The organism is Candidatus Lernaella stagnicola, from assembly GCA_030765525.1.
GTDB classification, from domain to species: Bacteria; Lernaellota; Lernaellaia; order Lernaellales; family Lernaellaceae; genus Lernaella; species Lernaella stagnicola.
The window spans coordinates 173,015-228,796 of sequence record JAVCCK010000042.1; the positions used below are offsets into that span (position 1 = coordinate 173,015).

Consider the following 55,782-nt stretch of genomic DNA (forward strand, 5'->3'; position numbering starts at 1 on the left):
CGTCTTGACCGGCTCCCGCGCCGTTCCCGCGGCGGTGTCCTCGCCCCGCAAAGGATCAACGTGGACTACTTGGTCCGGCCCATCGACCGGGGCGGCCGCGACGCTGCGCCCGTGCCAGTCTACCTCCGGCGCTTGCCCCCGCTGCTCCAACACCCGCCACGCCGCCAGAGCCACTTGCTCGTCGTCGTTGGCAATCAACTCCGCCAGCGTGTCGGCGGCCTTGGGGTCGCGGCTTTCGGCCAACGCCTCGACCACGGCGAGTCGCACTTCACGCCAGGGGAATCCGCTCGCGTTGATCAGCGCGTTTAAGGATTCATCGCCACCCAACCGACCCAGCGACCAGGCGCACGCGGCCCGCACTTGCGGATCGGGATCGCCGTGCAGATGCTTGGCCAAATCACCCACGGCCGCCGCCTGCTCGTTCATACCCAGGCGCAAAGCCGCGAGGCGGCGATCGACATCGCGATCGTCGTCCGGGTAGTTCAGCGTCGTGAGCCATCTAACGCCGTCAGGCGACAAGACCGCAGGGGTGCCTTCGGCCTTGTTGTTCGTGGACGAACAAGCCGCGATAAATAGACAAAGAGTCGCGATTACCGGCAAGTAGAAGTGTCGCATGGCGTTAGGATACCACCGCCGGGGCAAAAGCCAAATCCTACCGGGCGCTTCGTTTGAAAATCGACTCCCTGCTTGACGACCCCGAACCGGCCCATTACGCTCAGTTGCTGGGTAAGGGAAGCAAAGGAGAAAAACAATGAGAACGAAATGGTTTCTTATTTTAACGATTTTGCTGGCCGCGTTCGCGATGATCATCGCGTGCGGCGGTGGCGATGACGATGATGACGACGACGACACCCCCGGCGTCGTGTCCGTGTCGGCCGTGAATCAATCCGCCTGCCTTGATGACGCCGAAAGCAAGGCGATTTGGGACCCGTATGCGGACCCGATCGATGTCGTGCAGGTTGCGTGGGACGACGGCGTATTGAAGGTGGAAGATCTCTTCGCCTACGTGAATTGCTGCGCCGAAATGGCCGTGACTGCGGATGCCGCCGGCTCTCAGGTAACGATCACCGAAGTCGAGGGTGGCGAGCCGTGCGACTGCATGTGCCCGATCGATTTGACGTACGAAATCGACGGCCTCACCGGTGGTTCGATCACGTTGACCGTACAGCGAAGCTCTTTCGACACGAAGGTCACGTACTCGGTGTTCCAATTGGATCTCGAATTGGGCGCGACGAACAAGAAGTGGGTCGTGCCGTTGGTGGATTTGTTCACCAACGTGGAAGGCAACGCCCCCTTCCAGGTGCGCTACGCCGCGTGCGAAATGTACAACCTGCCCGATCAGCAATTCATGGTCCGCTCGTACGGCGATTCCTACCATGTCTTCTCCTATGATTGGTACGACATCGACAACCCGGGCACGCCCGACCCGAATTGCCAGATTCCCGTGACGATCGATATCGACACGCTGGATGCGGGCGACTATCACTTCGGCGCGCCGTTGTACGATCGCAACACGGAAGAATGGGATCAGCTCAATTTCGACGTGACGATCTGAACATGGCCGCACCCGGCAAGCTGCTGCTGGTTGCCACCCCTATCGGCAACTGGGACGACACCAGCGCCCGGGCGCTTGCCGCCTTGCGCGAATGCGATCTCGTTGTGGCCGAAGACACCCGTAAAGCCGGCGTGTTCCTCAGCCATTTTCAAATCGACAAACCCAAGCTCTCTTTTTTCGAGGGCAATATCCCCCAACGACTACCGCACATTCTCGAACGGCTGCGCGATGGCCAAACCATCGCCCTGGTCACCGACGCCGGCACGCCGCTGATTTCGGACCCCGGCTACGAATTGGTGTATCGCTGCCTCGAAGAAGAAATCCACGTCGTCGCCCTGCCCGGCCCCTGCGCGGCGATCATCGCGTTGCAGCTCTCCGGCCTGCCGCCCGACCGTTTCATCTTCGACGGCTTCCTGCCGCGCAAAGGTTCGGCGCGGCGTCGCCGGCTGGAATCCTACCTGCGCATGGACGGCACACTCATTTTGTACGAAGCGGCCAAGCGCACCGTCGGCACCCTGCAAGACCTCCACGACGTGCTCGGCGACGTCCAAGCCGCCGTGCTGCGCGAGATGACGAAAATACACGAGGAAGCCTTGCGCGGCCCTTTAAGTTACCTCATCGACGAACTTGCCGAGCGTAAACTACTGGGTGAAGTGACCATCGTCGCGCGCTTACCCAAGGCGCAAGTCGGTGAAATGGCCGACGCGGTGGAACACGGCCGAAAGCTGATGCGCGAAATGGGCATCAAAACCAAGGACGCCGCCACCGCCGTCGCGTTGATCACCGGCGTCGATAAAAAAACTCTCTATAAACTGCTGGCGGAGCCATCATGAAAAACGAACAGGAAATCATCGCCAAATTGAAAGAGAAATCCGTGGACGGAAATATTGTTTGCGCCGTGGCATTGGCCTTGGCCGACGAACTGGGTGTCTCACCGCGGGTGATCGGCGATCTGGCCACGCGGGGGAAAATCCGCATTCGAGCCTGTCAACTCGGATGCTTTAAATGAAAAAGCCGTCCCGCCGCAAGGCGGAGCGGACTTTTCACAAACGCCGCAGCGCTACTTGCTTTCGGCGGTCTTCTTTTCTTCGGCTTTGTGAATCGGAAACACCGGCGTGGTTCCACGGCGAATGATGCGCTTGCGCGCCGTGCCGCTGGCCCGCACCTTGCGAATCCGTTTCATCTTGGTCTTTTTGCTGTTCGAAGCCATGATCGTCTCCTTACCTTTACCCACCCGTTTGCCGGTAGGCCGCGTTTTATACTTCATCCCCGGGCACCTGTCAAACGGCAAAGGCCCCGTTTTACTTCCCAAATCGCCTGCCGCCGCGCCCGTGCGGGAAGATTGACCATCTCCCGGCACGGTGTCAATATACCCTTTTGCGGGCCAAGGAGATTATCATGCCCAAAAAGGGAACCAAAGAAGAGTCCACCTTCGAGACGCAATTGCGGCGCCTCGAGGACTTGGTGGGCAAGCTCGAAAGTGGCGACCTGCCCCTGGAGGCCGCAGTGGAGGTTTTCGAAGAAGGCATGAAACTCTCATCCTCTTTGACGAAAACCCTCGACAGCGCCGAAAAACGCGTTGAGGTCCTGCTGGAAAAAGCCGACGGCACCGTCGCCGTGCAGGACCTGAGTCACGAGGACGACGACGAAAACGACGAGGAGTAGCCGCGTGAGCCGCCACCTGGACCACATCGAATCGCCGACCGATCTGAAAAAAATGCCCCTGGACGACTTACCCGTCCTGGCCGACGAGATTCGCGAAGAAATCATCAACACCATCAGCCAAACCGGCGGCCACCTGGCGTCGAACCTGGGATCGGTCGAACTCACCATCGCGCTGCACTATGTCTTCGACAGCCCTTCCGACCGCTTCGTGTGGGACGTGGGGCACCAGGTCTACACCCACAAGCTGTTGACCGGCCGGCGCGATCGCTTCGGAACCCTGCGTCAAATTGACGGCCTCTCGGGCTTCCCCAACCCGGCCGAAAGCGAGCACGACATTTTCATTGTCGGGCACAGCGGCACATCAATCAGTTCGGGTATCGGCCTGGTGGAAGGAAACCACCTACAGGGGGAAGACGACCGCCGGGTTATCGTCGTCATCGGCGACGGCTCACTGACCGCCGGGCTGGCCTATGAGGGGCTCAACACCGCCGGGCGTATGGACAAAAACCTCATCATCGTGCTCAACGACAACAAAATGAGCATCAGTGAAAACGTTGGCGCGCTGTCCGGATACCTGTCGCGCAAGTTCGCCGGACAAACCGCCAACGCCGTTCGCCAGCGGCTCAAGCGATTCATGCGCAACGTGCCCACGGTGGGCGAGGACGTGTACCGAACCGCCAAGCGCATGCAGGACGCCGTCAAAGCGTTTTTGGCCCCGGGCTTCTTGTTCGAATCCCTCGGCTTCCGCTACCTCGGCCCCATCGACGGGCACAACATCGACCACCTGATCGAGGCGTTTCGCGGCGTGATGCGCTTTCCGGGACCGACGCTGGTTCACGTTTCGACGATCAAAGGCAAGGGTTTCATCGCCGCGGAAGACCTCCCGGATCGTTTCCACGGTGTCGGCAAGTTCGACGTCGCCACGGGCGAATCGCAAAAAAAAGCCGCCGGGCCGCCCGCTTACACACAGGTGTTTTCCGACGCCATCGTCGAACTCGGTGAACGGGATCGACGGATCGTGGTCATCACCGCCGCCATGCCCAGCGGCACCGGCTTGGAAACCTTTGCCGACCGCTTTCCCGAACGCAGCTACGACGTCGGCATTTCCGAACAACACGGCATCACCTTCGCCGCCGGCCTCGCTAAAACCGGCCTGCGACCGATCGCCGCCATCTACAGCACCTTTTTGCAGCGGAGTTACGACCAGATCATCCACGATGTCGCGCTGCAGAACCTGCCGGTCGTTTTCGCAATCGACCGCGGCGGCCTCGTGGGCGACGACGGCCCGACTCACCACGGCGTGTTCGACCTGACCTACCTGAGGCACATCCCCGGCTTGGTCGTGATGGCGCCCTCCGATGAGCGGGAACTCGTGCACATGCTGCATTCCGCCTTCACCTACGACCGACCGACCGCCGTGCGCTACCCGCGCGGCTCGGGCACCGGCGTCGCCCTACCCGAACAACCCGAGACTTTGCCCCTGGGCAAAGGGCGCCTGCTGCGCGAAGGCAGCGACGCGGTCATCGTCGCCATCGGAAACCGGGTCGCGACGGCCTTGGCTGCCGCCGATACGCTCGCCGGCGAGGGACGGAGCGTGGCGGTAATCGACGCCCGTTTCGTCAAGCCTCTTGACGCGGAGTTGATCGGCCGTTGGGCCGAGAAAACCGGATGCGTCATAACCGCCGAGGAAAATACCGGCCTGGGCGGCTTCGGCAGCGCGGTTCTCGAAATGCTTTCCGAGCGCGGCATCTTCGGCATCAAGACCCGCGTGGTCGCGCTGCCCGACCGCTTCATCGAACACGGTTCCCAAGAGGAACTGCGCCGGCGGGTCGGCATCGACGACATCGGCATCGCCGACGCCGTGCGCGATCTGCTGACATAGATATGGCCGGGAAAAAACCCCGCCTCGATCATCTCGTGTTCGAACGCGGCTTGGCCGAATCCCGAGAAAAAGCCAAAGCGCTGATCATGGCGGGCAAGGTGTTGGTCAACGACCGCCCGGCCGAGAAGCCCGGAACGCCGACCAATCCGACCGCCGATATCCGCCTGCGCGGCACGTTGCCCTATGTCAGCCGCGGCGGCGAAAAGCTCGTCGGCGCTCTGGATGCCCTAGGCGTGGACCCCACGGGCGGTGATTGGCTGGATGTCGGACAATCCACCGGCGGGTTCACCGACGTTTTGCTGCAACGTGGCGCCGCGCATGTCACGGGCATCGACGTCGGCTACGGCCAACTCGCCAACAAACTGCGGCAAGACCCCCGCGTGAGTTGCATGGAACGAACCAACGCCCGCACATTGCCGCCCGATTTTTTCCAGGGGCGACGCTTCGACGGCGCGGTGATCGACGTAAGTTTCATTTCGCTGCGCTCGGTGCTGCCGGCGGTGGCACCGCACCTACGAATCGGCGCATCGACCCTGGCGATGGTCAAGCCGCAATTCGAGGCCGGTCGCGAGCGACTGGGCAAAGGCGGCGTGGTACGCGATCCGGAAGTAATCGCCGAATGCGTTGCCCAGATCGCGGCCTTCGGTGGCGAACTTGGTCTGGCGGCGCGCGGCGAGGCACCCGCACCCATTCAAGGGCCGAAAGGTAATCAAGAAGTCTTCGTCCTGTTTGAGAAAATAAGCGATGCCTGAGTTTCCTTGACACCTCTCGTTCATCCGCTAACTTGATGGCAGCGACACACCAAAGGGAGTCCGCGTGACCGATCGCAAGCCACGAGCGCTGTCCATGTTTTCCGGCGGCCTCGATTCAATCCTGGCCACGAAGCTGATGATGGAACTCGGCGTGGACGTGCTCGCGCTTCACTTCACGGCACCTTTCATCAACCCGCTGCGAACCGATGATCGACCGACAAAATCCGAAACCTGGGCCGCCCGACTGGGCGTGTCCATGCGCATTATCGATGTGTGGCCCGAGTATTTCGAACTTCTAAAGAAACCTAGATACGGCTTCGGCAAGAACCTCAACCCCTGCATCGACTGCAAAATCCTCTTCTTACGCAAAGCCCGCGAAATCATGGAAAAAGAAGGCTACGACTTCGTGTTCACCGGCGAGGTCAAGGGCCAGCGGCCCATGAGTCAAAATAAGCAAAGTTTGGACAATATCGCTGCCGTTTCGGGGTTGAACGACCGCCTGCTGCGGCCTCTATCCGCTCAGGTTCTGCCGCCCAGCTTCCCCGAGCGGACGGGCTTGATCGATCGTGAGCAGTTACTGGCGTTTACCGGCCGCGGACGAAAAAACCAGGTGGCCCTGGCGGCGAAATTGGGAATTGACGACCCGCCCGGCACTGGCGGCGGCTGCTTGCTCACCGACCGCCGCTATTCCCTACGTTTGATGCATCTTATGGAAATCAAAGAGGAAATATCTCACGAAGACCTGCATTTACTACACGTAGGACGGCACTTGCAGCTTTCCCGTAACGGTAAGGTGATCGTAAGCCGCGACGAACAGGAAAACGGATTATTGGAACGTTGGGCGGATTTTGGTGACGTCCTCCTGTGGCCGGAGGATTGGCTGGGGCCCGTTGCCTTGGTGGTTTCACCGCAGGGCGTCGACGACGCCGACTTGGCTTTGGTTGCCGCGATGATGAATCGTTGGGGCAAGCCAACCGGCGACGGCTTGGTAACCGCTCGCCGCCGAGGCGATTCGGAGGCTTTTTCTCTACGTCCCGGGCACTTGGTACCCGACCTGGCCATGGATGAGTTGCACATCCATAAAACAAAATCTCTCAAAAATCACTGATATTGGGCGTAGCAACCTTGAAAAGAGCCTAATATATCGTTTTTTAGCTTTTTTTCTTCGCGCAACAGGGTCCGGTTTTCGATAACGATTCCTTTTCCGACTCAACTTGTGTGTCGAACGTGCCGATGATTAGACGTGACAGGAGAAGAGTCTTCTATGATGGCAGGCAACGCGAAAATCCTAATGTTCGAGCCCGAGCCCTTGGTTCGTGAAGCGATGACCGACATACTCGGTTCGGCTGGATACACGATTCTGGAGGCCTCGACGAGCACGGAAGCACGGCGTTGGCTGCACGACGAAGAAATCGACCTGATCATTTGCGACGTGGGCCAGAACGGCAGCACCGGCATGGACGTGGTTAATTACATTCTCAAAGGCCGTTTCGGTATCGACGTGATCGTCATGACCTCCTACACCGATATTGAGAATGTTCGCCGGATCGTCGATACCGGTGTGTACGACATCATTCCGAAACCGGTACACGTGTACAACCTGCTGCTATCGGTGCAACGCGCCTTGGAGACCCGTCGGCTTTCCCACCGCAACCGCGAGTTACAGTCGAGCATGGAAAAGAAGATTAAAGAGAAGATGCTTTCCATGCGTATTCACAGTCAGGAAAAACAACAACTTCTCATCTCCATCATCCGTTCGCTGGTCAGCGCTTTGGAAGCCAAAGACAAGTACACCGAGGGTCACAGCCGCCGCGTCGCCGACAACGCCGTACAAATGGCTGAAACGATCGGTTTCAGCACCGGTGAAGCCGAGGAAATCCATCTCGCCGGATTGTTCCACGACATCGGCAAAATTGGGATTAGCGAGGTGGTCCTTAATAAAAAGGGGCGATTGACCGACGAGGAATACGACGAAATTAAACGGCACCCGCAAATCAGCCAGAAGATCGTCGAACAGGTCCCGCAATTCAAGCGAATCGCCCGCATCGTGCGCGCCCACCACGAGTTTTACGACGGTCAAGGTTATCCCGACGGCGCCCGTCGCGATGAAATTCCGGTCGGGGCGCGCATTATGGCCATCTGCGACGCCCACGATGCGATGACCTCCACCCGCCCCTATCGTGAGGCGCTGCCCAATGATCGCGCCTTGAGCATCATCCGCCGCAACGCCGGCACCCAGTTCGATCCCGAACTGGTACACGTCTTCCTGAAGATGAAAAATTACGTAAACTAGCCGCCGTTTTTCTCCACCACCCGCGTGACAATTGCTTTTATAGTTTCCCGGCGATGACAAAAACCGCGACGTTGGCCAACCCGTGCAACACAATGGCCGCGGTCACCGAACCGGTGCGCACCCGCAGGTAGGCAAACAACAAGGCAGGAAAGAAAACCGTCAGCCGCAGTGGCTGCCATTGCGGCAGGGCATGGGCGAGGGCGAAAAGCGCCGAACTGAGCAGCACCGCCGGGCCGTAAGCGCCGACCCATGCGCGCTGCTTGCCCGGCCACACGCGGTGCAACAGCGTCAAGAGGTAACCGCGGAAAAACACTTCTTCAGGCAAGGCCACCGCGGCCAGTTGGTGCAGCAACTGCCAGGCGACTTGCGCGTCGATGCGCCATGCCATCTCGTGGCCGACGATCGCGCCCCAGAACAGCCAATACCCGAAGGCGAAAGGCGGTAACACGAGCACGGCCATGCACGTGCCGATTTTCACGTCGCTCCACCACCGGGCGCCGGTCAGGCCGTACGCGTGAAAATCCCGCTTGCGGTAATGAATCACCAGCACAGGCAGCCAAAGCATAACCAGCGCCGCGATGATTCCGGAACCCGTTGACCAAACGCCGGGCAACAGATGGTTACCCGCCGCCAGCGCCATGATCAGCGCGGTGGCGGCCAGTGCCTCGGTGAGGGCAAAACGGCGAACTGAGTCCACGAGTGGTTTCTTTCGCTCAGTGGTGTGACGAAGCTACAGTTTACAGCAACGAGCGCAGCCGGGCATCAAGCCTTCTCTAAGGGTGTCGCGAAAGCGCCGATACAACCCGTTGTTCCACACCTCGGCCAGCGGCTCCTCTAGAACATTGCCCATCCGCACGTACAGAAACTGGCACGGATACACGTCGCCCTGCGCATTGATAAACGTGCTGCGCCAGATGAAAACACACCGGCGGCCCAGGCTCGCGTCGGGGCTGTACCAGCGGCGGATTTCCGCGTCGTCGAGCACCGGCTTGGTCAACACGCGTCGGCCTTCCTCGGTTTCGAAGAACTCAAGCAGTGGCGCAAACGCCGCGCCGTCAGGTTCGAATTGGTGTGAGAGAATATCGATGGGTACGTCGGGGAAACGTTCGTTCCAGTAATTTTTCTGCGCTTCCACTTCCGTGGGGGTCAAGAAATTCAGGTGCGACAAGCGCAAGGTCATCCGCCGGATGTCACTGGTTTCGGCGATGAAGCCCGACAGGTCGGCCACGCTTTCGGCCGTAATCACGTAGTTGACCATCGGCCCGGGTTTCGGGCTGATGCGGCTCCACAAGCGGATCGCCTCCATCGTCTTATCGAACGAGCCGGGTATACCGACAGCCTTATCGTGTACTTCGCGCTGCCCGTGCACGCTGACCATGAACGCATCCAAACCGAGCGCCGCCAACCTTCTCGCTTTGTCTTCGTCGACCAACGTGCCGTTGGTAACCAGCCCCACAGGCAAGCCGTGCGCTTTGAATGCGGCAATCACCTCCACCAGATCCTGGCGCGAAAACGGCTCGCCGCCGGAAATGAAAATCCCCGGCCGATACCGCGCCCAGTCGTCGGCCATCGCTTGGAATTGCGCAAGGCTGATTTCTTTCGACCGCGCCACGACGTTTTCGGCATTGAAACAATACGGGCATCGCAAATTGCAGCGCGTGGTGACGTTGATATTGATCACAAAGGGGAACTCGTTGCTGCGCCCGCCTTTGCGCATCATCTGCGCCGGCAAGACCAGCATGTCGCCCATCGTGCGCGCCACCGGAAAGAAAGGACGAAACGCCCGCACGTTGATCAACTGAGAATGCAATTTCGTCCAAAGGCTCAAACGTCGTCCTCTTCCACCACGAAGCGCCGCAAATGTTCGCGTTCTTCTGCGGTAAGTTGTTTCAACCGCCGATGCATTTCGCGGTTGTGCATCAAATTATCACACGTGCGATGACAGCCGATAGGCGCAAAATACGGATGCGATTTCCGCTCGCGTAGCGCGTAGCGCCGAAACTCCCGCATCGCCGGCCCGTCCCAGATTTCGGCGAAAGACTGCTCGTTCAAATCGCCCATCGGTTTCTGCGTGCCGCGGCAACACGGCGCAACGATCCCGGTCGGCAGAATGCGCAGGAACATCCAACCCACGTAGCAGGGAATTGCCTCCACCGCTTCCTTGTCGTAATCGCCGCGCGCCGCGCCCGCCGCCTCCAAGCGCTGCGTCAAACCGTCCCAGTTGTCCAAGCGGAAACGGCGTCCCTCGGCAACGACCGCGTCGACCCGCTGCTTGACCTGCCGCAAGTGATCGCGAACCACCTTCAGGTGCGGCGGCGTCAGCAGCAACCCGTCGGTTCGTTCGTGCACGGAGTCGACCAGCGTGTAGTAAACACCCTCCGCCCCGACCCGCAGCGCGAAATCGAGCATCTCGCGCGTTTCCTGGAAGTTCATCGAGAAAAGCACGTTGGCCATGATGACTTCCTGATGCGGCGCCTTCCGCTCGTGGTAGAGCTTGAGCAGCGCTTCGATTCGGTCGAACGTGCGCTCGGTTTTGTTCGGATGGCTGCGGCTGTAGGTGGTCGGTGTGCCCGCCCAAAGACTCACCGTCAGTTCGTCCAACCCGCTTTGTGCCAAGCGGCGCACGCCCGCTTCGTCGATCGCGCTGAAGTTGGTCGTCATCGCGGCGACCATACCGCGTTGCTTGACGCGTTCGACCGCTTCGAAAATCGCCGGATGCAAGAGGGGCTCGCCACCGCCGGTAAAACGCACGCGCTGCGTGCCCAAATCCGCCACTTCGTCCAGTAGGCGAAGAAGCTGTTCGGAAGGCATCTCCTGCCGGTGCCAATCGGGCCGCGGGCCCAGTTCGCCCAGCAGCGGCGAGTTGGTCCAGCACGGCAGGCAATTGTTGTTGCAACGATTCGTCGCGTCGATGACGACTTGTTCCGGGCCGACAAAGGCTCGCTCGCCGTCCAGCACGCCCGCCAGGTCGCGGTGGTCGCGCAAGAACTTCCGGAACTCCGGCGCGTGCTTCGCCTGCGACTCGTCATCGCTTTGGGCGGTGTACAGGTAACTCTCGATCGGCGCGCCGACGCTTTCGAATTCGTAGCTGACTTCCGTACCCGGCGGCAGATCGATTTCACCGCGCCAGCGACGCGTCCCGGCGTCGTAACGAAGCGGCGTGCGACCTTCCGCGCCGTCGCTGCGCTTCCACAGCACGTCCACGCTTCGGGTTTCCGGGATCGCTTCGAGATACTCGACCACGAGCTTGCCGTTTTCCAGTTGGTTGAAAAACGATTCGATTTCCTCGTCGCGGTACGTGCGACCCGTGAACGCGGTCGCCATCGTCCACCGCTTTTGCGCGGGCAACTCCGCCAACACGTAGTCGGCAAAAAGCGCGTAACCCAACGCCAACCCGTCGTCGCTGGCCGCCGGTTGAATGAAGATGTTTTCAAAGGGGGTGCGCGCCAGCACGATCTGGTTTGCCACGCTGTTGAGGCCCACGCCGCCCGCGACACACAGATTCGGGCTGCCGGTCGCCTCATGCAGGTGCGACGCCACATGCACCAGCGCTTCTTCCAATCGGTGCTGTGCCGCGTACGCAAAACGGCGGTCGCGCTCGGTCAATTCGTCGTCTGGCTGCCGCGGATCGCCGAACGCCTCGAACCAACGCGGCGCCATCCGCTTGATCGAAACCGGATCCTCCAACACGTGATCGCCCGACCAAAAGCACAGCCAATCCGGGTTGATCGCCACGCGGCCGTCGGGCTCCAAGCGCAAAATTTCCTCGAACACGGCGTCGAAGTCATTGGGACCGGCGTGCCCCGCCAACCCCATCAGGCTGCCCTCTTCCATCGCCAGAAAGTGCGCGCACAAGGCGTAGAAATACCCGAGACTCGCCGCCGCCATGTGGTTGTCGATTTCGACCAGCACCTCACCGCGCACGCAATGCGCCAAGCTCAAGCTTTCGGCCGCGTAGTTGCGCGCGTCGGCCTCGGGCTTGGCGCGCAGCAGTTCGCCCACCGGTGGATGTCGATGCGCCACAAGGAAACCACGGTCGCGAAACGCAATGTCTCGCGGCAGAAACCCCCAGCGGTCCGGCCGTTCCACCAGCGGCGCAATGCCGCCGGATGCGTCCACCGAAAGCACCGCCGCCTCGTCGAAGGGGCTGGGCAGGAACGCCGAAGCCACGTGCCCCAAATGGTGATCGAGCTGAACCGTCTTCTCCGGCGGAAATTCCGGAAACACGGTGATCGGCGGGTGTCCGCCGGGCGGGTAGTAATGGGTCGTGTCGCAAACCAGCAGATCGACATCCGACGGTGCCGCCCCAGCCTCGGCGAGCACGTACTGCAGCGCCCGCCGCACGCTGTTACGCGGATCGCCGCGCCGCACGCGACACAAGCGTTCCTCGTTAATCGCCGCCACCAGACGCCCGTCGCGCAGCAGCGCCACGGAACTGTCGTGATCGCTGATGACCGCGCCGACGATCAGCCGCCCACTAACCACGGCCTTGCTCCTTGGTGATCAACAACGGCCCGATGGCCAGCGCGTCCAGCGCGGTAGTCGTGAAACACTGGTAGGCGTCCAGCGGCGTCTCGACAATCGGCTCGCCGTGATCGTTGAAACTGGTGTTGAGCACCATCGGCATGCCGGTCAGTTCATGGAAGCGCTCGATGACCGCCCGGAAGAGCCCGCCGTCGGCGTCCACGGTTTGCACGCGCGCCGTGCCGTCAATGTGGACGATGGCCGGAACCCGCTCGCGCTTGTCGGCAAGCACGTCGGCAACCAGCAGCATGTGCGGGCTGGGTACGTGCAGGTCGAACCATTCCTCCAAGTGCTCGGCCAGCACCGCCGGCGCGTAAGGTCGAAACCACTGGCGGTGCTTGACGTGCTCGTTGAGGTAAGCATGCACGTTCGCGTCGCGCGGATCGGCCAGGATGCTGCGGTGCCCGAGAGCCCGCGGGCCGAATTCGCTGCCGCCCTGAAACCAACCCACAACGCGGCCCTCGGCAAGCAGCGCGGCCACGGCACCGGGCACGTCGTCCGGACGCGTCACGTCAATAGGAAGATGCGGCACGATCCACCGCCGTCCGGCGCGGTCATCGCGGTAGACGAAATCCGTCATGACCACTCCGCCCGCAAGTACTTCCGCCGCACGCGAAGCCAAAGCGCCGCGCCCTTGAGCACCGCTTGTTGAAGCGGGGTCATCGCCAGATACCGCTCGACCAGGTGCTCGATGCGTCCCAAATCGTCGCACGACTTGTAGCAGCCGACCCGCGCGGACGGGTCGTTGCCGATGTTGGCGAACCAGGGGTCTTGCTTGACCAACACGTTGGTGCGCTGCCGCCAATCGTGTTGCGCGCGGCCGGTCCACAAATCGAGAAAGCGGTCGTGATGCAGGTTGCCCGAAGGAATGCGGTGGGCCTTGAGGCATTGGTTGACGTCGCCGTCGGCCATGATGCGCGCGAACTGCCAGCCGACCGTGCAGGGCATGGAGTCGATAATCGTTTTGTCGTGCTCGCCGGTCGTGGTGTGCTCGCCGCTGATGCGCCGCAGAAATTGGTCGTACTTGAACAAGTGCAGGCGCGGCGGAACCTCGCCCTCGATCCACTCGCGTATCCGGCACGCCTCGGCGTAAAGCCATTCGCGTTGTTCCTCGTCGAGCAGCAGCGCGTCGGTGCGGTCGGGAATCGTGTCCAGCACCGTGAACTCCACCGACTCCGATCGCGTCTTGAGCGCGAAGTCGACCATCGCTTTGATCTCGTGGAAGTTCAGGTTGTTGATCACGTTGTACACCTTAATGAAAGGCACGTGCCGCTTGATCGCGTTGAGCTTGGCCAGCATCTCCTTGATCTGGTGAAAGGTCTCCTCGGTCTTGTTCGGGTGCAGCAGACTGTAGGTTTCCGGCGTGCCCGCCCACACCGATACCGTCATGTAATCGACGCCCTGCTCGGAGAGGAACTCGACCATCTCCTGATCGATCAGCGTGAAATTCGTGTTGATGTTGCACACCAGGCCGCGCTTCTTGATCTCGCTGATGATCTCGCGAATGTTCGGGTGGCAGAAGGGTTCGCCGCCGCCCGCGACGTACACTTCCCGGCTGCCCATGCGCACCATGTCGTCGAGCAATCGCAGGACGATCGGCAGCGGTAACACGGCGTCGCGCTTTGGGCTCGGCAGCGCCTTGTCCAGCAACAGCGGGCTGCGACACCAGCACGCCAGGCAATCGTTGTTGCAAAGGTTCGTCGGATCGATCTGTATCGTGTGCGGCCCGACGTAGCTCTCGCGCCCGTCCAGCACGCCGATGATATCCAGGTTCGCCTGCACGAAACCGGTCAGTTGTCCGGCCCAACCGCTGAGCGATACCAACGCCCCCTCACGCGGCGGCGCGTTGTCCTCCCCCGGCATCTCGTCGTAAGGCGGAATTTCAACGCGGGTTTCCGGCGGTGTTGAAAGCGTCGTTATCGACGCCAGCGACGGGGCAGCGGTCAGGGGGTATCGTTCAAAGTTTTTTTTTTGCGGCGGCATATCCCAGAACAGCCAGCGACGCTTATGCATCGCCATCTCGTAGGCCAACAGCAGATTTTCGGCGGTGACGCCCCAGTTGTATTTCATCTCGGCGCGACGCCGTGCTTTGCGGCCCAGTTCGCGGCCCAGTTCGGGATCAGCCAGGAGCTTGGCAATGCCGTCGGCCAATTGCTCGGCATTGCCCGGCTCGACCAGCACGCCCGCGTCGCCGATCATGTTGGGCACCTCGCCCATGTGGCTGGCGACGACGGCCGCGCCCGCCGCCATGTATTCGCAAATCTTCAGCGGGCTTTTCGTGCGCGTCTGTTCAGTGTCTTCAAAGCACGCCACGGCCACGTCCGCCGCGGCGATGTACTCCGGTATTTCCGCGTGGTCGACCGCGCCGGTGAACACGACGCGATGGCCGATGCGCAGTTGCTCCGTCAACTGGAACAACTCGCCGAAACGCTCGCCGCCGCCCACGACCATGAAGGTGGCGTCGCTGCCGCGCTCGATCAGCGCTTTGGCGCTCTGCAGGAACAGTTCCAGGTATTGCGCGCCGTGCAGTTGCCCGAGATAGAGGACCAGCGGCCCGTCGATGTGGTGCAGTTGCCGCACGCGGGTGGGGTCAATGTCGGGCCGGAAGCGTTCGAGATCGGCTCCGACGTGCGCCTCGAAAATGCGATGGCTCGGCACGCCGCAATCGATGGCCTGCTCGCGCAGCGCGTCGGAGGCCACGCTGACCGTATCGACCAATTTCGGCAGCAAGCGCTCGAAGGCATTGATCGACCAACCGATGATGCGCGGCCCCGGCTGGTAATTGAAGATGCCGTATTCCCAATCGTCCCAATCGTAATGGACGGGTTTGCCGAGCCGATACGCCGACCAAATCGCCGGCACCGAAACGTGCGGGAAGCATTTCTGGAAATGAATGACGTCGGCCCACCGCGCGAATTCGACTGTACTGCGCATCTTGGCCATCAGCGCAAACTGGTAGCGGTACGCGGGGATCGTCGTGAACGGGAACTCCTGCCGCTCGGTGGCCTCTTCCAAACTTATGCGCGGGTCGATCAAGTGGTAGATCATCCGCACGTGGTGGCCGCGTTTGACGAACTCCGTCGCCAAATACGTGATGCGCACGGTCCACGGCTCCGAGTTGGAATAGACGTCATGTGGATGGAGCATCAGGATGTTCATCTAGGTCCCCGGAAAGATCTTCTGCCCCGTGCGGCGTTCGCGGATTTTCATGTACGCGTTGGCGCCCAGGTTGACCGCGAACAAGATCGCTAGACTCGGCAGTTGCACGAGCCACCGCGTCAGGCGCGCGCCGCGCCGCATCTTGCGCCGGTTGGCGGGATCGTCCTCAAAGTCGGCGACGAGTCGTTCGAGCAACGCGTTGCGCTTGTTCATCGCCGCGTTGTCGCCTTCCAAGTTGCGCGCATGCCGTTGCAGCGCTTCGAAGTCGGCCCGCAGGCGGTCGACCTCCGCAACGCGGTCGGCCAGCGCGGCTTGGTGTCTCTCGATATCGGCCAGCGCTTGATCGCGCGCGCCAGCCATGATCTGGATCTCGTGCGCCGCCTTGGCCAGTCTGTCTTCCACATCGGCGAAGCGTTTTTCCGCCTCATCGATGTAATGCTCTTTATCGAAAATCGCGCGCTCCAGGTCGATGAGCTTGGCCGCGATCTCCTCTTGCAGCGCGTCGCGTTCCGCCGTCAGCGCAGCGGCGTCGGCCAGCTTGACCTCGAGTTCCTTTTCCAGCTCGGTGGCCTTCTCGCTCGTCTGTGCCAGCTTGGCCTCGGCGGCCGCAAGTTGCCGGTCGCGCTGTTCCACCATGGGCGATAGAGTTCGAATTTCGGTCTGCAACGCGGCGAGTTCTTCCTGCAGTTTCGTCTCGCGTCGATCGCGCTCTTCGTAAAGGCCTTCTAGCTTGAGGTTCAACCGTTTGATTTCGGCCTGTAACTCTTTTTCGAGGTCCTCGCGCCGCTCGCCTTCGCGGGTTAACCGGCGCTGATACTCGGTGGCTTGTTCGGCGTGCTGAATTTTTAGTCGATCGAGCTCGGCCTCTTGCTTCTTGACGAGCTCCGCGACTTTGTCCTCGTGTTTGGCGCGTTGCGTTTCCTTTTCGCGGCCAAGCTGCTTGATCTCTTCCTGCGCTCGATCCGCCTCGGTTTTCTTCTCGTGGCGCAATTCCTCGGTTTGCTTGTCCCGTTTGGCGACCTCTTCATCCAGCTTGTCCTGCTGGCGGCGCAGATCGTCTTCCTTCCGGCCGACTTCCGCGCGATGCAGGTCCGCCTGACGCCGCAACGCCTCGTCGTGTTGCACGATGAGGTTTTTGATCTCTTCGGAAAGTTCCTGGATCTTCTTGTCGCGTTCGCGTCGATCCTCTTCGGCCTGCGTGGAAGCGCGGCGTAACTCCGAGTTGAGTTCGGCCACGTCGTTTTTCGCGTCGAGAATCTGCTGCACGCTCTCGCGACGGAAGTAGTCGCGGAAACCCGACAACAACGAGCTTTTCTTTTCCCGCCGTCGCGGCGCGTCGACGAAACGCGCCAAAGGCGTGACCGCCCGCTCCCACGTGAAAAGCGCCGCCGCCAGTTTCTGCGCGTTGGCGCTTTTGCGCGCCACCACCTCGGGGTCGCCGAAGATCTCGTCCAACACCGCTTCCAGCGCGGCCGGGTCGCCGGGGTCGACCACCCATCCCGCGTCGTACTCCCGCAACGGCGCAGCCAGTTCGCCGTAGTCGCCGTAGATCACCGGGAGGCCGCACCACAAGTACTCGACCGTGCGCGTCGTGAACGCTAATTGCCGTTCCGCGTTGGGTTGGTACAAGTCAAACGCAACCGACGCCTCGGCATACACCTCGAGCAATTCGTCGCGCGGAATGAAATCGTGAATCGTCACGCGCTCCAGGTCGGCCAGGCGGTCGCGGTAATCGCGAAAGATGTTTTTGTTGATCGCATACAACCGGTGCTGGTAGTCCACCGTGGGCGCACCGACGTACAAATCCAACGTCGCGCTCTCGTGCGCCGCCACGCGTTTCGCCAGGCTTTCCAAGCCGGGGAATGGATCAATCCACGGCCACGTCACGCCGCCGAACACAAAGCGCGGCGATTGCGGAGCGCGGTGGTCGGGCAGTGCGTCGCCGAGTGAGACCGGCACAACCTCGATCGGCGCGTCGTGCGGCGAAGCGCCGGCGAGCAAAAACCATGTCAGAAAATACTGCTTTTGAAATTCGCCGGGGCATATGAGCAGATCGGCCTTGGCCAGCGCGTCGATTTTCGTATGCGCGTCGGAAAGGAAATCGCCGCCTTCTTTGAAAGCGTTTTCCAATGAGAGCGGGCCGTGCAAATCGATCGCCAGCGGGATCTGCAAATCATCAACGTACGATGCCAATCCCCACTGCTCGACGATCACCACGTCGGGCATGACCTGCAAGATGATGTCGTTGAGACTCTCGGGCTCGTGGAGCAGTTCGCGCAGATCCTCCGGCAGTTCGTAACCTTCCGGCACGGCCTCGCGCGGTAGGCTGTAACGCACCTCGTGACCGTGCGCTTTCAGACCTTCACCCAGCCCCCACACGCGCAGCCCGCCGCCGCGCACCGGTACACCGGCCAGCGGAAGCATTTCACATGTGACGATCAATACCCGCTTCTTCATAGTCCGAGGATTGTACGCTAACAGCCGCGGGGCGGCAAATACGGCGGCCGGTTTTTCTTGGCTTCCGTCGCGCCGGCCACCGCAGCAATTACGCAGGCTTATTGTACCGACGGCCGTTCTTCGCGCGGCCCGCGCGGGATGTTTCTTGAGACAAAACGGCGTGTATGGTAGAAGAATAATGGATACGGAATATTAGTTATTGTTTTGTCCGATTCGTTGTTTTTTCGTTTTGAGAAAGAGAGATGTTGATGGATTATCGTCTCGCCACGCTGCTTTTCGCCCTCGTTTGTTTCCTTGTTCCGCACGCCGCGTTCGCCGACACCATTCCAAGCTGGAATTGCGATCCCGTACCGATGCCGGTGGTCCACCTGAATGAAGCGGGCGAAATCGTCTGGACCCTCGCCGATTTGATAACCTGTCAGGAACCAAACCTCGTCGCGTCTGAATCCGGCCCGCTGTTCGAATTCCACAACTACTCGAATTACAACGGCATCATTCGCCAACTGGCCGATAACGGCGAAACGATATGGGAACAGACCATGCCGTTGCGAATTCAAAACGCGGTTGCGTCACAAAATCGCGTGTGGGTCTCGGAGCTTCATCGAGTGACGGCGTTCGATTTCGACGGCGACGAAGCATTCTCCCTCGACCTACCCTCCATTCCCGCTCTTACCGCGGCGGGCGATCGCGCCTATGTTCTGCTTTTGCAGCACGACCCGTGGGCTGTGGAAATCAAATCTATTGATGAAAACGGCGACGAACTATGGTCTGCGGTTCATTCCAAGGAAAAAATCCAATTTCTCGGCGAGGTGGTACCGATCGCCTACAACGGAGTTATCATCCCTCTCGTGTACGAGGCGCAAGGTGAGGACGCGCCATTTCAAAAGTGGCAAATCCTCTATTTTGACGAAAACGGACAGATGGCGAACCAACGGGATTTTCGATACAAACCCGACCCGATTTCGATGCGCCGGCCACGCCGTAGTTACGCAGGCAACGACGCCGGCGAACTCTGTCTGCTGGGCGCCAACACGGTTGACTCCAGCTACTTGACGCGCCTTTCCGCCGGCTCCGCCATTTCTTTCGAGTACGAAATGGAAGCGTTCAGCGAGGGCGTCGTGGCTTTCGCGCCCGACAATACCTGCCTGGTCATGGGCAATCACGACGCCGATAGCGCCTTTGTCGAAAAGGTCTCAACGGACGGCCAACGCGTCTGGCGCCATGAGATCAACCAAACCGATTTTGTGAAGGAACCCGACACGCCGTTTTTGCAGACTACGGCGTTGATGGTCGACGACGGCGGGATTTGGGTCGGCGGGTTTTGGGTCATCGGCGAGTACGCGCACGAATGCTGCGAGTTGACGAATTACTTCGTGCAGCACCTCAACCACGAAGGCGAACTTCTTTGGCAGACGGGCTTTCAATCCCCTCTCGAACCGGAAAAGACTGCGGCGGCAAGTAGGACCGACGGAGTTTTCGTCTCGACAGCTGGCTACATCGTGCGCGCCGATCCGGGGCCCCCTCCGGCTGACGATGACGATGACGACGACGACGACGACGACGATGGAACCGCCGATGACGATAATGACGACGTCGACGACGACACCATCGGCACCGACGATGACGACGACTCCTACCCGACCGAACCGGACCCCAGCACCGATGATGATGACGATGACAAAGGCTGCTGCGGTTAGCCTGCTCGGCGTTTCATGGCGATTGGTGACGTGTTCTAGATTAGCTTCAACGCATGTGGCAAATGAACTTCGCCGTCCAGGCCCTGCGCACGCGGATTGACCACGACGGCGTAACGTCGGTGATGCACATCGTACGCGACAGGGGGAATCGGGTCGGGACGGTCGCGGTCCCACGCGCCGACCGTCACCTCATACTTGCCGCCGGCCAGATTCAGCATGCCGAAAGTCACTTCAAGCGTGCGGGTTTTCTCGACGCGGCCGATTGCGAAATCCGTGCGGCCCGTATGCAAACCGGCCACGACCTCGCCCGCCTTGTTGTGAAACAGAATGCGAAACGCCGGGTTTTCCACCGGCCCCTGCGCCGTGAAAGTGATGGCGACCTTCATGGTTTCGCCCGCGTCAAAGGTGTCGAGCTCCGCGCCCAGCAAGTTGAAAAAGCGCACGGCGTCGATCGTCAGCCGATGCTCGGAATTGCTTTCGTTACGCGTCAAGCGGTCGTTGTGAATCCAGCTTTCCAGCGGATCGTACTCGAAGTAGCTCGCCGGTAGCGGCGCGTCGCGCTTTTCCAACACCACCGCGATCAAGCCCGAAGCCTCCAGCACGTCTTGCGGCAGCAGCGACCGGTGCACCGCGAACTGCTCGCCTTCGACACGGTAGTATTCCCGCCAGTACTTGTCCGGCTTTTTACCCGCTTTCGCGGCGAAGTCGCGTTGCTGTTCGACGGGCATCGCGATCACTCGCTTGCCGGTTTCCGCGTCGATCTCCCCAAACGCCACCGCGCCGACGAAATGCAAACCGCTCGGGTGGATGAGGCGCTCGCGCAACGTGACATCCGTGTAATGCCGCTGCTCGTAACCCGCCCCGCCCCAGTCCTCTTCTTCGATGTGGCGCCCCAGGTTGAACGGCACCGAAAGCACCAAACGCCCGCCGTCGGCCAGCACGCGGCCCAGCTCCCGCATTACCGGCGCGTCGGTGAACGGCGCGAAATGCTCGATCGTCGACACGGCGCTGATACGGTCGAAATACCCGTCGTCAAAAGGCAGGTCCTGGGCGTCGGCGGATACGATGCGCAGCTTGTCGCCGTTTACGCCAACACGTTTTTTCAACGCTTCGATGTGGCGGCGGTTGTCCTCGTCGCAGACTTTCTTGTCGACCGCCGTCACTTCGCAGCCGCGCTCCGCGGCCAGCCACAACGGCGGCAGGCTGACAAAGCCGCTGCCCACTTCCAACACCCGCGCCCCCGGCTCGGCCGCGAGCAAATTTAGCGACAGCGGATATTCCATAATGCGGAAATAGTTCAGCTTGGAGCGGTATTCCGCCTCACCCAAAGCCCGGGCAAAACTCATCAACTCGCGGTGGGTTACGTCGTGTTTTGTCATAGGGCGACTTTAGCCCGCGCGACGCCGCGAAAAAAGAGGGCTGATATAGGACGGCCGCCGCCGATGCACGATCGCGCGAAGTACCATAAAAAAGGCCGGGGCGCGAAGCCCCGGCCCAATAGAATCAAAGAGCTGATTAGCCCTTGTACTGCAAGTTTTCGTACAGACCGGCCGCGCCCATGCCGCCGCCGATGCACATCGTGACGATGCCCCACCGCAGATTGTTGTCCCGCATGTGATACAGGACCTGCGTGGTCAGCTTCGCACCGGTTGCGCCCAAGGGGTGACCCAAGGCCACCGCGCCACCGTTCGGGTTGACCCGCGGGTCGCCTTCGAGGCCCAACTCGCGGCAACAGTAAACGGCCTGCGAAGCAAAGGCTTCGTTGATCTCGAACACGCCGATATCATCGAATGTCAAGTTCAGGTCGAAGCGTTTATTGACGGTTTTCATGAGGAGCGGAACCGCCAGCGCCGGACCAATACCCATGTAATCCGGGTCAAAGGCCACGGTGCGCACGCCCCATAATTTACCGAGCGGCTCGATCCCGAGTTCCTCAGCCTTTTCCTTGGCCATCAAGACCACGGCTCCGGCGCCGTCGCTCATCTGCGAAGCGTTACCGGCGGTAACGGTGCCCAGACCTTCTTTGCCCGGGTATTTCGACTTCGGATTCGCGAATGCCGGACGCAGCTTACCCATGCCTTCGATCGTCGAATCGCCACGGGGGCCTTCGTCGACTTCAAAGATGAATTCGCGGACGCCACCTTTGCCGTCGTACATTTTCGCCGGCAACGGTACGATCTGTTCCTTGAAGGCGCCCGTCTCGTTCGCTTTGGCGGCTTTCTGGTTCGACTCCATGCCGAACTGGTCTTGATCTTCGCGGGATACGCCGTACTTGGACGCGACGTTTTCCGCCGTCTGTCCCATGCCGACGTAGGCCCGGTGATATTTTTCAGCCAGTTTAATGTTCGGTACGATCTTGTTACCGCCCATGGGAATCATGGTCATGGATTCGGTACCACCACCCACGGCGATGTCGATCATGCCGGACATAACGTCCATTTGCGCGATCCAAATTGCTTGCATACCCGAAGAGCAATAGCGATTAATCGTCATAGCCGGAATTTCATCCGGCCAACCGGCGCAGTGTACGGCCTGACGCGCCACATTCATGCCCTGTTCGCCTTCCGGCATTGCACAGCCGAAAACGACGTCTTCAACCATATCCGGTGTAATGCCTGCCCGTTTGACAGCTTCCGCGATCACGACGCCGGCCATATCGTCGGGCCGGGTGTGAACCAAGCTGCCGCGCTTGGCCTTGCCAACCGCCGTACGGCAAGCGGAAACGATGACAACTTCTCTCATCTTTACTTCCTCCGTAAAGCTTAGTTACGCAGCGGTTTGTTGTTCTGCAGCATGTAGGCGATTCGCTCTTTCGTCTTGTCCTCGCCTAACAGGCTCATGAAGGCTTCGCGCTCCATATCCAGCAGTTCCCATTCGCTGATCTTCTGGCCTTCCCAACGATCTCCGCCTCCAATGATGTAGGCGATCTTCGTCGCGATGAAAACATCGTAATCGCTGATCCAACCAGAGTCGCGCATGGATTTGGCCGCGACAGTGAACGCCGCCCTGGTGCTCTCGCCGCCGACCGGAATGTCGGTGCGCGGCAGACCCGGATCGAAACCCGCTTCCGCCAAGCCCAAAGCCACTTCCTTCGCCCGGTGCAACAACAGATCGCGGTTGGGAACCATCACGTCGGTCGGGCGGAGAATCATATTATCCACCGCGTCTTTCATGCCGACCGCCACTTTGGCCATCGCGATGTTCTCGAAGGCTTTCTGCGCGAAAGGCAGAATCGCGGTGCCCGCAGCCCGCCGACCTTCGACAGTGCGCAACACCATTTCCTTCGTGCCACCGCCGGCCGGGATGACGCCCACGCCGACTTCGACCAAGCCGATGTAAGTCTCGGCCGCCGCCACGACCCGCTGGCCGTGCAGGGTTACTTCGCAACCGCCGCCCAACGCCATGCCGGCCGGGGCCGTCACGACTGGACGCTTGCAGTATTTCATACGCATGTTGGCACGTTGCAACTCGTACGCCAGCTTCTCGACCATCTCCGACTGGCCCTGATTCATCGCCATGAGAATCATGAACACGTTGGCACCAACCGAGAAATTGTCCGCGTGGTTGCCCACGACGCCGGCTTCGAACTGACCTTCTTCCAGCAAGTCGACCATCTTGTGCAGACCGTCGATGATCTCCTGGTCGATCGCGTTCATCTTCGTGTGGAATTCGCAGCAAATCACGCCGTCGCCCATATCCCACAACGTCGCACCGTCGTTCTTCCACACTTCGCCGGCCGAATCTTCCGGCAGAATGATGATCTGCGGATCTTTCGGAATTTCGACGTACGTGTGGTTGACCAGGTCGTACTGGAACTTCTTGCCGTCTTCGGTCTTATAGAAGGTCTCGTTGCCGTTCTCGAGCATCGCCAGGATGTTTTCCGGGATCTCGTGACCCTCGGCCTGCATCCGCTCTACGCTCTCGCGCACGCCGATCGCATCCCACGTCTCGAAGGGGCCGAGCCTCCAGTTGAAGCCCCATTTCATGCCGCGGTCGATTTCCAAAATCGCGTCGGCGATTTCCGGCACGCGGCGGGCGGTGTAAAGCAAACCCTCAACGGCCACACGCCACGCAAACTGACCGGCGCGGTCGTCGGAGTAAACAATGTGCTTGACCCGCGCTTCGAGGCCGCCCTTGCCCTTGGCCGCTTTGATGGAATCGAAAGTCGGACGCTCGGCGTCGACGTATTCCATCGTTTTCCAATCCAGCACCAAGCGCTGTTTGCCGACTCTCTTGTAGAAGCCGCCCCGTGTCTTGTTGCCGAGCATTTTCTTCTCGACCATCTGATCGAGAAATCCGGGCGGCCGGAACGCTTCCAGCGACTCATCGTCCGGGCAGTTATTCACCACGGTCATGGCAACGTGGTGCAACGTGTCCAGACCCACCAAGTCGGCGGTCTTGAACGCGGCCGTCTTCGGACGACCCAACGGCGGGCCCACAATGGCGTCGACTTCGTCGATACGATAGTCCATGTCGGCCATGGCTTTCATCGTGGCCATCATGCCGTGCACGCCGATGCGGTTGGCGACGAAGTTCGGAGTGTCCTTCGCCCAGATCACGCCTTTACCCAAGCGCTCTTTGCAGAACGCTTCCATGAAGGCCAACACTTCTTCATTGGTCTTCGGATGCGGAATGATCTCCAGAAGTTTCATGAACCGCACCGGGTTGAAAAAGTGCGTGCCCAAGAAGTGCTGCTGCATCTCCTCGGAACAATCGCTGACCATCGTATCGACCGACAAACCCGAAGTGTTCGACGAAACAATCGAACCCTTCTTACGGTACTGGTCGATTTTACCCATGATCATCTTCTTGATGTCCATCCGCTCTACCACGACCTCGATGATCCAATCGCAATCCGCGATCTTCTCAAAGTCGTCGTCGAAGTTGCCGATCTCGATGAGAGCGGCGTCCTTCTTGCTGTAGAACGCAGGCGGTTTCACTTTCAGTGCCGCCTTCAGACTCTGTGCTGCCAGCTTGTTGCGGATCTTCTTGTCTGTCTCGACTTTTGCCTTTTCACCCTCCGACAGCATGTCGGGGAAAGGCACGATGTCGAGCATCACGACGGGGATGCCGTTGCCGGCAAGGTGGGCGGCGATGGCGCTGCCCATCACGCCGGAGCCCAGCACCGCAGCTTTTCTGATCTCTCTGCTCATGCGAAGCTACCTCCTTCAGATATCGAAAAAGGAAAGGAATTTGGAAGGCTGAATATCGGCCTATCTATATCGTGGTTACCCGCAGACGCGGGCACCGTTATCCCCGATTTCCACACAAAACACATCGGCAAATTGGGACCCCTTAGTCCATACACTGAATGAGCGCTCATTCAAGCAAAATTCGAACCGGCTTGCAAGTGCTATTTTCGCACTGCGTTATTTTTTCTGCCTTTTTTCAAAAAACGCCTTCTACTGCATGCTGTTTCCACGTACGCAAGCAACCTGCTAAACTATACATCGCGCGTGCGACAAACAAAACCGACCGAAAATGGAGAGGAAGGACTTGAACAACAAGGCTCTGTGGCTCACGCTTCTCGGATTGCTGCTGGCCGCCGCCGTACTCAATATCCTTTGGCTTTCCACTCACGTCGCCCCCGTCGCAGCCGGTAAAGACGCCGCCCTCGTGGCCATCGAGCAGGTCCACCGCTTCGAAAAAGACCCCGGGGCCGAAATCTACACCCTATTGCGGATGGGAATGCGCACCACCGAATCGTGGTACAACCTCTCCGCCGCCAAGACCTTGTTCCTCTTCGGCAAAAGCTATCTCTCGATGGTCGCCATCTCGACGCTCTACTACCTCGCGCTTATTGCCTTTACCTTCGGAGCCGCTTTCTTTCTCGGCGGACCCCGCGCCGCCGTGTGGGCCGGAGCGCTGGTCGCTCTCACGCCCGCCGCGTTCTCCTGGTCGCGCCTGTTTTCTCCCAACATCGCCTTGATGGCCTTTTCCGCCACGGGCTTATTCTGTCTGGCTGCTTCGCGCTGGTGGACCCGCTTTGCGCCCGCCGTCGGCTTTGCCGCCGTGGCAGCTTTGTCGATCCGGATGGGCGAAACCGTCGGCGACAATTTTCAATTGTGGGTCGTGTTCGGCATCGCGGTAACTTACGTATTGATCGTCCGTTTCGCCGTGCTGCGCGAATCGTGGCGGCGGGCCCTGCTGGTTACGTTGGCCGCTGCGCTGGTCTTCGTGCTGCTGACGAACTGGAACGACGTCAACCACCGGTTTGGATACCTTTGGGCCGAAGGCGTGGACCTTGCCGACAGCGCGTACGGCGCCGGTAGTCCCTCCTCATTGGGTGCCTGGACCACCTATCCCTTGCTGCTGTGGAAGATGCACCTGCTGCCGCCCCTGACACTGGCGCTGATCGGCGCGGTGGCTTTTCTAGCTTGGCGACGCGACCTCTCGGCCGGCTTGCCGTGGGTCGTATTCATCGGCGGCTTGCTTCTGATCACGCTGGTCCACAAGAAAAACTACAACTACCTCTTTGGCTTTCTTCCTCTGGCGCCACTGATCATCGCCTACGCTTTGGCAAAAATTGAAAACAGCCGCCTGCAATTCGCCCTTGGCGGCGCATTAATCGGCGTTTGCCTTGTAGTGTTTGGCTACTTGTCCTTCGTCGACGTGGAAACGACGGTGCCGTACGGCGATCTCAAATCCGGCACGCGCGCCGCGCGAGCCGACCACATCGGACACCTGATCTTCTACCCGAAGAAGCAGCGCGAACACGCCCCGACCAACATCGTTCGCCAAGCCGTACAACGGGCCCAAACCGACCCCAAACAAACTTTGTGGATAATCGGCGACTTGGCCGACACCGAGGCTCACACCTTCCGACTTCCCCTCGCGCTGGCGAACTGGAACGGCGCGCTGCGCGTCGTGGATGTGGGCCGCGAATTCAGCGACATTGCTTTCTACCACCGGGCCTCCGGCTCCGAGCCGCCGCCGCCGAACACGATCATTTGTCTGCCCTCCATGCAACGCTTTTTTGTTCCGGGCGGCGTCTGCGATTCCACCGCCATCTTCGCCCGGCTCAACGCCGACTACCTCGCGGGGGCCGAACTCACCGAGCAACGCTTGTATGATGAGGCCGCCGAGTCATGGTGCCGCCGTCTGGAACAAATACCGTGGGAAACGTTCCGCCGCCGCGAATTCGAATACCTCTCCACCGTCCCCGGCCGAGACCTCGAGCGTTTTGTGGTGTACGACCAGCCGCGCTCCGACTAACGCTCCCGCGCCAGCAATTCGTCCAACGTCGGCCCGGCCTTCGCCGGGCTTCTGTCCTCCCGCCGGTGTGACTGCGACGGCAGAGCAAATTGCGCACGCAACAACGCGGCGATCATTTCATGTCCGCGCACCGAGGGGTGAACGTCGTCCAAAAACCAATCGCGACGCGGCTCGCCTTTCAGGGGCATTTCCGACAGGTCAAAATACTGCACGTGGTCGTTTTCGGCGGCCACGCGACGCATTTTGGCGGCGTAATCGGGATGGATCGGTTTCCAATCGGAACTGATTTCCGGCATCAGGATCAATGTTGTGCCATTGCGCCGGCAAAATTCGCTCAAGCCCCACAGCACGGACTCGTGCGACGGCTTGACTCGTTGGCGACCCAATCGCTCGTCGCCCGCTGCGACCCGAAACGCATGCTGCCGCGCGGTCAAAAAGCGCCAATGAACCGCCAATTGAAACACATCGCTGTGGCTTTGCAGAAAGCGGTACGCCCTGATCGGCCAAACGGAAGCGAATTGCGTCACCAAAGCGCTCTCCCGCAGTGGATCGCCCGGCGACAGGCTGAGCCGCCGCAACCGCTCGCGCTGCTGCAGGTAGTAATCGGCCGCCCCGGCCCCGAGACCCGCGTTGCCGCCGAAATAGAAAAACAGCACGTCCAGCGGCGGATTCAAGTCGCGCGCGGTCAAAAACAAATACAACTGCAGGTCGCCGTACCCCGGCCGAGCCCACACCTGCGGTAGTGGTTCGGGAACATTCGAATTCCGGTCCGATTGCCTCACGCCCTGTCGTTCAAAAAACAAGAATGGAAAACTTTTCCGCCGGTCCACCAATCCGGAGCCGTACAGGCTCGACGAACCGAGCCAGCCCACGTGCGACCACGGCGTGTCGCGCACCGTCAAGTTTCGATCGGCTGCGAGATCGGTATCGTGAACCAGATCCCACGTATCCAAAATCGGGCTGGGATCGCGGGCTTCTCGCAACGGGCGTACATCACGGGCCTCAAATTCCATCGCGGGCAGCACAATCAACACGACCGCCAACCACGCCGGCACGGCAAACCATCCAGCGGCACTGCGACGAGGCAGGTGCCGCATCAGGTACAGCGCGGGTAGCACCATCATTAATCCGAGGCGCACGATTTGCGGCCAGGCCGGTATCCACAACAACAACCCCCAAAGGACGACCAACCACGCCAAGTGCCGCCACGCGGTTCCGCCTTTGTCAGCAGCGGCGTCGGGATGCGTTCGCCGCGCCAAGAGATACCCGCCGACCCCACCGAAGAAAAGCACGATCGGCCACGGCACGCCGCCGGGCGCGACAACAACCAACGCCGCGGCTGTTGCCCCGATTCCCCACCTCGGTTCGACTCGCCAGAGCCATACGGCCACCCCGGCCAGCAACGCCGCCCCCAATAACTTCACCCACCACGGCGTCGGCGGCGGCCAGTGGCGCACCCCACCAACCGTCTCCAATTGCACGGCGCCCAACGCCACGAACGACGCCGTCCCCGTCCCGGCCGGATCGACGCCCGCCAGATCGTCGAGCACTTCCACTCGCAACACGCCCGCCGCTGTGTCCGGGCGCGGTCGCAAGGGAATCGTCATGGATCCCGGCTCATTCGCCTCGGTCAGCGCCACGACGCTGCGGCCCTCGTCGTCGACTTGAAATTCGAGTGTGAAAACAAACAGCGGTTCATCCAAGGGCCGGGCCGTCGGTTCCGGCGGTACAACGCGGCCGGCTCGTTTCTGGGAATCGGCAAGGTGTGGGTACCAGGACCGCTCACCGTCGCGCTTGGTGCGAAGGGTCAGGATGGGAACGCTGCCGGGCTCGTAAAAAATGCGGGCATCGCCAAAACCCTGCAGCGGAATCCGCACGCGTTGCGCGTTCTTAAGCGGAATAAAAAGCGGTCGCTCCGGCGTAGCCCAAAGGTAATCCGGCCGCCAGGGGCGCGACGGCCCGGCGACCTGAATTTGCTGAATGACGCGCTGGAACGATACGTGTACTTCCGCCGCAAGCAGCCAACCGCAACCGGCGGCGGCCAGCAGGGTCATCGCGAACAACGCATAGCGGCGAATTGTCGACATGGGCGGAGTATACCGAATATCGGTCCGCCTGAGCACGCTTTCGTATCACGACCCTTGCGGCGGGCGACGAGATTCTCTAACTTCGTGTGTCACGAGAGAGGTACACTGCGCGGGTCGGAGGAGGCAGAGGCCATGAGACGTAAATCGTGGATCACCCTATTGCTCGTGAGCGTTCTGGCGCTCGCGACGGGAGCCTTTTTCGCCTGTGAGGATAAAGAGGTAGCCGACATCCCGCCGCCGGGCGTCTATCAACCCGGCAGCGGCGGCGGTGGATTCAACTGCGACATCTCGGCCGACGGTTTGGAGGAAGTAGAGTTTTCCGCCAACTGTTTCGACGGCTCCGGCACCGGCGCGATGCTCACCGTGGATTCCGTTCTCGGCGAGGGGGAAGTTCTCGTCAGCGGCGTTCGTGTGCAGTTGACCGGCGCTTTCGACTTGGCGTCGATTAACAACGGGAAAATCGAGGCGTCCATCGGCTGCGATTCCTACCAGAAGTGCAGCTATCCTTTTAAGAAAAGCGCGGACGACTACGTCTTGCGTCTCGACACCTCCGATTGCGGTGAGATCGTCAAACCGCAGGAAATCACGCTCAGGCTTTTCGACGCCGACACGGAAACCAACCATGTGATGTGCGCCGTGACGCTCGGCGAAGTCACCGGCGAGGACGACGACACCGGCGGCGACGAATGGAACTGCGACATCCCCGGCGACGACCTGGTCGCCCTGCCCTACAGCGCCAACTGTTTCGACCCCTTCGATGCGGGCAATGAAATCGAAGTGACCGAAGTGCTCGGCACCCAGGAAACGCTCGTCGACGGCGCGCGTTTCGAAGTGCGCGGGGCGCACGATCTCGCTTCGATTGCTTCAGGAAAATTCGAGCTGACGATCGGCTGCCCCTCCGGGGCCGTCTATCCAAAATGCAGTTGGCCGTTTGAGACGCCCCAGGGCGATTTTCAAACGCGCGTGCAGGTCGCCAACTGCGACCCGGCCACGCCGGCCGACCGCATCACGCTCAACGTGTGGGACGAAGACGAAAGCCGGAACACCACGGTCTGCGAAATTACGATCGGTGAACCCGCCGACGATGATGATGACAACGACGACAATAACGACGACAACGATTCGACGATCTAAGGAAAGCAAATGGCGAAGGCCGAACTGTTTCACATACACCCGGAGAACCCGCAGATGCGGTTGATCGGCAAGACTGTCGACATATTGAACCGCGGCGGTATTGTCGTCCATCCGACCGACACGACCTACGCCTTCGGCGTCCACCTGGAAAACAAAAAGGGCATCGAATCGTTGTACCGCATCAAGGGCAAATCGCTGGACCGGCCGCTGTCGCTGCTGTGCGCCGACCTGTCGAATATCGCCGAGTATGCCAAGGTTGACGACGTCGCCTACCGCGCGATGAGGCGTCTGCTGCCCGGGCCCTATACCTTCATTCTGCCCGCCACCAAGGCCGCGCCGCGCATCACGCAGACGCCGCGCAAGGAAGTCGGGCTGCGCTGCCCCGCCGACAACATTCTGCAGGCGCTGGCTAGTGAAATCGGCCTGCCGCTGGTTAGTACCAGCGTGCGCGCCCTGGACGGCGAACTGCTGGCCGACCCCGACGACATCATGCGGCTTTTCGGACACGAGGTAGATTTGATCATCGACGCCGGTTACATCTACCCGGAACCCAGTACCATCATTTCTTTTATGGAAGGTTTCCCGGAGATCATCCGGGAGGGCAAGGGCTCGGTCGAAGACTTGTAGGTCGCGCCCGCTTCAACCACGCAACGCCAGACACCCTGCCTCAATCACGCACTTGGTTTCGGCGGCCAGTTCGTCGACGGTTTTTCCTTCGGCCGCAATCGGCGGATGGAAACGCAGTTTCACTTCTCCCTTGCGGAAGCGCACGATTTTCGCCGGTAGGATCTTTCCCGTGTCTTCAACGCTCACCGGCAGGATCGGCAGGTCGAATTCCTTCGCCATGATAAAGGCGCCCATTTTGTAATCGCCGAATTCGCCGGGCTGCTGCCGCGTGCCTTCGGGAAAAACGCAAAGGCTGCGGCCGGCCTCGAGAATGAGCCGGTCGACATCTCGCTCCAACCGGACCATATCGGTTTTGCCCTCGTCCCGGTGCACGGGCACCTGCCCGGCCAGCGTCATGCACCAGCCGAGCACCGGGATTTTGAAGAGCGACGCCTTGGCCAGCATGCGGATAGGCACCGGCGATTGCACGTAGAGCACGGTAGTGTCCAGGTGGCTGCGGTGGTTGACCACCACCACGTAGGTCCGTTGCGGGTCAACGTTCTGCTTGCCGAACGCTTGCAGTTTCATCCCGGCAATCCACGCCACCGTGCGCGACCAGATCGTCGCGTGCCGGTCGATAAGACGGCCTTTGATGCCCACGAGCATGAACGCCACCGCGCTCATCGCGAACACGAGGGTGGAAAGCACGATGCCGGTGATCACCAAGACGTTGCGAATCGCTTGGATCATCAGCGCTCCAGAACAGCTACAGTTTCCAAGTGGAATGTCTGCGGAAACATATCGAAAGCCTGCACGCTTGCCAACCGATACCGGAACCCGTTCAGCCTCGCCACATCGGCCAGCAGACTCTTGGGCTCGCACGATACGTAGACGATGCGCCGCGGCCCCAGCGCGCCCAGGAGGTCCACGCCGCGCGGCCCGAGTCCTTCACGCGGCGGATCGAGCAAAACCGCCTCGAACTGCTGCTTTTTCCGAGCCAGGCTCCCAAGCGTCGTCACCGCGTCGCCGCCGATGACCGTCACGTTACTTAGCCCGTTGCGCCGCGCGTTCTCCGTCAAGAACGAGGCCCCGCGCGCCCACTCCACCGCCGTTACGCGCTTGGCGTGGCGCGCCACGGGCAGCGTGAAATTACCGATGCCCGCATACAACTCCAGCACGCGGGTGCTGCGACTCGGCGCGAGGCGTTCCACCGCATAGCCGACCAACTTCTCGTTCAGCGACGGGTTGACCTGCGTAAAGCAGTCGGGCGCATAGCGCAGGTCTAAACCAAACGCCTCATAGCGGCAAAGCGCATCACCGGCGGCTCGTAACGACCGGCTGTCGAGCAGAAACCAATCGCTCGGCGCGTGCATTTCGCGGGCATCGACGTAAGGGTGACAGAATACGCGTCGCGGTTCCGTAGAATCCAATACGCCGACGATTTTCACCCTGCCGCGCGGATAGCGCTCGGCGAACTTCACGGCGGCCTGGAACAAGCCGCTTTCCAACGCGGCGTGCATTTGATGGCAGGAGCGAATTTCGACCAAGTCGCGACTACGCCGCCGCGCCATGCCCAGCGAGCCGCCGGGCAGTAGATCCAGCGAACTGCGAACTCGGTAGCGCAGCGGATTCGGCGAGGCGACCAGGGGGGGCACGTCCACGTCGCCGAATCCCAGGCGTTTTAGGTGGTAGCGTAGAACGTCGCGCTTGGCCTCTAGTTGCGCCTGGTAGTCGAGATGCTGCAATTGGCAGCCGCCGCAGTCTTCGTAGTGCGGGCACGGCGGGGCGACGCGGTCCGGTCCGACCTCGCGCAATTCGATGAGGTCGGCTTCGAAATACCGTTTCTTGCCCCCCGTCACCTCGGCCAGCACACGATCGCCCGGCACGGTTCCTTCCACAAAAAAGGAAAATTTCGGCGACATGTCTCGCGCCCGGCCCTTGCCTTTGCCGGAAGGTGCGATGCTTTCCACAACGATTTCCAGTCGCCGGCCGATTTCGGGTTTCGTCTCTATCATGGAGTTGGTTCTCCTAAAAAAGGTGCCGGTGGCAAACAAGACCCGGTTTCGCTTCTTGACGCCACCGCCGGCAGCAAGGATAACAAAACCATGAAAACATTTTTTACCATTTTGCTATGTATTGCTGTTTTTCTTATTTTTCCGGCGTGCGGCGACGACGATGACGACGAGATCGCCGAAGCCGATTCCGACGACGATAACGACGATAACGACAACGACGAGATCGCCTTCCCCTTCCCGCCCGGGTTTCTGTTCGGGGCGGCGACCGCCGGTTTTCAATGCGACATGGGCTGCCCGACGCTCGACGAGGCAAGTTGCACCGACACCGCGTCGGATTGGTATCAGTTCGTCACGAATCCGCAAACCGTCGCACACCCCCTTTCCTTTGTCGCCGGTGAGGACCCGGCTGTCGTCGGCCCCGGGCACTGGGAGCTTTACGAAGACGACTTCGATCTGGCCCGTGACGAACTGCACAGCAACGCGTTTCGCATGAGCCTGGAATGGAGCCGCATCTTCCCGCAATCGACCGTCGGCGTGGAGGGAACCGAAGCCCTGCGCGAAATCGCCGACGCCGACGCCCTGGCGCACTACCACGCGGTGTTCGCGGCGCTGCGCGAGCGCGGCATCACGCCACTGGTCACCCTGCACCACTACACGCTGCCCACGTGGCTTCACGACGGGGTCGGCTGCACGCTGGACTTTCGCCGTTGCACGGCCCGCGGCTGGCTGGACCGGGAGCGTGCCGTTACCGAAATCGCCAAGTACGCCGGTTTCGCGGCGCGTGAGTTCGGCGCAGAAGTCGACCTGTGGGCGACGCAGAACGAGCCCTTCGCGGTGTTGCTCTCGGGCTATCTCATGCCCACTCCCACGCGTACCAATCCGCCGCTGCGTCTGGTTGACGACGCCTCGTTCAAGACCGCCTTCCTGGCCATGATCGAGGCGCACGCCCGCATGTACGACGCCGTGCACAGCGCCGATGTCTACGACGCCGACAACAACGGCGAGGCGGCGAGCGTCGGGCTCGTGTACGCCATCGCCCCTTTTCGCCCGCTCGATCCGAACAACCCGTGGGATGTGTCGGCCGCCGAAAACGGCTTCTACCTGTGGAACTCCGCCTTCCTCAACGCCGCGTGCTCAGGCGAACTCGACGCCAACCTCGACGGCGAATCGCAATACCGCGACGACCTGGACGGGCGCATGGACTGGCTCGGCCTAAATTACAAAGTTGTCGTGAAACTGGCGGGTCTGCCCTTCCCGCTGATCCCCTGGGTGTCGCCACTAAGTAACTTCAACCCGCTGAGCCTCGACATGAGCCTGGTTGATCCCAGCGCCTTGTACGACATGGCGATGTGGCTGACCGAAACCTACGGCCTGCCGATCTACGTCACCGAAAACAACGGCCAACACGTTCCGCGCGGAGACATCGATACCGAAATCCGCCTGGTCGTCGAAAACCTCAGTTGGCTGGCCCGCGCCGTCGAGGATGGAGTGGACGCCCGCGGCTATTTCTATTGGTCCTTCATGGACAACTACGAATGGAACCACGGCACGAGCATTCGCTTGGGGCTTTATCGCGTTGAACCCGACGACCCGACAAAGCAACGACATGCGCGCGAGACCGTCGAGGTTTTCAGCGCCATCGCCCAAGCCGGTGGCGTCCCCGCCGACCTGGCTGCGCGGTTCCCGATTGCGAAGTGATCGCCGCCCACCTGTATGTCTTGCTCGCAACCGTCCGCGCCGCTATCCTGCCGGTATGCAAAGACATTGCGCGATCCTCGTGACTCTAATCGCCCTCATGCTGGCGACAACCGGCTGCTTCGACATGGAATCGGAAGTGAAGGTGCTGGTCGACGGCAGCGGCTTCGTCACTGTATGGGTGCGCATGCCCGAGCGAACGGCGATCATCGGCGCCGCGTCGATGGGCTCGACCCTCACGCGGGAAAAGGCTGCCGTGCTCAATCGGCTGGACAAGGTTTTCTACGAACGCGAAGGCGTGGAGTTGCTCGAACGCGTGATTCTCACGCAGGGCGACCACCTCGTGCTTCGCTATCGTTACTCATTCGACACGCCGCGCGACCTGAACCGCTTTTGGGTTCAGCCCGAAAACGCCGAGCAGGACGTCACCTTGAAAAACGGTCGCCTCGCCTTCGCCACAACCGGCGAGGGTTGCGGGACGCGATACGAAACCGCGCTGGCCCTGCCGCCCGTCACCTTCGAAAGCATGAATCGCGTGGCCGACGACATCCTGGGACAGCAATCGCCCGAGGCGCGCCGCGCCCTGATTGAAGAATACTACAAGGGCCGCTTCCGCCTGCGCCTGGTCGTACCGGGCAAGGTCGTGGCCAGCGACGCGCCGCAAGTTGATACCGGCGGCAACCCGATGTGGGAGAGCAACGTGCTCGAACTGTATCGTAACGGTCTGACGGCCAAGGCCACCTCGCATGTGGATTGCGGCGACGAAGCGCCGCGCACTCCGGCGGCCGACGAAACGCCGCCACTGCCCGCCCCAACACTCACCGAGGGCGTCAAACCGACGATTCCCGACGTGCTGGCGGTGCTGGGTCAGTGGGGCGATCTGCTGAGTCTCGAACTCGACGCAACGGTCGGACGCCGCTCGAGCCTGGCCGTCGCCTACCGCATCGACAGCCGCGTGGACAGCGCCGTGGAAAGCCTGCTGCTGACGGTCATCGGCACGCTGCCCACGATCGCCGGCGACTGGGATTGGAGCCGGGCGCGTGACCAGAAAGGCCGGCTGGTCCTCACACTGCGCACCAAAAAGCCGCTGCGCCTGGATAAAACGGGTAGTTCGATGCTCTTTGCCGGAACCGACGGCGGGCTGTACGTCTTCCGCCTCAAGCTGCCCGCGCTGGTACCCGCCGGCACGCAGGTGCCCGAACACGTGGGGCCGGTGATGTTGCGGGTTAGTGTGAAAATGCCCGGCGAGATTCGGCGCACCAACGCGACCTTCCTCGAGGATGGCACGGCGCGCTGGGTGTTGACGGCGCGCGATCTGCGCGGCCCCGTCACTCTCGAAGCGATTTCGGAAAAATAATCAGGCCGCCGGCGTGCCCTCGTCGTCGGGATTCGCCAATCCCGCCACCAGCGTCGCCGCTTCGATGATCCGCGCCAACTCCTTGTCGCGGCAATCCATGATCATCGCGTCCACGCCGTACCAGACCGCCAACGCAGCGCAGGCGCGGTGAATCGCGCGGCGGTGCCGCCGCCCAAAGGAAAGATTGGACAACCCGAGGCAGGCCTTGGTATGCGGGAACTTGTCCTTGATGGCTCGCAGCACTTCGAACATCACCTGCCCGCTTTCCGGGTAGGAGACCAAGGGCATCGCGATGGCATCCAGAAACAAACGCTCGGGCGGCAGCTTGGCGTCCATCGCGCGCAAGTAGATCTTCCGGCAGACGGCGAGTCGGGTTTGCGGGTCGAGTGAAAAATGGCTGTCGTCGGAGGCCAGCACGATGAGCCCCGCGTCGTGTTCCAAAGCCAGGTCGAGCATCTCGCCCAAGTGCTTGCGACCGGCGGTTGACGAGTTGATCAGCAGTTTGCGTTTACCCGCCACGTGCGGCGCGACCTGGGCGATCACTTCCGGATTGGGATTGTCCAGGCACAAGCCTACGTTTCCGGCTTCCAAGGCCTGATAAACGAGCCACACCAAATCATCCACCATGTGGGAAACGGCCTTGCCGTCCCAACCGGCATGGAGGTCCAAGTAGTCGCAGCCGGCGGCGATTTGTTCCTGTATGATCGATCGAATCATGATCGTGTCGCGACTGTCCACAGCGCGCGCCACCACGTTGTCGGTTACGGAAACAGCGTCGGCAATGCGGATCATGGAACCTCGCGTTGTTGGATCGATTCACCTTACGCCAGAGGGACGCCGCAGGTAAACCGCTCTTTATTCGCCGCGCGTCTTTCGTTATCGTGCCGCAGACAAGGAGGTGTCATGGCAATCCATCTGCCGGTACCGCCGGTCGGCGCCAAGGTACTGGACTCACTACCGGAAACGATGACCGACACGCCGATTTTTCACGGCGTGAGCTTTTGCGAAGCCGTGGACCAGGCGGCGCATGGCAGGGCGCATTTCGTGACAGCCGAATCGATCCACACCTGCCGGTGGGTGCCGCCGGTGCTCGGATTCGTCGAACCTTCGTCGAAATTTGAGGAAGACATCGCCCCGACGCTGCCGCCGGGCACCGCCGGAGTTTTTCTCGCCTTGCTCGCCAACTTTCCCGAGTCCTGGGAGCCCGACGTGGTCATCGTGAAGGCCGCACCCGAGATTTTAAGCCGCTTAGCGGAAATGGTCGGGTGGGACATGGCGGCGTGGGATTACGTGGAGGAGGATCGCATCGCCAAAAGCGCACTCAAGCGCCTCCGGGAAGAAGATCGAAGCTGGCGCACGAAACTGATCAAACCGTTCAATAACGCGCTGGCGGCGATGGATAAGATTCCCGGCTTCAAGAAAGCGACGATCCTCGCGTTCAAAAGCGAAGCCGTGTCGGCGGCGTTCGAAGCCTTCATCAGCCGGGCGCTGGCCAGCATGTCGGTGTGCCGCAACTCGCTGGTCATCCCCTATTTATCGGGGCGATTCAACATTTCCTACCTATGCTCCGGCGGCGTGACCTGGGGCGGCAACTACCCCTTTCACCTGACCTCCGGCTGGCCGTGGAAGTTATGGCAGCGATTGGCTTCCGACGTGGATTGGTAGGGTCTACAGCAGCGAGCTTTCGCCGATACGTATCTGCAAGGGGTCGAGTGATTCGACCTGCGGTCCCAACGCGGCCGCAAGCAATTCGCCAAGGTTGTCGGCCTTGACGCCGCCCGAGATTTTGATGCCCCGTGGGAAGTTTGCGCGCATCACCCTCAGCGCTGCGACGGTCGCTCCGCCTTTGCCGAATCCCGTACTCGTCTTGACGAAATTCACCCCGGCCAAACGACATAGATTACAGGCCTTGGCGATCGCCTCTTCATCGAGTTGACAGGTTTCCAAGATGACTTTCACTTTCGCGTCAAAACGCGTCGCAGCTTTGACGACCGCCGCCAGGTCGGCTGTGACTTCCACCTCGCGCCCCGCCATTAGGCTGCGCCAGCGCAACACTGTGTCCACTTCCGACGCGCCCGCGTCGAGCACCCACTTGGTTTCGTCGCCCTTGATGCCGGGCCGATACTGGTCGCCCAAGGGAAAGCCCACAACCGCCGCAACCTTGATGTCGCTACGCCCGGCATTCAGGAAGCGCCGCACCACGCGTTCTACTTCCTCCGGCCGCACGCAAACGGCATACGGCGCTGGGTCCAACGCCAAGGTGGCGTCAAGAAACTCTTCCACGGCGCGGTCGTAAGCCATCAAGGGATCGGCCTCGGCACGGAAACACTCGGGACGGTCTAGAAAGGTATGGTCGCAAACACCGGCAACCTCGCGCGGCGCGAGTGCACTGACGTCAATCACAGTATCCCCCTTGTTGCGAACATCACTGTCGCGTGGCGAGGATTTTACCATAGAACTGTTTCGACAACGAACCGATTAACTGTTCTTTTGTGTTTTTGTTTCTCCGGCGCGTCGGCCGCCGCCCGCAAGCCGGTTCAGTGTTGATGCAATCCGAATGTGTCGGATGACGCCTTTTTCCCAGCATTGCCCAAGCCCGCTTCCGCCCACATAATAGAGTCGGCCACCGGCTCCGTAACACCGGTGGAAAGAGGACATTATGCGACCTTCCATTTGGATGGCCCTTTTGTTGTTGCTGGTCATTTCGCTTGCCTTTGCCTGCGCCGGTGACGACGACGATGACAACGACGACGTCGGTGACGATGACGACGATAATGACGACGACGACAATGACGATAACGACAACGACGATGACAATAACGACGACGACGATGACGACGACACGACACCCGAAGGCCTACCCACCTTCAGCAAATTCGTGACGCCGAACGAGTCGCCATTGCCTCCGTCGGTCGACGCCTGCGCGGTGTACCGCCAGGAGCAATGCCAAACGGGGACCGTGCATCGCTGCGCCATCTACGACGGCGGCAGCAAGGATTGGGTCGTCGATCCCGACCCCTGGGTCGAACAGACATTCAACTACGACCGCTACTTCGACCTGTACAACCGCATGGAAGGCCAACACGCCGCCTTCATCATGACGCAGTCCATGCCTCCCGGCACACCCGAGGAAACGTGGAGCGACCCACAGTACTTCCAGGAATACGACGGCTACGGCGATGCTGCGGGTTGGACCGGCACGGCGCTGCTGGCCGCGGCCGCGCGTTACGCCTCGACCGGCACCGACGCCGACTATGAACGCATGCTGGCCCACTTCGAATCCACGGCGTTCCAATATGAAGCCAACGAAATTCCCGGCCTGCTGATACGCAGCCACTTCGCCATGATGGAAGAAGGCGGGCCGAGCCATCCGATCGGACTGGCCGGCATGGCCGTCACCGAGTACCACGAACCCGGCGACTGGCACTTCCGCTATCCGCTTTCCGAAGCGATGCTCGAGCGCCTGCCCGCGTATTACACCGAAGGCGTGGAAGTCGGCGGCGAGCACTGGGACGTGACGCCCGTGTGGATGGGCGACGCCTCTCGCGATATGTACGTCCGCGGCTTACCCGGCGTCATGCTCGCCTACGATCTGCTCGAGGACCAAGGCCCGCGCGAACAGCACCTGCGGCAAGTGATCCAAACCGAGATCCCCTGCACGCTCAATCGCATGAAGAAAATGCGAATCCGCAACCTGCAGTCCAATCCGATCATTGTCGAGGCCGTCGCGGCATACCTGGGTTCCGACCGCCTGCTGCTGGACCCCGACGACATCGACATTACGCAAGTCGACGAAATCACCGCCTACGTCATGGAACAGCCCAACCCCGATTACATGGACGCCTTCGACGACACTTGTCCCGACGGCCCGCCGATGGAAGTCGATCCCGAGTACGACTTTGACGCCTCCGACTTTCTGGGCTTCATGCTCGATTTCACCCAATTGGTCATACGCATGCAGCGCCAGGGAGTCGTCCCGGTGGCGTGGTTGATGGCGCCTACGGTCAACGGCGGCGAAATCGTTTTCATGACGCAATGGGCGCTGGCCGCCCACTACCTGACCGGCGATTCTCGCTACCTGGATTTCGTGGAAGGTCTCCAGCAGGAGTTGCAGTACTGGGAGGTGATCAACCTGATGGGCTCGTTCTACATGCCCAAATGGTGCCGCCCCCACTACGGACCCAGCCTGCTGTACCCCTCACTGTGGAACATGCAGAACCGCATCGACAAAAGCATCTACCCGGAATACTGGACCAACCTCGCCGGAGCCATCGCCGAGGAAATGCGGCACAAAGACCTGGAACAAGCCAACGACGGCTATTTCGGCATCCTGTACGGCACCATGGTCGACGACCAGGTTGACGCCGGTCGGCAGGATTACCTTGATTTCATCGTCGACATGCTGGCCAACGCGGGCCAATACGGTGTGACAGATCGCAACGAGCCGCGCCGTAACTATTCTGTGGATTGGCGTGAGGACCCGCCGCCGGGCGTCCAAATCGAGGAGCTATCCGAAGATGACCGCGACATGTACTTGGAAGATATCACTTTGTTCGGGCTCGTCATTGTCGAGGGGTGGATCGAAGACGAGTTCGCACGCGCCGTCGAAGGCATGCCGGTCCAGTACCGCGTCCCCGGAGACTTCCAATGGCAGATGGACCCCTTCATGCTCTACCGCAGTTACGGAGGCCGTGAAGCTACCGTCCAGTACGCCGCCATGGGCTTCCCGGTCACTTACTGGGTCGGCCGCATGCAAGGGCTGATCGACGCCGGCGCCGGCACCGCCCTGGGCTGGCAGGATACCGGCGTGCCGTGCGACGTAGAGTGACCGGCGTCTTCGCCGCCTTTACGAGCCCCAGGCACCACGTAGGGGCCGGCCCCGTTCATTCGCCTCCGTCGTCGGTGTCGAAGGTTGGCTCAGATTCGAAACGGACCATTAGCGTCCGAATTGCAGGTAACATACTTCTCCGGAAATCGTGACAACCAACTCGCCGGCATCCGTTTCTCCGGAGTCGATCTGTTCTCCATCCTGATCATAGAGCACCCACTGAGCTGCCACATCATCAGGAAACGGGATGGTGACCTGAGTCTCCTGGAATATCATACTACCGTCATGCCACAGAGCCACCGTCCAGAGATCGGCGTCACTCGCCAAAACATATGCATAGTCGCCGTTATCCCACCCAAGAGCCTCGCCAAGATCGCCGGCATAGTGGGCATCGCCAACTATTTCGCTGGCGCCAATTAGGGCCATATAGGAAGGTTTCGGATCGGTCTCCTCCGTGTCCTCCGGATAAGTAAACAGACCGAAATAATCTTCGGTGGGCAAAGAAGCACTACCGGAGCCGTCCCAGAACGTATACCAATCATAGATAGCGACTCCCGCTTTCATGGCAAATTGCAGACTCCTGGCCAAGTAAGCCGCTTGACGATCATCGTTGATAATCAGGCTGGGCCACCCGACTTCAGTGAATTGAATCTCTTTATCCGGACACCCCATAATATTGAGGATATTGCGAACCTGCTCCACCATCACCAACATGCTCGGGTAGTGGTAGAAACCCAAATCCAAATCAAACTCGGGGCACGGTTGCTGCAAAAACGAATATGGGTGAATAGACATCGCATCAAAATAGTCGCAAATGTCGCTATGTTCTTCCCAAACGCGATACAGGAAATTCCAGACACCCATCTCATGGAACAGTTTCATCTCAAAACCGGAAAGACCGCCAAAGATCACCGTCGCGTCCGGATCGTTTTCATGAACCGCCGTGTAAGCCGCTTTTAGTATCGTGCCGTAGTGTTCGGGGTTGGGTTCCGGTTTCCAGAAACGGGATGTATTTTGCTCGTTCCAGACTTCGTAATTGTCGATACGGTCACCATAATGTTCCGCCAGATGACCGGTATAATCGGCGTATTCCACCGGATCGATATCGTCGTTCAATCCACTAGGCGTAGCCCAATCTGGGCTATTCAAAAAGATGGCGGTAACTTCCAAACCGGCGTCAAGACAAAGATCGGTCATCGTGTCGAGTCCGTCGAAATTCCAAACATTGTCTTCCGGTTCGATGTTTGACCAATGGAAATCGGTTCGCACCATGGTCATATTGGCTTCGACCAATTTCTCGATTTCGAATTCACGCTTCCAACTATAGGCGGTGCCGCGACTCATATGACTGGAAACACCAAGAATTTCTGCAAGCATTTTTCCGCTTGGATTCATCCCATCATAAGCATCGGGGAGCACGGTATCGTCATCGCCGGTATCGTCATCCCCCGTATCATCATCGCTTGAGTCATCATCGCCCGAGTCATCATCGCCTGAGTCATCATCGATAGTATCATCATCACCGGTGTCGTCATCATCCACAGTATCGTCATCGACGGCATCATCATCACTATCGGGTTGATCGTCATTATCGTCATCGTCAGCGTCGCCACATCCGCTGAAGGCAATGGCGAGCAAAGCCATCATGATCAATAACAATAATTGGGAGAACCTATTCAATTTCATTTTGTAGCCTCCAAAGTTGACGTTCCTAGAATACACATTCTGGCAAGTCGTGACATGAGGTGGAGGGGCGACCGTAGCCGCCCCAGAGAATCGGCAGCCGCAGCCATCACCGTCGTCGTCATCGTCGCCGTCGGTCGTGTCGCTATCGGTAGTGTCGTCATCGACGACGTCGTCGTCAACGGTCTCCTCGTCAGTTGTAAGCCCAAGCACTGCCTGGGGCGCGCCGAGCGACCAACGGGAGCGGTTGCGGTGGCAGTGACGTCGCCGGATGCACGCGGTTTTGAGTCAAAGCTCAGCCTTGCCGGACCTTGCCCGGTCCAGGCTCAGCTTGGGGCTGGGTGAGGACAAAAAAAGCCACGCCCGGAGGCGTGGCTTTCGTGGTGGTCGGGGGCGGAGTTGAACCGTCGACACGCGGATTTTCAGTCCGCTGCTCTACCAACTGAGCTACCCGACCACGTGAGAACTCGCGGAGTGTACCCAATCGCCAGATAGGGGTCAAGACCAATCCAACGGGGGTTTCGCGAGCAAAAAAAGCTCGGTTAACGCCCCACAATTACGCCGTCTCGTGTATGATGCTGCGGTTATGATTCGCATCGATTGCCATAGTCACAGTGCCGCTTCCTGGGACGCTCTGACGCTGTTTGACCAATACCTGCGCGACGCCGAATCCGCCGGGCTCGACGCCGTGATCGTCACCGACCACAACACTCTCGACGGCTATCACCGCTTGCGGGAGATCGATTCCCCCGTGCGCTTGATTCCGGGCGTGGAGATCAACACCCGCGACGGCGAGGTGCTCGCCTATTTCGTCGATGAAGCGCCCCCCGCGGGCCGGTCCGTCGAATGGACCGTCGATTTCATCCACGACCACGGCGGACTGGTCGTATTGCCGCATATCTTCGCCCGCTCCGCGCCGGTGAGACTGCGCCCACCCGCCCTCTGGCGCGCCCTGGAACTGTGCGACGCGGTCGAAGGCCTCAACGCCCGAGTCGAGTCGGCGTCGGCCGACGCCCGCGCGGTGGAATACGCGGCGCGTTTCGGCAAGCCGTTGACAGCCGGTTCCGACGCGCACGTGCCCGGCGATCTGGGCCGCGCTTACCTGCAAATGGAGGACTTCGAGGGGCCGGCGGATTTCCTGGCGAAATTGGCCGCGGCGCGTCCGGTCTTGCATCGGCGGTCCACGATGTTGGAGAATCTGGTAAATTTCGCACGTATTGTGATCGTCACGCGGCAGATCCCCCGCATAGTGCGGGATTTGCTTGGCTTTGCCGCGTTGAAAGGACCGGCGCATCGTGAGTGAATCCCGTGACCGTCGTTGGTTGTTTCGTCGTTTTCCCGCCCTGGCCGACCGCTTGCCGTGGCAGCAACTGGCCAATCTGCCCACGCCTGTAGAGCGTTGCGAGAAATTCTCCGCGCGGCTCGGGGCCGAGGTTTGGATCAAGCGGGACGATCTGGATTCCGATCTCTATTCGGGCAACAAGCCGCGGAAATTCGAGTTCATCTTTGCCGATGCCGCCCGCTGCGGCGCGAAGCAGATCATGACGATGGGCAGCGTGGGATCCAACCACGCCGCCGCCACGAGCCTTTTCTGCTGCCGGCTCGGCTATCAACCGGTGCTGGCCGTCGTGCCGCAACCGGTGCTGAGCTACGTGCGGGAAAACATCCTGGTCGACCACAGCTGCAACCCGATTTATCTGCTGTCGAGAAACGAGGCCGAGGCCGCGGTGAAAATGATGCTTCACTCGCGCCGCGTCGCGCATGAGACCGGCACGCCCCCCTACTTCATGTATTTCGGCGGCAGCAGCCGTATCGGCAACGTGGGCTTTGTCGAAGCGGGCTTGGAATTGGCCGCGCAAATAAAAGCCGGCGACATGCCCGAACCCAGCCGCATTTTCGTCGCCACCGGTTCTTGCGGCACGCACGCGGGTCTACTGGTCGGTCTGCGGGCCGCCGGGTCGAACGTGCGCGTGATCGGCGTGCGCATCGTGCCGAAAATCGTGACCAACAAACTGGTCGTGGCGACCCACGCGAACCTGGTCGCCTCCTATTTGCGGCACATCGACTCCACCTTTCCGGCGATGCATTTCAGCACCCGCGACATCGATTTGCTCGACGACTTTTTCGGCGGCGAATACGGGCGTCCCACCGCGGCAGGAAAAGAAGCGATCTTCCTCGCCCGCGACACCGACGGCATCGATCTGGACCCGACCTACACGGGCAAAGCCTTCGCCGGCCTGCTCGCGTATCTGTACAGCTGCCCTGATCGCCAGGCGCCGATCCTCTTTTGGCACACGAAAAACGGCCTGCCCCTCGACCGCTGGACCGAGGGCGTGGCGCCCGAGAGCCTGCCGCCGATGCTGCAGCGGTATTTCACCGAACCCCTCTACGACCCGGAGTTGTGAGATGAGAAAAATAGCTTCCCTGACCCTCGCCCTCGTGCTGCTTGCCACGATGGCGTGGGCCGCGGGCACTACGCCCGCCCAGCTCGACAATCTTCTGAAGCAATTGCAGGTTCAGGCGAAAACCGCGTCCGGCGGTGAACGCACATTCAAGCTCGGTTTTCGCGGTACGAAGCCGGAAAGCTTTTTGGTCCGCGCGATGCCCGAACAGCGCGTTGTGTATCTCGCCGTTCTCGACGTGGCGAAAATCCCCGCCGCGCAACTTGCGAAGTTTCAAACTCTGGCCAGGCTGAATTATCAAATCACCGTCGGCAAACTTGAGTGGGACCCGCAGAGCACCGAAGTGCGCCTCAGTTACACCTTCGCCGGTGAGCAGCCGGTGGATTTCCCCTCGTTCAAGGCGGTGGTGCAAACGCTGCTGGTCGCGGTCGAAACCGTGCGCAAGGAACTGAATAAGTAGCCGGCGCTTCGTTTCCTCTTCCGTTTGCGCCCGCTTCGTCAATCGCAGCAGCGAAATATCTCCGCTAAATAGTGAAAGCCTGAAGGATGTCTTCGTTTGGACATTTAAACGGATCAGCCGACGACGATATTGCACCGCGTAATTTTCCCGAAATCTTAGAGGGTCTGGAAACAGGTTCGTTTAAATGCGACCTTTGTTGGGGAAATAGTTGAATCTGGTACTATACAGGGGTATTATAAACCATCGCAATAAAGATTTTGGCGAAACCGGCTACACGAAGAGTGGCTTTTTCTGGGCGGTGTGCCTGGAGAGCCGAAATCGCAGCTTGAAATGGGGAACGTCGTTTGAAATTTTAGGGGAGGTTGTTATGAAAAGAACTATATTTGTGATGGTATTTCTCGTTTCCTTCCTTCTGATGCTTGGCCTGCCGGCCTGCGGGGGCGGCGGGGACAATAACGATTCGGCCGATGATGACAACACCGATGATGACAACACCGACGATGACAACGCCGACGATGACAACACCGACGATGACGACGATGACGACGATGATGACGACACCAGCGAAAGCCCCCCCGAGATCCTCACCGTAAACGGCGACGGCTCCCCAGACGGGGCACCGGGCCATGCCGACAACTTTTTCGGAAACGCTTTGTTGGTTTCGGGCAGCCACCTCTTGACCGATACCACCATTGTCACACTGGCCTCGGTGCCTAATAAGCAAAGCTGGGAGTTGGAGATCGATCCCGCCTCCACTGCCACAGAACTGAAAGGCTGGTTGCCGTTGGATTTGACGCCCGGCGATTACGTTTTGTCGGTGGATACCGGCAATCCGCCCCTGGCCAGCAAGGAAGTGACCATCCTGCAGGGGGAGACCGGTCCTGAAGGGCCTGCGGGGCCCACGGGGCCTGCGGGCGAGATGGGACCCTCCGGACCTGCGGGTGAGATGGGACCCTCCGGACCCGCGGGCGCACAGGGACCCTCGGGGCCTGCGGGTGAGATGGGACCCTCCGGACCTGCGGGCACACAGGGACCCTCGGGGCGACCCTCCGGACCTGCGGGCGCACAGGGACCCTCGGGGCCTGCGGGCGAGATGGGACCCTCCGGACCTGCGGGCACACAGGGACCCTCGGGGCCTGCGGGCGCACAGGGACCTTCGGGACCTGCGGGGCCCGCTGGTGTACAGGGTCCATCCGGACCAGTCGGCCCGTCGGGGCCCACCGGGCCCGCGATTCCGGCCGGAAGCACTTTTGTCAAAAACCACGCCGGCCCGCAGGTCACATCTGACGCTTATGCGGTTATCGCCAGCGCGACCATTACGGCGCCCGATGACGGGTACATCGAGGCGAGCCTTACCGGGTACGGCACATGGAATAATTATTTCGGGGGAATTTTCTACTCCCTGTTGACTAGCTCCGACACATGCGCCGCGACATCGGGAACCGCGATGATTAATCTCGCGTCCTCTTCTTACACGGACACGTCCTCCTATGTCATGATGCCCTTTTCGTCGCAACGCCGTTACCCGGTGACTGCGGGAAACAAAACCATTTACTTCTGTGCGAAACGGGAACTGAAAAACGGGACGGCATCGAGTCCCTATGCCTGGTCCTACAATCTGTCACTGGTCTACCACCAGAGCGATTATACGGCCGCCAAGGACGAAGACACGGTGTATCAGGGCAATGATCAGTCCATCTTTTCGACGCCGTATGGCGAGGATGAATGGGATGAGGAGAACGAAGACTCAGACTGGTGGCCCTTTTAGATCACATCTGTTTTGAGGAAGGCGGCGCCGGCAAGGCGCCGCTTTTTTTAATCGCCAGGGCCGGTAATGGCCTGCCCCCTGACAACATCGGCGTTATTATTTGCAACTAAAAAGGATGGTCAGTATGAGAAATTCATGCCGATCCAGATTCATCGAAGTGCCCCCTCGGCCCAAGTAATTTTGTAGAAACAAGAATTTGTTGGTCTTAAGGGCGTCGCCCGAAGTTCCAGCATTTCAGCCGAGTTGAGAGGAACACAAACATACTTCGGAAACGTCGTTTTATCTATAATCATGGGACGAGAAATACGTTTGTTGTCTGCAAAGATTTCAAATTTGACGCTACCCATTTCTTCACAAGAACCGATCGGCACCGCCGATACCCAGGCTTCGAATGACTCATATCGTTTGTGAAGCCGAAAGATTTTCACCCATTGCTTATTCGTTGTGACGGTAAGACCGGAATCAAAGGGTATTTGACCGGAATAGATGCGTTCTACCTGTTTTGTGGGCTCGTTACGTCTAAGTCTTTCACCAACGGGAGGGAGCCGGTCGATTGTTGTTGAACGATCAAAAACGGTTTTCGCCATGATAAGGGCAGCGGGGATAGCCAACACGAAGAAATACAAGGGGATTTTCGAGACCCTGGCCATATCCTTTGTGCTGTTTGCATCTTTTCCATGACGCATCCATCGGCGATCTCGAATGCAGGTTACTATGACGCTGAGTGGAAGAAGCATGAAGAGCGCCCATTTCCACCATGGGGGTCGATAATAGAACTCGACAACATGCTCTCCCTCTGAAACTTCGACTGCAAGGAAGCCGGGGGAAACCATAAATGGCTTAATTGCTTTTCCATCGACTCTAGCTCGCCAAAAAGGATGAAAAGACTTCTTGAAAAGAACTGCGGAAGGTTGTTGAGCGTAAACAGTCACTCGCGACGTCTCACCAACGCTCTCATCAAGCACACTCCCCTTTGAAAATTCCTGTGAGAATAAATCGGCAAGAATCGGCTTTCCATAAATGGGTCGCCTAACTCGATTATGCTTTCCGTGCGCATTAAGAAAAACGATTTTTTGATGAAGGCGACTAACGGCTTCTATGGTCAAAGCAAAGCTCTTTTTCGGCGGGGAATCAAATGCTACTTGAATAAACTGGCCCCGCTTCGGTAGAGGGCTTTTCAGCCACTCGTAAGTGCTGTCCCAATAGGTGTACTTGTTTGCTTTGAGAAGTATCGGCGTATCGACGACCCGAAACATCGATCCGCCGGCGGGTGTCGAGTAGACGGCTCGATTTTCCTTCGACAAAAGTGGCGACAGGCCCCAATAGGAATCGTCACGCCAGGAAAAGATATGTGACACAGCATAAAGATCAAGCTCTTCCCACCGAAATGGATCGAACGTCAAGGTAAAATCACCGGGCAACGACCAACCAAAAGGCAAATGTCCAATGACAGACATGCCGCCGATGGGAATGCTGAAATACGCGGGTGCTCCGTTGAGCGGGAACTTCGTTCCCCATCCGTTTCGAGGACCTGCATAGATTCGATTGGGGTTCACCAGCAAAACGGAGTTGAGTAATCTGCTTGAGTTTTCCGCCTCAGCCTTAAATCTTATTGTTGCTGTTTCTACGAATTTTCGATTTTCGATGAAGTAGGTAAAGGGAGCGTAGAAAAGGCCGAGCACGCCTATTAATACAACCAAATAACTCAACCGTCGTTTTCTGACTGAGTAGTTTTGAAATTTACTCCACAACCAGGACAGAGCTATCCCTGAAAGAACAACGCCAAAATAATGCATCCCAAGGATGAAGCGTTCAAAATGCAGATCTTTAGCCATTGGCAGAAAATCAAGAAGACTGCCCCAGGTTGTGCGCCCCGCGAACAACAGCAGGCTCAGAGTAAAGGAGATTGCTATCGCAATGTGTGGTGCGCCTTTTCGAATGGAAATCACTAAACCAATAAGAACGAGGCCGGTCAGAAGTGGCAATCGCCCGCTATCAAAGAGATTGCCATGGACCAAGTTTTCCAATACCCATTGCAGACCGTTGCCGTTAATTTTCGATAACGGCTCGAAACGGCTACTCGCATGATAGGGCGAATTTAAAACCATTGGCAGGAGAAAAAAGGCTGTTGCGGCCACAGATGAGACAGCGAGAGCGATCAGTTTTTTCGCACTTGATACTCTGGACCCTAATAGGCCGACTGCCCACCATAATGCAATGTTGATGGCAAACAGATAGACTAGAAACACATGCGATACAGTCATCGCGATCAGAATCATCAGAGGTAGGGTTAACTTTGAATACTCGCCTCTAGCCCACCGCCAGGAAAATCCCAACGCCAATGGAAAAACGACCATCCCGAAAAGTTGAGTGAATAAACCGGTTCCAAACGCGAGATAGGCGTTCAATTCGTGGCCGAAACCGCTGATTGAAAAAACTGTGAGAGATAAGACTCCGGCAAAAAGTGACGCAATGCGCGAAAAGCCGAATAGGCGCGACGAATAATAGTATACCCAGGGGGTGGCAGAGAGGAGCAAAGCGACGAGTACATGGTACAGCGTTGAAATGGAAAAGAGCTTAAGCGTAATCAGGTAAAGGACAGCTAGTACCAACTGAGGAAGGAACTGGTAGTGCCCAAACAATGGAAATCCACAAGCCCATTCCGGCATGAAAAAATCGATCGGATTCTGAAAATTGATTATCCTTTCAGCAGCAGTTGTCGCTGAAATCTGGTGTAAATTCGAATCGTTGACATCAACGAATGGTGAACAAACTTCGGGGAGAGTGCCAACCAGGAGAAAGATAGAAGCCAGAAATAGAGGCCAATATGAGCATAAAACCTTTTTCATGGAGGCTTTTTCCGACTTTCAAATGGTTTAAGGGCATCTGCAACACTGCGATAATTATTGGATTATAAACAATATTCATCTGAACCTTCAAGAACAATTCTCGAATGATCCCGTTACGATGGGTGGATTTTCTCTCGGAGTGTTTCGATAGAATGGCGGCGCATAAGTCGATTTTTAATCACTTTTCCAGTAATTTCCGGGTATAGCCGTGCAAGGACTAGGTATCGTCGCACAATGGTTTTATGTGAAGCTCGCGGAGGCGGCGAAGACGCCGGTCGCTGTGAATCCAAAAACACGCCCGCCCCTTATCTGCTAGAATGCCGCCTGGAAATACGGAGGTTTTCGATGCGAAAAGTTGCCTTGTTACTCGTTGTCCTGTTGGCCCTCGCCTTCATGGGATGCCCTTCCGGCGATGACGATGACGACACGTCGGCCATCGATGATGACGACGATAATGACGACAACGACGACGATAATGACGACGACGACGATAATGACGACGACGACGATAACGACGACGATAATGATGACGACGACGACGACAACGACACCGCCGGGCCCGAGGCGCTCCAGGCGATGAGTTTCAACCTACGCACCGGTTTGTCCCCGGACGGCGAAAACGCCTGGAACCACCGCCGGCAAATGGTCGTCGATTTTATCGCCTCGCAGATGCCCGACCTGATGGGCGTGCAAGAAGCGCTGATCTTCCAACTCAACTTCGTTTCGGAAAACGTGCCCGGCTACGCCTGGGTCGGCCGCTCGCGCCGCGTGATTCCCGACGAATACTCAGCCGTGTTTTACCGCACCGACAAATTCGCGCTGCTCGACCAAAGCACCTTCTGGCTCTCGGACACGCCGGACGTGGTCGGCAGCACCTTCAGCGCCGGCCAGTTGTGCCCGCGCATCGTCACCTGGGCTGCGCTGGAAAGCCTCGCCACCGGTCGCACGCTGTTTGTGTTCAACACACACTTCGACACGTACCATGGAGACGAGGTGCACGAGCGTTCGGCGGCGCTGTTGGCTGACAAAATCGCGGAAATCGCCGGCGATGAGCCGGTGGTCGTGACCGGGGATTTCAATGAAGGCGTCGGTGACGTGGGGTATCAAATCCTGACGGGCGAGACATCCTACCAAGGCTCAAGCGGCAACTTGCTCGATCCCTGGGTGGCGCTCGCTTTGCCCGACGAAGGGACGTTCCACAGCTTCACCGGCGTGCCTACCGGCACGACGCGCATCGATTGGGTGCTGCACTCCGACCACTTGACTCCCACGGCGGCGGAGGTCTCGCACTACAACCAAGACGGCCGCTACCCCTCCGACCATTTCCCGGTCTTCGCCCTGTTCACCTGGCCGGAGTGAATGCGCCCAGAACCTCCCTCCTAGAAACCGGCGGACTCGAGGGACACCCAACACCATGTTTGCCCATTATCTGTTAGAATGCCGCCCGGAAACACGGAGGTTCTCGATGCGAAACGTTACCTTGTTACTCGTTGTTCTGTTGGCCCTCGCCGTCATGGGATGTCCTTCCGGCGATGATGATGACGAAAACGACACGTCGCCCATCGATGATGATGACGACGATGACAACAATGACGACGACGATAATGACGACGACAACGACGACGATAATGACGACGATGACGATGACAACGACGATGACGACGACGATGATGACGACGACGATAATGACGACGACGACAATGACGATTCGGTCGACTATGAATACTCGATCAAGAGCATCGGCATGAATACTGCGGATGTGACCGAGATGCTGCCTGCTTTCGCGGAACGCGGGTTCGTGCTTTACCTCAACACTACTCCCGGGGATATCGGTTCCGAGGAATTGGAGGAACTGCTCCTGGCCGCAGCGGAATCGGGAGTAACGATACGTTTGTGGCCGCTGCTCAACGGCAACGACGGCTCTTGGGCCAACGAGGATAATCTCGACGCATTTCTGCAAAACGCGCGCGATACCTTGGCCTTCGTGGAATCAGTGGCGGACGTGGTCGACACCGTGGTGATCAACAGCGAATTGGGCGCGGTGGAGATTGCCCTGATTCGCGAGTATTTCGAGCAAGGAGATTGGTTGGCGATACTCGATATCCTGCAGGGCAATCGCGATCTGGCTCTGCTAGCCCAGAACCAGGCGGTGATGGCGGATTTCGTCGAGGAATTGCACGACGGCGGCTATTTGGCCCAGGTGACCACGTATCCTTTCATTATCGACGACCTGGGGGACGGCGACCCGGATCTCCAGGACGTTGCCAACGTACTTTTGTCTGGAAGTTCGTGGGATATCTACTCGTTCACCCCTTATACGACGGCATACACGGAAGACCTGGGCTTTCCCTTAGGCCCCTACTTTCCTTATGCCTATTCTCGTCAGGCCTATGCGCTGTTCGGGCCGGCGGCGGAAATCGCGCTGGGCATTGTCGGCGATACCTCGCACGGGCCGGGCTACGCTTCGCCCGATCTGCTTGCCGCGGACGTTGCGGCGGCTAAGGCGGCGGGGATTCGCCGCATTTCCGTTTTTCGTCTGGCCGGAATGGTCGAGGACGATCAGTTCGACATCTGGGCCGACGCGCTGCTGGCCGAGCCGGCCGTACCGCCGAACGAACTGCTCGTCATGGCGATGCGCTCCGCTATTCTGGCGGCAGATCTCCTATTGAACATCGTTCCCTGACCGGCACATCGCCGTATTCTTTCCGCCGACGTTCGTAGAACCGACCTGCCCCCAGTTTCGGTACCACTCATTGTGCGAGTCCGCCAAGTTGATGCGGGCGGAGGGGCGGAGTCCTGGAATCCCGGTCACAGGCTGTCGGACAAAAATCCAATTGGCGCCGTGACCGGGAGCAGGTTAACCGAGCCTCACCAGCTAGCGAACACACCGCACGAAGTTTTCGGTGTATACGTTGGCGTAAAAGACGTAGCCGTAGTCGAAGTAGATGTACCAGGCAGTGACATCGCCGCCCTCAACCGCCGAGGACGACCAGTACCAGCAGCACTCGCCGTTCAACTCCGGCGGCCAATAGAGTCCGCCGGGCCCCTCGCCCCCGTTTTCGGAACAGCCGTCGCACGAGTCGTCCCGGCAAGGGTCGAAACTCAAACAGGAGTCCGTCACTCCGCAGGAGCCGTCCGTCTCCGTTAGGGCGCAGCCCCGGAGCAGGCTCCGCAGCTCCGAGATCGTAGGCAGGCGCCAGTCGTCGTAGTCACCCAATACGAGATCCTGGCAGTACGTTTTTGCATCCGCCCATTGGTGACAGCAATCCGAACCATTTTGCCACGTCAGGCCCGACTCGCCATCGGTGCAAACGTCATCGGTGCATTTTAAGCCGCGTTCTTTGTCAGCATCGTCACCCGAATCGTCATCATCGTCGTCATCGTCGTCACCGCAGGCCACGACAGCAAAAGCGGCAAAGAGGCAAAGGAGCAAAAGGAGCGCAAGCCAGTTCAAGGGTTTCATGTCTTTCTCCCCGTAGAATTAGTTGTGGTCGCAACGAACGGTCAAATCGATATTGTCCTCCGGTTCCGATATAACGATCAGGGCTTCTTCAAAATCGATAATGTTGTGCACGGGGCCAACGTACCCATCGCACAATATATTCGAAGTAGCGTTTGTTTATGGCATCGTATCACGTACCCTTGGGGACACCAAACCGAATTTCCGGTATTTCCGCGTATTTCCGGCGACGCCATGCCGGAGTTCCAGGGAGCAGACCTAAGCTCTTTCTGCTTTGCGAGTCTTTTATCTTCCACAAAGACAGTGAACGAGTTCCAGCGATTTCACGAACACTTGCGGTGCTGTATAATGACTTGTAGTGTCTTATAAAGACTGTGTTTTTGTCGCTGCTATCGTGCGAACAATGCAGTGCATCAGATCAACGGAGGTCCAGAATGAAACGGTCGACATGGGTATTTGTTTGGTTTGCGCTTCTGACTTTTCTCGTGACCATGAGCGCCGTTCTTTCCTGCCTTGACGACGACGATGACGACGACGAAGGCAAGGATGATAGCGATGATGACAACGATGATTCAGCAGGTGATGACGACTCATCGGCTGAGAATCCCTCCGGCGATTTCACGTGTATTGGTGACGTTTGTACAGATTCGTTATCCGGTCTGATGTGGCAGAACGATTCTGACTGCTGCTATGACTGGGAAGATGCAAAGGACCATTGCGATGACCTGACTTGGGGCGGCTACAGCGATTGGCGGCTGCCTAGTCTTTCGGAGCTTCGCAGCTTGGTTCGGGGATGCGACGCCACGGTAACCGGCGGCAACTGTAACGTGACGGATTCCTGCCTGAATTGGGACTGCCGGAACACTTCATGCCGCGGATGCGACTACTATTGGGGTCCGGGCCCGGACGGCCGCTATTGGCCGGAGAAGCTTGCCGGCAGCGGCGTGTGGCATTGGTCGTCTTCGCCGGTCGCGGACCAAATCAATTATGCGTGGTACGTCGATTTCAATGGCGCCGTCGTCCAAAACAGAGACGTTTGGACCATCGCCGATGTGCGATGTGTTCGTTAGCCGACCATGGTTGTGACCAGCCTCCAGTTACGGTACCACCCATTGTGAGAGTCCGCCAAGTTGCTCTGGGCTCCGGAGGCTTCGCCTTCTCCGCCCACGGCATTCGCTGAAAAAGCTTCGGGAGCCGGTCGCCGAGATCGGCGTGCGTTGGAGGTGAGCGCGGCCCGACCCAGGCGACTGGCGGACGATCCGTCGCTCGCGCCGTTATGGTGAATGGGCGTCTCGCCTCGCGAACCGTTTTATGCACGATTCCACGCGATGGAAAGGGGAAAGTCTTTATGGATCACGTTTTGCAGACCATGACTTTTGAGTTTTTTGGAGCAGGAAAGCATAAAATCGAGATGGAAAAACTGCTTACAATGGGGGAAGCAATCTTTTTGGATGTGCGTGGCGTCCCCGAGGTGGAGTCTGTTCAATTGAGGCTCGAACATCATATAGAGGTGCAGCAAATCCCGATCGACGAGATACCCGACCGCATTGGTGAGATCCCCCGCGACAGGACGGTCGGCATATTTTGCAGTGCGGGCACTAGGTCGGCCATCGTGTACGCATACCTATGCTCGAAGGGATACGAGAATGTACACATCGCCCTCGGTGGTTACGACGCCATCACGAACCTATTATTACCCGGAAGGGTGCTAAAGCATATAGAGACGAAAAAAAGGTCCTGAGATAAGGAAGTCCCCATGCTGAAAATTGCCGGAGTCTCTCTTATATTTTTCGCTTTAGCCGTTTTAATGACTATGACCGGGCGGGGCGGCGGCAACTTCTATGTCCTTACTCTTGTGCTCGCGGGGTTACCCATGCACGAGGCAGCGACAACGGGCCAGTTCGTACTCTTTACAACAGCGGCGGCAGCAACGCTTATTTTTAAAAAGGGAAAAGCCCTCTCAGTGCCGCTTGCATTGTTTCTCGCCGCTTTAACGGCGAGCATGGCTTTTACTGGCGGTTTTCTGGCTCACCTTTTCAGCGGCAGAGAATTGAAAATCGTTTTTTCGATTTTATTGGCCCTTGCAGGGACAGCAATGTTTTTCACAGTAGAGGAAAACAAAAAGAAGCCGAATCCGAGGCGGGGATACTGGAATTTAAAATCAGGCAAGGAGCTTTTTGTCATAAATCTGTGGTTGGCTGTGCCCCTTGCAATGGCTACAGGCTTTTTTGCGGGGATG

The 55,782-nt window shown here is 59.3% G+C and carries 44 protein-coding genes and 1 tRNA gene (1 of these 45 running past the window's edge); 25 read left to right on the forward strand and 20 right to left on the reverse strand.

Translation table 11 applies throughout. The annotated features are described in order from the left end of the window. A protein-coding gene (locus P9L99_20325) for a HEAT repeat domain-containing protein (protein MDP8225718.1) crosses the window boundary here: on the reverse strand, window positions 1-615 show its beginning. 870 nt of this gene lie to the left of the window's left edge; only the first 615 of its 1,485 coding nucleotides appear in the window; the start codon lies at window positions 613-615; its stop codon lies beyond the left edge, outside the window. Between the two features lie 136 nt (window positions 616-751). Here P9L99_20325 and P9L99_20330 point away from each other — a divergent pair, with 136 nt between their 5' ends. Genes P9L99_20330 through P9L99_20340 form a run of 3 tightly spaced genes read left to right on the forward strand, consistent with a single transcriptional unit; the run spans window position 752 to window position 2,564 of the window. Further along, complete coding sequence (locus P9L99_20330) at window positions 752-1,555, forward strand: hypothetical protein (protein ID MDP8225719.1); 804 nt, start codon at window positions 752-754, stop codon at window positions 1,553-1,555. Window positions 1,556-1,557: 2 nt separating this feature from the next. Next, complete coding sequence (gene rsmI, locus P9L99_20335; GenBank protein ID MDP8225720.1) at window positions 1,558-2,388, forward strand: 16S rRNA (cytidine(1402)-2'-O)-methyltransferase; 831 nt, start codon at window positions 1,558-1,560, stop codon at window positions 2,386-2,388. Then, window positions 2,385-2,564: a hypothetical protein gene (locus tag P9L99_20340; protein MDP8225721.1), complete on the forward strand. Its 180-nt coding sequence runs from the start codon at window positions 2,385-2,387 to the stop codon at window positions 2,562-2,564. The genes rsmI and P9L99_20340 overlap by 4 nt, the downstream gene beginning before the upstream one ends. Before the next feature lie 51 nt (window positions 2,565-2,615). Here P9L99_20340 and P9L99_20345 read toward each other — a convergent pair whose 3' ends face one another. After that, complete coding sequence (locus tag P9L99_20345; protein ID MDP8225722.1) at window positions 2,616-2,765, reverse strand: hypothetical protein; 150 nt, start codon at window positions 2,763-2,765, stop codon at window positions 2,616-2,618. Between the two features lie 188 nt (window positions 2,766-2,953). Here P9L99_20345 and xseB point away from each other — a divergent pair, with 188 nt between their 5' ends. The 5 genes from xseB (at window position 2,954) to P9L99_20370 (ending at window position 8,147) form a co-directional block, all read left to right on the forward strand. Next, the gene (gene xseB / locus P9L99_20350) at window positions 2,954-3,220 is read left to right on the forward strand and encodes an exodeoxyribonuclease VII small subunit (GenBank protein MDP8225723.1); all 267 of its coding nucleotides are present in this window, start codon (window positions 2,954-2,956) and stop codon (window positions 3,218-3,220) included. 4 nt (window positions 3,221-3,224) lie between these two features. Beyond that, a complete protein-coding gene (gene dxs / locus P9L99_20355; GenBank protein ID MDP8225724.1) occupies window positions 3,225-5,102 on the forward strand; it encodes a 1-deoxy-D-xylulose-5-phosphate synthase in 1,878 nt (625 codons plus the stop codon). A 2-nt stretch (window positions 5,103-5,104) separates the two neighbouring features. Continuing rightward, window positions 5,105-5,854 (forward strand): TlyA family RNA methyltransferase, encoded by a 750-nt coding sequence (locus tag P9L99_20360; GenBank protein MDP8225725.1) that lies wholly within the window; start codon window positions 5,105-5,107, stop codon window positions 5,852-5,854. Window positions 5,855-5,918: 64 nt separating this feature from the next. Then, a complete protein-coding gene (locus P9L99_20365; protein MDP8225726.1) occupies window positions 5,919-6,962 on the forward strand; it encodes a hypothetical protein in 1,044 nt (347 codons plus the stop codon). Window positions 6,963-7,121: 159 nt separating this feature from the next. Continuing rightward, window positions 7,122-8,147 (forward strand): HD domain-containing protein, encoded by a 1,026-nt coding sequence (locus P9L99_20370; protein ID MDP8225727.1) that lies wholly within the window; start codon window positions 7,122-7,124, stop codon window positions 8,145-8,147. Window positions 8,148-8,184: 37 nt separating this feature from the next. On the opposite strand, the gene P9L99_20375 is transcribed toward P9L99_20370, so the two are convergent. Genes P9L99_20375 through P9L99_20400 form a run of 6 tightly spaced genes read right to left on the reverse strand, consistent with a single transcriptional unit; the run spans window position 8,185 to window position 18,272 of the window. After that, window positions 8,185-8,844, reverse strand: coding sequence for a type II CAAX endopeptidase family protein (locus tag P9L99_20375; GenBank protein ID MDP8225728.1), 660 nt, complete (start codon window positions 8,842-8,844; stop codon window positions 8,185-8,187). 33 nt (window positions 8,845-8,877) lie between these two features. Beyond that, a complete protein-coding gene (locus P9L99_20380) occupies window positions 8,878-9,975 on the reverse strand; it encodes a radical SAM protein (protein MDP8225729.1) in 1,098 nt (365 codons plus the stop codon). After that, on the reverse strand, window positions 9,972-12,632 hold the full coding sequence (locus tag P9L99_20385; protein ID MDP8225730.1) for a carbamoyltransferase N-terminal domain-containing protein: 2,661 nt from the start codon (window positions 12,630-12,632) through the stop codon (window positions 9,972-9,974). Before P9L99_20385 ends, P9L99_20380 begins: the two co-directional genes overlap by 4 nt. After that, window positions 12,625-13,251: a carbamoyltransferase C-terminal domain-containing protein gene (locus P9L99_20390; GenBank protein MDP8225731.1), complete on the reverse strand. Its 627-nt coding sequence runs from the start codon at window positions 13,249-13,251 to the stop codon at window positions 12,625-12,627. The genes P9L99_20385 and P9L99_20390 overlap by 8 nt, the downstream gene beginning before the upstream one ends. Continuing rightward, complete coding sequence (locus P9L99_20395; protein MDP8225732.1) at window positions 13,248-15,830, reverse strand: glycosyltransferase; 2,583 nt, start codon at window positions 15,828-15,830, stop codon at window positions 13,248-13,250. Before P9L99_20395 ends, P9L99_20390 begins: the two co-directional genes overlap by 4 nt. After that, complete coding sequence (locus P9L99_20400) at window positions 15,831-18,272, reverse strand: glycosyltransferase (protein MDP8225733.1); 2,442 nt, start codon at window positions 18,270-18,272, stop codon at window positions 15,831-15,833. Between the two features lie 263 nt (window positions 18,273-18,535). On the opposite strand from P9L99_20400, the gene P9L99_20405 reads away from it, so the two are divergent. Continuing rightward, on the forward strand, window positions 18,536-19,984 hold the full coding sequence (locus P9L99_20405; GenBank protein ID MDP8225734.1) for a hypothetical protein: 1,449 nt from the start codon (window positions 18,536-18,538) through the stop codon (window positions 19,982-19,984). A gap of 35 nt (window positions 19,985-20,019) precedes the next feature. Here P9L99_20405 and P9L99_20410 read toward each other — a convergent pair whose 3' ends face one another. The 3 genes from P9L99_20410 to P9L99_20420 all read right to left on the reverse strand — a co-directional run bounded on the left by P9L99_20410 (window position 20,020) and on the right by P9L99_20420 (window position 25,137). Next, entirely contained in the window at window positions 20,020-21,363 is a 1,344-nt protein-coding gene (locus P9L99_20410) for a Wzt carbohydrate-binding domain-containing protein (GenBank protein MDP8225735.1), read from the reverse strand. A gap of 136 nt (window positions 21,364-21,499) precedes the next feature. Next, window positions 21,500-22,726: a thiolase family protein gene (locus P9L99_20415; protein ID MDP8225736.1), complete on the reverse strand. Its 1,227-nt coding sequence runs from the start codon at window positions 22,724-22,726 to the stop codon at window positions 21,500-21,502. Between the two features lie 20 nt (window positions 22,727-22,746). Then, window positions 22,747-25,137 (reverse strand): 3-hydroxyacyl-CoA dehydrogenase/enoyl-CoA hydratase family protein, encoded by a 2,391-nt coding sequence (locus P9L99_20420; protein MDP8225737.1) that lies wholly within the window; start codon window positions 25,135-25,137, stop codon window positions 22,747-22,749. A gap of 343 nt (window positions 25,138-25,480) precedes the next feature. Here P9L99_20420 and P9L99_20425 point away from each other — a divergent pair, with 343 nt between their 5' ends. Beyond that, on the forward strand, window positions 25,481-27,199 hold the full coding sequence (locus P9L99_20425) for a hypothetical protein (protein ID MDP8225738.1): 1,719 nt from the start codon (window positions 25,481-25,483) through the stop codon (window positions 27,197-27,199). Here P9L99_20425 and P9L99_20430 read toward each other — a convergent pair. Continuing rightward, window positions 27,196-29,286, reverse strand: coding sequence for a hypothetical protein (locus P9L99_20430; protein ID MDP8225739.1), 2,091 nt, complete (start codon window positions 29,284-29,286; stop codon window positions 27,196-27,198). The two genes, P9L99_20425 and P9L99_20430, sit on opposite strands and share 4 nt — an antisense overlap. 132 nt (window positions 29,287-29,418) lie before the next feature. Between P9L99_20430 and P9L99_20435 the strand changes: the two genes are divergently transcribed. Continuing rightward, window positions 29,419-30,420, forward strand: coding sequence for a hypothetical protein (locus tag P9L99_20435; GenBank protein MDP8225740.1), 1,002 nt, complete (start codon window positions 29,419-29,421; stop codon window positions 30,418-30,420). Between the two features lie 9 nt (window positions 30,421-30,429). Continuing rightward, window positions 30,430-31,047 (forward strand): L-threonylcarbamoyladenylate synthase, encoded by a 618-nt coding sequence (locus tag P9L99_20440; GenBank protein ID MDP8225741.1) that lies wholly within the window; start codon window positions 30,430-30,432, stop codon window positions 31,045-31,047. Between the two features lie 12 nt (window positions 31,048-31,059). Here P9L99_20440 and P9L99_20445 read toward each other — a convergent pair whose 3' ends face one another. Both P9L99_20445 and P9L99_20450 read right to left on the reverse strand, forming a co-directional pair. Continuing rightward, on the reverse strand, window positions 31,060-31,776 hold the full coding sequence (locus P9L99_20445) for a lysophospholipid acyltransferase family protein (GenBank protein ID MDP8225742.1): 717 nt from the start codon (window positions 31,774-31,776) through the stop codon (window positions 31,060-31,062). Continuing rightward, the gene (locus P9L99_20450; GenBank protein MDP8225743.1) at window positions 31,776-33,041 is read right to left on the reverse strand and encodes a class I SAM-dependent RNA methyltransferase; all 1,266 of its coding nucleotides are present in this window, start codon (window positions 33,039-33,041) and stop codon (window positions 31,776-31,778) included. The genes P9L99_20445 and P9L99_20450 overlap by 1 nt, the downstream gene beginning before the upstream one ends. Before the next feature lie 90 nt (window positions 33,042-33,131). Between P9L99_20450 and P9L99_20455 the strand changes: the two genes are divergently transcribed. Both P9L99_20455 and P9L99_20460 read left to right on the forward strand, forming a co-directional pair. Beyond that, window positions 33,132-34,739, forward strand: a complete 1,608-nt coding sequence (locus P9L99_20455; GenBank protein ID MDP8225744.1) for a family 1 glycosylhydrolase — start codon at window positions 33,132-33,134, stop codon at window positions 34,737-34,739. Between the two features lie 79 nt (window positions 34,740-34,818). Continuing rightward, entirely contained in the window at window positions 34,819-36,093 is a 1,275-nt protein-coding gene (locus P9L99_20460; GenBank protein ID MDP8225745.1) for a hypothetical protein, read from the forward strand. Here the strand turns inward: P9L99_20460 and P9L99_20465 are convergent, their stop codons facing one another. Continuing rightward, window positions 36,094-36,885 (reverse strand): dihydropteroate synthase, encoded by a 792-nt coding sequence (locus P9L99_20465; GenBank protein MDP8225746.1) that lies wholly within the window; start codon window positions 36,883-36,885, stop codon window positions 36,094-36,096. It lies immediately after the preceding gene. Between the two features lie 111 nt (window positions 36,886-36,996). Here P9L99_20465 and P9L99_20470 point away from each other — a divergent pair, with 111 nt between their 5' ends. After that, complete coding sequence (locus P9L99_20470; protein ID MDP8225747.1) at window positions 36,997-37,758, forward strand: DUF169 domain-containing protein; 762 nt, start codon at window positions 36,997-36,999, stop codon at window positions 37,756-37,758. 3 nt (window positions 37,759-37,761) lie between these two features. On the opposite strand, the gene deoC is transcribed toward P9L99_20470, so the two are convergent. Continuing rightward, window positions 37,762-38,496, reverse strand: coding sequence for a deoxyribose-phosphate aldolase (deoC, locus tag P9L99_20475; protein MDP8225748.1), 735 nt, complete (start codon window positions 38,494-38,496; stop codon window positions 37,762-37,764). Window positions 38,497-38,752: 256 nt separating this feature from the next. Here deoC and P9L99_20480 point away from each other — a divergent pair, with 256 nt between their 5' ends. Continuing rightward, window positions 38,753-40,921, forward strand: a complete 2,169-nt coding sequence (locus P9L99_20480; GenBank protein MDP8225749.1) for a hypothetical protein — start codon at window positions 38,753-38,755, stop codon at window positions 40,919-40,921. Between the two features lie 108 nt (window positions 40,922-41,029). Here P9L99_20480 and P9L99_20485 read toward each other — a convergent pair whose 3' ends face one another. Next, on the reverse strand, window positions 41,030-42,607 hold the full coding sequence (locus P9L99_20485) for a beta-galactosidase (protein MDP8225750.1): 1,578 nt from the start codon (window positions 42,605-42,607) through the stop codon (window positions 41,030-41,032). A gap of 378 nt (window positions 42,608-42,985) precedes the next feature. After that, window positions 42,986-43,061, reverse strand: a tRNA-Phe gene (locus P9L99_20490). 129 nt (window positions 43,062-43,190) lie between these two features. On the opposite strand from P9L99_20490, the gene P9L99_20495 reads away from it, so the two are divergent. From P9L99_20495 to P9L99_20510, 4 genes are all read left to right on the forward strand, one after another. After that, window positions 43,191-43,907 (forward strand): PHP domain-containing protein, encoded by a 717-nt coding sequence (locus P9L99_20495; protein MDP8225751.1) that lies wholly within the window; start codon window positions 43,191-43,193, stop codon window positions 43,905-43,907. Then, window positions 43,900-45,009, forward strand: coding sequence for a pyridoxal-phosphate dependent enzyme (locus tag P9L99_20500; protein MDP8225752.1), 1,110 nt, complete (start codon window positions 43,900-43,902; stop codon window positions 45,007-45,009). The genes P9L99_20495 and P9L99_20500 overlap by 8 nt, the downstream gene beginning before the upstream one ends. Window position 45,010: 1 nt before the next feature. Further along, window positions 45,011-45,466 carry a hypothetical protein gene (locus tag P9L99_20505; protein ID MDP8225753.1) on the forward strand — a complete coding sequence of 152 codons (456 nt, stop codon included), beginning with the start codon at window positions 45,011-45,013 and terminating at the stop codon, window positions 45,464-45,466. Window positions 45,467-45,833: 367 nt separating this feature from the next. Then, window positions 45,834-47,234: a hypothetical protein gene (locus P9L99_20510; protein ID MDP8225754.1), complete on the forward strand. Its 1,401-nt coding sequence runs from the start codon at window positions 45,834-45,836 to the stop codon at window positions 47,232-47,234. A gap of 149 nt (window positions 47,235-47,383) precedes the next feature. Here the strand turns inward: P9L99_20510 and P9L99_20515 are convergent, their stop codons facing one another. Beyond that, window positions 47,384-50,083 (reverse strand): NPCBM/NEW2 domain-containing protein, encoded by a 2,700-nt coding sequence (locus tag P9L99_20515; protein MDP8225755.1) that lies wholly within the window; start codon window positions 50,081-50,083, stop codon window positions 47,384-47,386. Between the two features lie 345 nt (window positions 50,084-50,428). Here P9L99_20515 and P9L99_20520 point away from each other — a divergent pair, with 345 nt between their 5' ends. Then, window positions 50,429-51,442 carry an endonuclease/exonuclease/phosphatase family protein gene (locus tag P9L99_20520; protein MDP8225756.1) on the forward strand — a complete coding sequence of 338 codons (1,014 nt, stop codon included), beginning with the start codon at window positions 50,429-50,431 and terminating at the stop codon, window positions 51,440-51,442. A 106-nt stretch (window positions 51,443-51,548) separates the two neighbouring features. Then, the gene (locus P9L99_20525; protein ID MDP8225757.1) at window positions 51,549-52,766 is read left to right on the forward strand and encodes a hypothetical protein; all 1,218 of its coding nucleotides are present in this window, start codon (window positions 51,549-51,551) and stop codon (window positions 52,764-52,766) included. Between the two features lie 192 nt (window positions 52,767-52,958). On the opposite strand, the gene P9L99_20530 is transcribed toward P9L99_20525, so the two are convergent. Continuing rightward, window positions 52,959-53,546 carry a DUF1566 domain-containing protein gene (locus P9L99_20530; GenBank protein MDP8225758.1) on the reverse strand — a complete coding sequence of 196 codons (588 nt, stop codon included), beginning with the start codon at window positions 53,544-53,546 and terminating at the stop codon, window positions 52,959-52,961. 431 nt (window positions 53,547-53,977) lie between these two features. Between P9L99_20530 and P9L99_20535 the strand changes: the two genes are divergently transcribed. From P9L99_20535 to P9L99_20545, 3 genes are all read left to right on the forward strand, one after another. Next, window positions 53,978-54,613: a DUF1566 domain-containing protein gene (locus P9L99_20535; GenBank protein MDP8225759.1), complete on the forward strand. Its 636-nt coding sequence runs from the start codon at window positions 53,978-53,980 to the stop codon at window positions 54,611-54,613. A 278-nt stretch (window positions 54,614-54,891) separates the two neighbouring features. Further along, a complete protein-coding gene (locus P9L99_20540) occupies window positions 54,892-55,284 on the forward strand; it encodes a rhodanese-like domain-containing protein (protein ID MDP8225760.1) in 393 nt (130 codons plus the stop codon). A gap of 15 nt (window positions 55,285-55,299) precedes the next feature. Then, window positions 55,300-55,782, forward strand: a 483-nt coding sequence (locus P9L99_20545) for a sulfite exporter TauE/SafE family protein (protein ID MDP8225761.1), incomplete at its 3' end; no start/stop codon positions are given.

Coding starts and splice junctions, on each gene's coding strand:
- P9L99_20420 (MDP8225737.1), bottom strand. CDS start 25,137: ATGAGCAGAGAGATCAGAAAAGCTGCGGTGCTGGGCTCCGGCGTGATG.
- P9L99_20360 (MDP8225725.1), top strand. CDS start 5,105: ATGGCCGGGAAAAAACCCCGCCTCGATCATCTCGTGTTCGAACGCGGC.
- P9L99_20390 (MDP8225731.1), bottom strand. CDS start 13,251: ATGACGGATTTCGTCTACCGCGATGACCGCGCCGGACGGCGGTGGATC.
- xseB (MDP8225723.1), top strand. CDS start 2,954: ATGCCCAAAAAGGGAACCAAAGAAGAGTCCACCTTCGAGACGCAATTG.
- P9L99_20495 (MDP8225751.1), top strand. CDS start 43,191: ATGATTCGCATCGATTGCCATAGTCACAGTGCCGCTTCCTGGGACGCT.
- P9L99_20410 (MDP8225735.1), bottom strand. CDS start 21,363: ATGACAAAACACGACGTAACCCACCGCGAGTTGATGAGTTTTGCCCGG.
- P9L99_20430 (MDP8225739.1), bottom strand. CDS start 29,286: ATGTCGACAATTCGCCGCTATGCGTTGTTCGCGATGACCCTGCTGGCC.
- P9L99_20340 (MDP8225721.1), top strand. CDS start 2,385: ATGAAAAACGAACAGGAAATCATCGCCAAATTGAAAGAGAAATCCGTG.
- P9L99_20535 (MDP8225759.1), top strand. CDS start 53,978: ATGAAACGGTCGACATGGGTATTTGTTTGGTTTGCGCTTCTGACTTTT.
- P9L99_20330 (MDP8225719.1), top strand. CDS start 752: ATGAGAACGAAATGGTTTCTTATTTTAACGATTTTGCTGGCCGCGTTC.
- P9L99_20515 (MDP8225755.1), bottom strand. CDS start 50,083: ATGAAAAAGGTTTTATGCTCATATTGGCCTCTATTTCTGGCTTCTATC.
- P9L99_20450 (MDP8225743.1), bottom strand. CDS start 33,041: ATGATAGAGACGAAACCCGAAATCGGCCGGCGACTGGAAATCGTTGTG.
- P9L99_20395 (MDP8225732.1), bottom strand. CDS start 15,830: ATGAACATCCTGATGCTCCATCCACATGACGTCTATTCCAACTCGGAG.
- P9L99_20485 (MDP8225750.1), bottom strand. CDS start 42,607: ATGAAATTGAATAGGTTCTCCCAATTATTGTTATTGATCATGATGGCT.
- P9L99_20415 (MDP8225736.1), bottom strand. CDS start 22,726: ATGAGAGAAGTTGTCATCGTTTCCGCTTGCCGTACGGCGGTTGGCAAG.
- P9L99_20525 (MDP8225757.1), top strand. CDS start 51,549: ATGCGAAACGTTACCTTGTTACTCGTTGTTCTGTTGGCCCTCGCCGTC.
- P9L99_20465 (MDP8225746.1), bottom strand. CDS start 36,885: ATGATCCGCATTGCCGACGCTGTTTCCGTAACCGACAACGTGGTGGCG.
- P9L99_20480 (MDP8225749.1), top strand. CDS start 38,753: ATGCGACCTTCCATTTGGATGGCCCTTTTGTTGTTGCTGGTCATTTCG.
- P9L99_20520 (MDP8225756.1), top strand. CDS start 50,429: ATGCGAAAAGTTGCCTTGTTACTCGTTGTCCTGTTGGCCCTCGCCTTC.
- P9L99_20470 (MDP8225747.1), top strand. CDS start 36,997: ATGGCAATCCATCTGCCGGTACCGCCGGTCGGCGCCAAGGTACTGGAC.
- P9L99_20405 (MDP8225734.1), top strand. CDS start 18,536: ATGGATTATCGTCTCGCCACGCTGCTTTTCGCCCTCGTTTGTTTCCTT.
- P9L99_20345 (MDP8225722.1), bottom strand. CDS start 2,765: ATGGCTTCGAACAGCAAAAAGACCAAGATGAAACGGATTCGCAAGGTG.
- P9L99_20505 (MDP8225753.1), top strand. CDS start 45,011: ATGAGAAAAATAGCTTCCCTGACCCTCGCCCTCGTGCTGCTTGCCACG.
- P9L99_20540 (MDP8225760.1), top strand. CDS start 54,892: ATGGATCACGTTTTGCAGACCATGACTTTTGAGTTTTTTGGAGCAGGA.
- P9L99_20435 (MDP8225740.1), top strand. CDS start 29,419: ATGAGACGTAAATCGTGGATCACCCTATTGCTCGTGAGCGTTCTGGCG.
- P9L99_20445 (MDP8225742.1), bottom strand. CDS start 31,776: ATGATCCAAGCGATTCGCAACGTCTTGGTGATCACCGGCATCGTGCTT.
- P9L99_20440 (MDP8225741.1), top strand. CDS start 30,430: ATGGCGAAGGCCGAACTGTTTCACATACACCCGGAGAACCCGCAGATG.
- P9L99_20510 (MDP8225754.1), top strand. CDS start 45,834: ATGAAAAGAACTATATTTGTGATGGTATTTCTCGTTTCCTTCCTTCTG.
- P9L99_20370 (MDP8225727.1), top strand. CDS start 7,122: ATGGCAGGCAACGCGAAAATCCTAATGTTCGAGCCCGAGCCCTTGGTT.
- P9L99_20455 (MDP8225744.1), top strand. CDS start 33,132: ATGAAAACATTTTTTACCATTTTGCTATGTATTGCTGTTTTTCTTATT.
- rsmI (MDP8225720.1), top strand. CDS start 1,558: ATGGCCGCACCCGGCAAGCTGCTGCTGGTTGCCACCCCTATCGGCAAC.
- P9L99_20530 (MDP8225758.1), bottom strand. CDS start 53,546: ATGAAACCCTTGAACTGGCTTGCGCTCCTTTTGCTCCTTTGCCTCTTT.